Annotated in this window: 46 protein-coding genes (1 of these 46 running past the window's edge); 21 read left to right on the plus strand and 25 right to left on the minus strand. The window is 61.6% G+C overall.

The features are described 5' to 3' along the window. The 9 genes from E4021_RS13885 to E4021_RS13925 form a co-directional block, all read left to right on the plus strand. On the plus strand, positions 1 to 616 hold a 616-nt coding region (locus E4021_RS13885), incomplete at its 5' end, for an integrase core domain-containing protein (protein ID WP_211097026.1). A 28-nt stretch (positions 617 to 644) separates the two neighbouring features. After that, complete coding sequence (locus E4021_RS13890) at positions 645 to 1,544, plus strand: DDE-type integrase/transposase/recombinase (RefSeq protein WP_136459975.1); 900 nt, start codon at positions 645 to 647, stop codon at positions 1,542 to 1,544. 571 nt (positions 1,545 to 2,115) lie between these two features. Continuing rightward, positions 2,116 to 2,304 carry a hypothetical protein gene (locus E4021_RS13895; RefSeq protein ID WP_136459976.1) on the plus strand — a complete coding sequence of 63 codons (189 nt, stop codon included), beginning with the start codon at positions 2,116 to 2,118 and terminating at the stop codon, positions 2,302 to 2,304. 294 nt (positions 2,305 to 2,598) lie between these two features. Continuing rightward, positions 2,599 to 4,473 (plus strand): glucoamylase family protein, encoded by a 1,875-nt coding sequence (locus E4021_RS13900; protein WP_136459977.1) that lies wholly within the window; start codon positions 2,599 to 2,601, stop codon positions 4,471 to 4,473. Between the two features lie 31 nt (positions 4,474 to 4,504). After that, complete coding sequence (locus E4021_RS13905) at positions 4,505 to 7,204, plus strand: T9SS type A sorting domain-containing protein (RefSeq protein ID WP_136459978.1); 2,700 nt, start codon at positions 4,505 to 4,507, stop codon at positions 7,202 to 7,204. 57 nt (positions 7,205 to 7,261) lie between these two features. Continuing rightward, positions 7,262 to 8,653 carry a glucoamylase family protein gene (locus tag E4021_RS13910; RefSeq protein WP_136459979.1) on the plus strand — a complete coding sequence of 464 codons (1,392 nt, stop codon included), beginning with the start codon at positions 7,262 to 7,264 and terminating at the stop codon, positions 8,651 to 8,653. 25 nt (positions 8,654 to 8,678) lie between these two features. Then, entirely contained in the window at positions 8,679 to 11,660 is a 2,982-nt protein-coding gene (locus E4021_RS13915) for a SusC/RagA family TonB-linked outer membrane protein (RefSeq protein WP_136459980.1), read from the plus strand. Between the two features lie 11 nt (positions 11,661 to 11,671). Further along, on the plus strand, positions 11,672 to 13,135 hold the full coding sequence (locus E4021_RS13920) for a RagB/SusD family nutrient uptake outer membrane protein (protein ID WP_136459981.1): 1,464 nt from the start codon (positions 11,672 to 11,674) through the stop codon (positions 13,133 to 13,135). A 92-nt stretch (positions 13,136 to 13,227) separates the two neighbouring features. Further along, a complete protein-coding gene (locus tag E4021_RS13925) occupies positions 13,228 to 14,007 on the plus strand; it encodes a ThuA domain-containing protein (protein ID WP_136459982.1) in 780 nt (259 codons plus the stop codon). Between the two features lie 28 nt (positions 14,008 to 14,035). On the opposite strand, the gene E4021_RS13930 is transcribed toward E4021_RS13925, so the two are convergent. Continuing rightward, positions 14,036 to 14,674 carry a LysE family translocator gene (locus tag E4021_RS13930; protein WP_136459983.1) on the minus strand — a complete coding sequence of 213 codons (639 nt, stop codon included), beginning with the start codon at positions 14,672 to 14,674 and terminating at the stop codon, positions 14,036 to 14,038. A gap of 529 nt (positions 14,675 to 15,203) precedes the next feature. Between E4021_RS13930 and E4021_RS18610 the strand changes: the two genes are divergently transcribed. The 4 genes from E4021_RS18610 to E4021_RS18615 all read left to right on the plus strand — a co-directional run bounded on the left by E4021_RS18610 (position 15,204) and on the right by E4021_RS18615 (position 16,904). Further along, positions 15,204 to 15,347 (plus strand): DUF4160 domain-containing protein, encoded by a 144-nt coding sequence (locus E4021_RS18610; protein WP_136459984.1) that lies wholly within the window; start codon positions 15,204 to 15,206, stop codon positions 15,345 to 15,347. Positions 15,348 to 15,421: 74 nt separating this feature from the next. Continuing rightward, on the plus strand, positions 15,422 to 15,724 hold the full coding sequence (locus E4021_RS13940; protein WP_168797609.1) for a DUF2442 domain-containing protein: 303 nt from the start codon (positions 15,422 to 15,424) through the stop codon (positions 15,722 to 15,724). Between the two features lie 560 nt (positions 15,725 to 16,284). Then, entirely contained in the window at positions 16,285 to 16,581 is a 297-nt protein-coding gene (locus E4021_RS13945) for a hypothetical protein (RefSeq protein WP_136459986.1), read from the plus strand. Next, a complete protein-coding gene (locus E4021_RS18615; RefSeq protein WP_136459987.1) occupies positions 16,575 to 16,904 on the plus strand; it encodes a type II toxin-antitoxin system RelE/ParE family toxin in 330 nt (109 codons plus the stop codon). Before E4021_RS13945 ends, E4021_RS18615 begins: the two co-directional genes overlap by 7 nt. 191 nt (positions 16,905 to 17,095) lie before the next feature. Here the strand turns inward: E4021_RS18615 and E4021_RS13955 are convergent, their stop codons facing one another. Continuing rightward, positions 17,096 to 17,761, minus strand: coding sequence for a GDSL-type esterase/lipase family protein (locus E4021_RS13955; RefSeq protein WP_168797610.1), 666 nt, complete (start codon positions 17,759 to 17,761; stop codon positions 17,096 to 17,098). A gap of 106 nt (positions 17,762 to 17,867) precedes the next feature. On the opposite strand from E4021_RS13955, the gene hisF reads away from it, so the two are divergent. Continuing rightward, entirely contained in the window at positions 17,868 to 18,629 is a 762-nt protein-coding gene (gene hisF / locus E4021_RS13960; RefSeq protein WP_136459989.1) for an imidazole glycerol phosphate synthase subunit HisF, read from the plus strand. Positions 18,630 to 18,790: 161 nt separating this feature from the next. Here the strand turns inward: hisF and E4021_RS13965 are convergent, their stop codons facing one another. Continuing rightward, on the minus strand, positions 18,791 to 19,261 hold the full coding sequence (locus E4021_RS13965; protein ID WP_136459990.1) for a hypothetical protein: 471 nt from the start codon (positions 19,259 to 19,261) through the stop codon (positions 18,791 to 18,793). 32 nt (positions 19,262 to 19,293) lie between these two features. Between E4021_RS13965 and hisIE the strand changes: the two genes are divergently transcribed. The 4 genes from hisIE to E4021_RS13985 all read left to right on the plus strand — a co-directional run bounded on the left by hisIE (position 19,294) and on the right by E4021_RS13985 (position 22,591). Then, positions 19,294 to 19,905: a bifunctional phosphoribosyl-AMP cyclohydrolase/phosphoribosyl-ATP diphosphatase HisIE gene (hisIE, locus tag E4021_RS13970; protein WP_136459991.1), complete on the plus strand. Its 612-nt coding sequence runs from the start codon at positions 19,294 to 19,296 to the stop codon at positions 19,903 to 19,905. Positions 19,906 to 20,053: 148 nt separating this feature from the next. After that, on the plus strand, positions 20,054 to 20,500 hold the full coding sequence (locus E4021_RS13975; RefSeq protein ID WP_136459992.1) for a GatB/YqeY domain-containing protein: 447 nt from the start codon (positions 20,054 to 20,056) through the stop codon (positions 20,498 to 20,500). Positions 20,501 to 20,586: 86 nt separating this feature from the next. After that, positions 20,587 to 21,678 (plus strand): LptF/LptG family permease, encoded by a 1,092-nt coding sequence (locus tag E4021_RS13980; protein ID WP_136459993.1) that lies wholly within the window; start codon positions 20,587 to 20,589, stop codon positions 21,676 to 21,678. Between the two features lie 88 nt (positions 21,679 to 21,766). Beyond that, on the plus strand, positions 21,767 to 22,591 hold the full coding sequence (locus tag E4021_RS13985) for a prohibitin family protein (protein ID WP_136459994.1): 825 nt from the start codon (positions 21,767 to 21,769) through the stop codon (positions 22,589 to 22,591). Here the strand turns inward: E4021_RS13985 and E4021_RS13990 are convergent. From E4021_RS13990 to E4021_RS14075, 18 genes are all read right to left on the minus strand, one after another. Then, positions 22,588 to 26,646, minus strand: coding sequence for a tetratricopeptide repeat protein (locus E4021_RS13990; RefSeq protein ID WP_136459995.1), 4,059 nt, complete (start codon positions 26,644 to 26,646; stop codon positions 22,588 to 22,590). The two genes, E4021_RS13985 and E4021_RS13990, sit on opposite strands and share 4 nt — an antisense overlap. Before the next feature lie 388 nt (positions 26,647 to 27,034). Then, a complete protein-coding gene (locus E4021_RS13995) occupies positions 27,035 to 27,817 on the minus strand; it encodes a hypothetical protein (protein WP_136459996.1) in 783 nt (260 codons plus the stop codon). Positions 27,818 to 27,954: 137 nt separating this feature from the next. Beyond that, positions 27,955 to 28,962 (minus strand): beta-ketoacyl-ACP synthase III, encoded by a 1,008-nt coding sequence (locus E4021_RS14000; protein WP_136459997.1) that lies wholly within the window; start codon positions 28,960 to 28,962, stop codon positions 27,955 to 27,957. 116 nt (positions 28,963 to 29,078) lie between these two features. Beyond that, positions 29,079 to 30,671: a sodium:solute symporter gene (locus tag E4021_RS14005; protein ID WP_136459998.1), complete on the minus strand. Its 1,593-nt coding sequence runs from the start codon at positions 30,669 to 30,671 to the stop codon at positions 29,079 to 29,081. 39 nt (positions 30,672 to 30,710) lie between these two features. Next, entirely contained in the window at positions 30,711 to 31,013 is a 303-nt protein-coding gene (gene trxA, locus E4021_RS14010; protein WP_136459999.1) for a thioredoxin, read from the minus strand. A 39-nt stretch (positions 31,014 to 31,052) separates the two neighbouring features. Beyond that, positions 31,053 to 33,188, minus strand: coding sequence for an NAD-dependent DNA ligase LigA (ligA, locus tag E4021_RS14015; protein WP_136460000.1), 2,136 nt, complete (start codon positions 33,186 to 33,188; stop codon positions 31,053 to 31,055). Between the two features lie 12 nt (positions 33,189 to 33,200). Further along, positions 33,201 to 34,601 (minus strand): gliding motility-associated protein GldE, encoded by a 1,401-nt coding sequence (gldE, locus tag E4021_RS14020; protein ID WP_246050307.1) that lies wholly within the window; start codon positions 34,599 to 34,601, stop codon positions 33,201 to 33,203. 104 nt (positions 34,602 to 34,705) lie between these two features. Continuing rightward, positions 34,706 to 35,113, minus strand: a complete 408-nt coding sequence (locus E4021_RS14025; protein ID WP_136460002.1) for a single-stranded DNA-binding protein — start codon at positions 35,111 to 35,113, stop codon at positions 34,706 to 34,708. Between the two features lie 81 nt (positions 35,114 to 35,194). Next, positions 35,195 to 36,280: an A/G-specific adenine glycosylase gene (mutY, locus tag E4021_RS14030; protein WP_136460003.1), complete on the minus strand. Its 1,086-nt coding sequence runs from the start codon at positions 36,278 to 36,280 to the stop codon at positions 35,195 to 35,197. Positions 36,281 to 36,344: 64 nt separating this feature from the next. Continuing rightward, on the minus strand, positions 36,345 to 36,869 hold the full coding sequence (locus E4021_RS14035; protein WP_136460004.1) for an RNA polymerase sigma factor: 525 nt from the start codon (positions 36,867 to 36,869) through the stop codon (positions 36,345 to 36,347). A gap of 276 nt (positions 36,870 to 37,145) precedes the next feature. Continuing rightward, on the minus strand, positions 37,146 to 38,396 hold the full coding sequence (nusA, locus tag E4021_RS14040) for a transcription termination factor NusA (protein WP_136460091.1): 1,251 nt from the start codon (positions 38,394 to 38,396) through the stop codon (positions 37,146 to 37,148). Between the two features lie 5 nt (positions 38,397 to 38,401). Next, on the minus strand, positions 38,402 to 38,872 hold the full coding sequence (locus E4021_RS14045) for a ribosome maturation factor RimP (protein ID WP_136460005.1): 471 nt from the start codon (positions 38,870 to 38,872) through the stop codon (positions 38,402 to 38,404). A gap of 160 nt (positions 38,873 to 39,032) precedes the next feature. Continuing rightward, positions 39,033 to 40,730, minus strand: a complete 1,698-nt coding sequence (locus E4021_RS14050; protein ID WP_136460006.1) for a SulP family inorganic anion transporter — start codon at positions 40,728 to 40,730, stop codon at positions 39,033 to 39,035. A gap of 6 nt (positions 40,731 to 40,736) precedes the next feature. Then, the gene (locus E4021_RS14055) at positions 40,737 to 42,113 is read right to left on the minus strand and encodes an MBL fold metallo-hydrolase (RefSeq protein WP_136460007.1); all 1,377 of its coding nucleotides are present in this window, start codon (positions 42,111 to 42,113) and stop codon (positions 40,737 to 40,739) included. Between the two features lie 73 nt (positions 42,114 to 42,186). Next, the gene (locus E4021_RS14060) at positions 42,187 to 43,713 is read right to left on the minus strand and encodes a sulfatase family protein (RefSeq protein WP_136460008.1); all 1,527 of its coding nucleotides are present in this window, start codon (positions 43,711 to 43,713) and stop codon (positions 42,187 to 42,189) included. Between the two features lie 88 nt (positions 43,714 to 43,801). After that, positions 43,802 to 44,794, minus strand: coding sequence for an AAA family ATPase (locus E4021_RS14065; protein ID WP_136460009.1), 993 nt, complete (start codon positions 44,792 to 44,794; stop codon positions 43,802 to 43,804). A 220-nt stretch (positions 44,795 to 45,014) separates the two neighbouring features. Then, positions 45,015 to 46,043 carry a thiamine-phosphate kinase gene (gene thiL, locus E4021_RS14070; RefSeq protein WP_136460010.1) on the minus strand — a complete coding sequence of 343 codons (1,029 nt, stop codon included), beginning with the start codon at positions 46,041 to 46,043 and terminating at the stop codon, positions 45,015 to 45,017. 356 nt (positions 46,044 to 46,399) lie between these two features. Then, complete coding sequence (locus tag E4021_RS14075) at positions 46,400 to 47,671, minus strand: adenylosuccinate synthase (protein ID WP_136460011.1); 1,272 nt, start codon at positions 47,669 to 47,671, stop codon at positions 46,400 to 46,402. Positions 47,672 to 47,867: 196 nt separating this feature from the next. On the opposite strand from E4021_RS14075, the gene E4021_RS14080 reads away from it, so the two are divergent. Further along, complete coding sequence (locus E4021_RS14080) at positions 47,868 to 48,665, plus strand: DUF1206 domain-containing protein (protein WP_168797611.1); 798 nt, start codon at positions 47,868 to 47,870, stop codon at positions 48,663 to 48,665. Here E4021_RS14080 and E4021_RS14085 read toward each other — a convergent pair. The 4 genes from E4021_RS14085 to E4021_RS14100 all read right to left on the minus strand — a co-directional run bounded on the left by E4021_RS14085 (position 48,662) and on the right by E4021_RS14100 (position 54,496). Beyond that, a complete protein-coding gene (locus E4021_RS14085; protein ID WP_136460013.1) occupies positions 48,662 to 49,219 on the minus strand; it encodes a GNAT family N-acetyltransferase in 558 nt (185 codons plus the stop codon). The two genes, E4021_RS14080 and E4021_RS14085, sit on opposite strands and share 4 nt — an antisense overlap. Positions 49,220 to 49,228: 9 nt before the next feature. Next, complete coding sequence (locus tag E4021_RS14090) at positions 49,229 to 49,903, minus strand: SOS response-associated peptidase (RefSeq protein ID WP_136460014.1); 675 nt, start codon at positions 49,901 to 49,903, stop codon at positions 49,229 to 49,231. Positions 49,904 to 50,972: 1,069 nt separating this feature from the next. After that, positions 50,973 to 53,780 (minus strand): translation initiation factor IF-2, encoded by a 2,808-nt coding sequence (gene infB, locus E4021_RS14095; RefSeq protein WP_136460015.1) that lies wholly within the window; start codon positions 53,778 to 53,780, stop codon positions 50,973 to 50,975. A gap of 293 nt (positions 53,781 to 54,073) precedes the next feature. Further along, positions 54,074 to 54,496, minus strand: a complete 423-nt coding sequence (locus E4021_RS14100) for a DUF1801 domain-containing protein (RefSeq protein ID WP_136460016.1) — start codon at positions 54,494 to 54,496, stop codon at positions 54,074 to 54,076. Between the two features lie 98 nt (positions 54,497 to 54,594). Here E4021_RS14100 and E4021_RS14105 point away from each other — a divergent pair, with 98 nt between their 5' ends. Next, on the plus strand, positions 54,595 to 57,588 hold the full coding sequence (locus E4021_RS14105; protein WP_136460017.1) for an amidohydrolase family protein: 2,994 nt from the start codon (positions 54,595 to 54,597) through the stop codon (positions 57,586 to 57,588). A gap of 10 nt (positions 57,589 to 57,598) precedes the next feature. Further along, a protein-coding gene (locus E4021_RS14110) for an amidohydrolase family protein (RefSeq protein ID WP_136460018.1) crosses the window boundary here: on the plus strand, positions 57,599 to 57,671 show its start. 1,223 nt of this gene lie beyond the right edge of the window; 73 of the gene's 1,296 nt are visible here — the first part of the coding sequence; it begins with the start codon at positions 57,599 to 57,601; the stop codon falls past the right edge of the window.

The raw sequence follows: 57,671 nt of genomic DNA on the forward strand, positions 1-57,671 counted from the left end.
CTGGCAGGTGGGCTACAGTATGAAGTGGACTCAAGTCAGGGCCGCTTGGGAGCGTATCATCGAAGGGCTTCTTCAGGAGGAAAATCTACTGGCCAAAGGAGTCCATATCGAAATCCGAAGCGATAATGGACCGCAGTTCCTGGCGGCCAAACTGCGCGAGTTCTTCTACGACAACCACCTTTGCCAGGTCTTTACCCACCCCTACACCCCGCAGGAAAATGGACACGTCGAGAGCTTTCATTCCATCCTCAGCCGGGCTACCCAAGGGGACACATTCTGGACGTTGTCGCAACTGGAGCAGCGCTTGACGATCTTCTACGAGAAGTACAACAATAGCCGGGTGCATACAGCAATCGCTATGCTGCCACCAGCGCTATTTTGGGAGGCGTGGCAGCAAAATCAGGTCGTAAGGAGCAGGGATAAGCGCGGTCGCAATATCTTTAAGCTCAAACAACCACGCTACCTGCTATCGGGGAACCTGAAGCAGGAGGCTGCATCTCGCTTAGCCGCTGCTCGGCTCGAAGCCGATGAGCGGGTAGAAAATAAGGTGAACGGGCCCGTCACCAATACACAACCGCAGCTATCGGTAACCCGAACTGTACGAAAGTCCGATTAATAAGGGGGCAAACCAGCGGCCCTACCCCATGAGTCAGGTTTACGCTTACTACGGCATCACCCGTCAGGCGCACTTCGATCAGGGCCAGCGACTGGATCATCAGGCGACGCTGCACAACGTGTACACCGGCATGATTGCGCAGGTGCGGCAGTTACACCCAGCTATGGGCCTACGGAAAATGTTCCACCACCTGCAACCCGAGGGCATTGGCCGCGATGCCTTCATCGCCCTGGGGCTCCAGGAAGGCTACCGCCTCCACGTACCGGCCAATCCTGGTCGCACTACCGTAGCCGTACGCAGTTCTCGCTACGGCAACCTATTGGTGGATGGCCGCTTTAGTACGGTTAACCAGGTGTGGGTAAGCGACCTGTTCTACTTCCCCTGGCGCGACCAGCACCTCTACGTCGTACTGATCATGGACGTGGTCTCACGCCGCATCGTGGGAGCCGCCGGGGGCAATCATATGCGGGCCGAACTGTTTACCCAGGCCTTACGCCGGGCGCTGACGTTACGGGGCATCCAAGACTACGCCCAGGGGCTGATCCATCACTCAGATCGGGGTAGCCAGTACGCCAGCGCCGTCTACACTGGGTTGCTGGAGGACCACGGCATCCGGGTGAGTATGTGCGCCACCGTGCTGGAGAACGCACACGCCGAACGGGTGAACGGCATCATCAAGAACGACTACCTGCGCCACTGGACCTTGCAGCGACCAGGCGACTTTGATGCCCTGGTGACCAAAGCTTGCGATCACTACAATGTGCGCTTCCACAGCAGCCTGAACATGGCCCCCCTGGAATACGAAGTATGGCTGCGCAGCTGCCAGCCCCAAGACCGGCCAAGTGTACACGTGTACACCGAACAGAATACGCAGATAATTAACAATACCGGGCAGCTAGACCTGTTCCCGCCTAATCATTTACTCTAATCCGTCAAGCTATATTAGGCACGGACAAACCAGCAACCAGCAACCAGCAACCAGCAACCAGCAACCAGCAAACCCCCGGACCAATCCCCGGATTCCCCCCACGCCTCCCCCGGGAAGCGGTAATTTTGCGGCCCTTCGCCAATTCCGTCCCGTTTCCGTGTTCCGTTTTATCCTTCTATGCTGCCTGTTCTTCCTGTCCGCCCCGCTGGCGGCCGGTGATGCGGTGGGGGGTGGGCTGCCGGTGTTGACGCCGCACACCACCAGCTTTTCCTAGGAGGACTACGGGGCGGGCAGTCAGAACTGGGCCGTCGCCCAGTCGCCCGACGGGGTGCTCTACGAGGCCAATTCCGGCGGGGTGTTCCGCTAAACCGGACTGAACGAACAGGGTGCTCCCGCTGCCCGGGCGGCCCACGGTGCGGGCCGTGGCCTGGTGCGGCGACCGATTGTACGTGGGAGGCTACGGGGAGTTCGGCTATTGGCTCCAAGAGTGGGGTAGGGCTGGGCGACTACGTATCCCTCTCGGCCCGGCTGCCGGCGCGGGAGCAGCAGATCTGGAACATCGAGTTCCTTGGTGAGGGGACGGTGGTCTTCCAGTCCTTCGCGCGGCGGTAGGGGGCTGCTGGAGCTGGAGGATTTGCCCGTGGAGGAGCTCGAGTCCATCCTACCGGGCGACACGACCGGAGACACCCTGCTGCTCCCCGTCACCAACCGCAAGGTGGAAAATAACGACAACCTCAAGCAGCATTTGCCCGATCTCTGAGAAAATCTTGCACATGGCGTAGTTGTGGTAACGCAGATTTCCAGGTTTTAAAGGGATTGGGAGAGAACTTTGGTGAACCAAGTGTGGGTTATATCCTGCACACTTACGAGCTTGTTTGGGTTTTGCTCTTCTGATCGAAAACGAGTCACTTTTTGGGTGGCCGAGGCGCTGAAAGTGGATCGTAGCCCAGCTACGAAGCCATTTTCAGCAACGAAGGACAGTCGAAAAGGGGCCGTTTGCAGTTCGAATGGTAAAGCCCAAACAAGCTCTTAACGCTTAGTCGATCCTTATAATATGTCGAATTCTTTACCCGCGCCCCGGTGGTGGTTAGCCTGTTTTTTCCTGTTGACGCCCCTTGCCGGACTTTTTGCCCAGGCCGGACCGGTCGGCGGTCTCGTGGCCACCGCCTACGACCACCACGTGGAACTGAACTGGGAGCAGCCGGGCAACCCCGCCGTGGAGAGCGTCCGCGTCTACGGCGCTGCGGAGGGGGGTGAGTTCGCCGTCCTGGGCACGGGCAGCCTGCAAAACCGATACATCCACTTCGTGGGGGACTTCGACGTCACCACCCGCTACTTCCTCCGCGCCATCACCCGCGACGGCCGCCTGGGCGAGCCCTCCGATACGGTGGCGGCCGCCACCTACGAGATGAGCGATTCGGCCCTGCTGGACATGGTGCAGGAGTACACCCTGCGCTACTTCTACGAATTCGGCCACCCGGTCTCCGGCATGGCCCGCGAGCGCAACACCACCAGCGTGGTGACCAGCGGCGGCACCGGCTTCGGCCTCATGGCCCTGATCGTGGGCGCCGAGCGTGGGTTCATCAGCCGGGAGCAGGCCCTGGAACGCACCAACAAGATCGTGGACTTCCTCACCACCGTACCCACCTTCAAGGGGGCCTTCTCCCACTGGATGAACGGGGCCACGGGGGCGGTGGTGCCCTTCAGTCCGCTCGACGACGGCGGCGACCTGGTGGAAACCGCCTTTTTAATCCAGGGGCTGCTCACCAGCCGGCAGTACTTCGACGGGGACAGCCCCGAGGAGGTGCGGCTGCGGGAGAACGTCAATCAGCTCTGGTCCGGCGTCAACTGGAGCTGGTACCGCAAGCAGGTAGGCAACGTGCTCTACTGGCACTGGTCGTCCAACCACGACTTCCAGATCAACCTGCCCATCCGCGGCTTCAACGAGACCCACATCGTTTACCTGCTGGGCGTGGCCGCGCCGACGCCGGCCCACCGCATCGCCCCCTCCCTCTACCACACGGGCTGGGCGGGCGGCAACTACACTACCGACGCCAGCTACTACGGCATCCCCCTGCTGGTGGGCTCGGGCAAGGGCGGTCCGCTGTTCTTCAGCCACTACAGCTACCTGGGCTTCGACCCCCGCGGCAAGCGCGACCAGTATGCCAACTACTTCGTCCGCAACACCAACCACACCCTGATCAACTACGAGCACGCCCAGGATAACCCCTACAACCGGGAGGGTTACGGGCCCGGCGTATGGGGCCTCACCGCCAGCGACGATCCGAACGGCTACCTGGCCCACGCCCCCGACAGTCCTAATCTCGACAACGGCACCATCACCCCCACCGCCGCCCTGGGCAGCATGCCCTACACCCCGGAGAAGAGCCTGACGGCCCTGAAACACATGTACCGCGAACTGGGCGACCGCACCTGGGGTCCCTACGGATTCTACGACGCCTTCAACCTGGACCAGGACTGGTACGCCGACAGCTACCTGGCCATCGACCAGGGGCCCATCATCGTCATGATCGAGAACTACCGCAGCGGACTGCTTTGGGACCTCTTCATGTCGAGCCCCGAAATCGCCCCCGCCCTCGACGCCGTGGGCTTTGAGGAGGACAGTACCACCGCCGTGGTTGCCCTGCCCGACTTCCTCGTCGACCGCCCGGTTGTGTACCCCAATCCGGCCACCGCCGACGGGGCCGCCTACCTGCAACTCTCGCTGGCCCGCCCCCAGACCGTGAGCGTGCACCTGCTGGACGTGAACGGCCGCACCCTGGAAACCCTCGCCGGCCCAACGAACCTGCCGGGCGGGCCACACAAATTCTCCCTGCACCCGCGCACGCGCCCTCCGCAGGGCTTATATTACCTGATGGTCACCGGCCGGGGCGAAAGCTTCACCCTCCCGTGGCTCATCACCCGCTAATTTTCTTTTTCGCTCTATAAATCAACACATCATGCAAAGACTTTTACTGTTTCTTCTCGGTTGTGCCACGGCCCTGGGCCTGAGCGCGCAAACCACCGTGCTGGAAAATTTCGAGGGTACCTCAATGGTCACCTGGGAAGCCATCGACGGCACCTACAACGGCGTCGTGGAAAACCCCGAGGATACCACGGGCATCAACCCCAGCGAAAACGTGGGCTCCTATACCAAGGCCGACGACCGAGCCTTCAGTCTCTTCGTGGGCACCTTCGACGCCCCCCTCGACCTGAGCACCAACAACCGCTTCAGCATCCAGATCTACGCCGGCGCGGCCACCAGCTTCATCCTTAAACTGGAAGGCCCCGAAGGGAACGCGGAAATAAAGAAAAACATCCCCACGGCCAACGTCTGGCGGACCTACACCTTCGACTTCAGCGGTTCGTCCGACCTGGAGCCGACCCGCGCCATCCTCTTCTTCGACGACGGAGTGGAGGACAGCGGCGACACCTACCTCTTCGACAACTTCACGGTGAGCCCTGCCGGACCGTGCGCGGGTACCGTGATGGACCCGACGATCATCGACGATTTCGAGTGCCAGCGTAACGCCAGCTACGGCGTACCGGGCTTCAACGATATTATGGTCATCGTCAACCCCGACAAGAGCGGCATCAACACCAGCGACAGCGTGGGGCAGTACACCGACCAAGCCGGTGCCTTCCACGCCCTGGTGATCGACTACGACGACGCCATCGACCTGTCGGTCAACAACCTGGTCTGCATGAAAGTATGGGCCCCGGTAGCGGGGGAGATCCTCTTTAAACTGGAGGGGGGCAGCTCACCGAACAAGGAAGTGCGGGTCATGGTCTCCGAGACGGAAACGTGGACGGAGGTCTGCGCAAACTTCAGCGACCAGTCCAACGCCAACCACAAGAAACTCGTGCTCTTCCTCAACGTCGGCGTAGACGACGCCGAGGGCGACATCTACTACATCGACGACATCACCATCACCCCCGCCCCGGCGGCCGAAGCCATTGAGGACTTCGAGGACGGCGCCAAACTGACCTGGACGGCCGGCGGCAACAACGGCACCTTCAACGGCGCCATCGAAAACCCCGACACCGAGGGCAACAGCAGCGCCACCGTAGGCTCCTACACCCGAGGCCCAGCCCCCTTCGCCACCCTGAACGCCATGCTGCCCAGCGGCCTGGACCTGAGCGGCAACCCCCAGCTCAACCTGGACGTGTGGGCCCCCGACGACAACACCGTGGTGACCATGCAGCTCTTCAGCCCCACCGAGGGCCGCAAGAGCACCGACGCCACCGCCGCCACCGGGCAGAGCTGGCAGACGCTGAGCTTCAACTTTGAGGAGTTCGCCGACGTCACCGACTTCGAGAGCATCTCCCTGATCTTCGCCCCGAATACCACGGGCACCGGCACCTACTATTTCGACAACCTGACCCAGGGCGAGAGCACCGTGGACGCCTGCGCCGACGTGGAGACCGACCCCCGCATCCTGGATGACTTCGAGTGCCAGCGCAACGCCAACTACTCCGTCGGCGGCGAATGGATATCGGTGATCAACAACCCCGACGGCGGCAACGACTCGCCCAACAAAAGCACCAAGGTGGGTGCCTTCGACGACCAGCCCGGTGCCTTTAACGCACTGGCGATCGACTTCGACGGTGCCATCGACCTGAGCCTGAACAACCAGCTGAAGGTCGACATCTGGGCCCCGGTCGACGGACAGATCCTCTTCAAGCTCGAAGGCGGCAGCGCTGCGGCCGCGGAGATCTTCCAGGATATCCCCTCCACCGAGGAGTGGAACACCTACACCGTTGACCTGAGCCCCTACGAAGACATGGGCTACACCCGCTTGGTCCTGTTCTTCGGAGCCGGAGGCGACAACGCCGCGGTCAATACCTACTACTTCGACAACCTGCGGCTGACGCGTTCCCCCTACGTCAACAGCTGTATCACCACCTTCGAGACGGAAGACTTCACCCTCGTCGGCTGGCGCTACTTCGCCAACGGAGACTTTGAAGGCAACGACTTCATCATCTCCGAGAACCCCGACCAGAGCGGCATCAACACCAGCGAAACCGTGGGCACCTTCGAAGAGGCCCCCAACGGTGAGACCTTCGCCGGCATGTTCGCCGACCTCGACGCTCCCCTGGTGCTCTCCAGCGGGCAGAAGATGATCACCATGAAGATGTGGATGCCGGTAGCCGGCTCCGTGGTCTTCAAGCTCGAACAGGGCATCGATGGTGCTCCGGGCAGCGGCGACGTGGTGGCCGACTACACCACCCCCGGCGAGTGGCAGGAACTCACCTTCGACATGAGCGCCCTGCCCGACGGGGCCAGCTACAACCGCATCACCCTGATCCCGAACAACACCGCAGTGCCGGAAGCCGCCCAGACCCACTACTTCGACGACATCGCCGTAGGCAGTGGCGATTGCGCCAACACCACCGGCATCTTCACGCCGGTCCGGCTGGACGCGCTGCGCGTATACCCCAACCCGATCACCAACCAGTTGACGGTCGAAAACCCCAACGGTGCCGTCCGTTTCACCCTCACCAACATGCTCGGCCAGCCCGTCAAGCAGCTCGTAGTCGAGGGGGCGCGTACGCAGGTGCAATGGCCGCTGGCCGATCTGCCGGCCGCCACCTACGTACTGACCGCACACGACCGCAGCGGACTGCCCCTGGCCCGCAGCATCGTGGTCAAGCGCTAATTGACCCCACAGAACCTCCGGAGGGCCCGCCCTCCGGAGGTTTTTAAACATAGAAACATGAGACTTTTACCGCTGGCCCTGCTGTTGATGCTCGCCGCCTGCCAGACCCCCACTGCCGGCAACGAAGGGGGCGCCGCCGATTCGGCCGAAGCCCAGCGCGCCTTCAGCGTGGACGAGCTGCAGCGCCGGACCTTCCACTACTTCTGGGAAACGGCCCTGCCCGACAATTACCAGATCCCCGACCGCTGGCCCACGGAGCGCTTCAGCAGCATTGCGGCTACCGGATTCGGGCTGACAGCCTACCTGGTGGGCGTGGAACGCGGATACGTGACGCGCGCCGCCGCGGCCGAACGCACCCGACTGACGCTGGAGAAACTCTGGTCGCTGCCCCAGGGCCCCGCCGCCAGTGGCGTAGCCGGCTACAAGGGACTGTTCTACCACTTCCTGAACAACGACGACGCCCTGCGCTACGGCGACGTGGAGCTGTCGACCATCGATACCGGCCTGCTGATAGCGGGCATCCTCTCCGCCCAGAGCTACTTCGACGGCAACAACCCCGACGAGCGCCGCATCCGCGAGCTGGCCGACAGCCTCTACCGCCGCGTGGAGTGGGACTGGAGCCTCAACGAACAGGGCCGCATGAGCATGGGCTGGCGCCCCGACCGCGGATTCATCCCCGCCGAATGGAAAGGCTATAACGAAGCCATGATCCTGCTCGTCCTGGCCATGGGCAGCCCCACCCACCCCCTGCCCGACGACGCCTGGGAACGCTGGTCGGAAGGCTACGAATGGGCCGAATTCAAGGGCTACGACCACCTCAACTTCAGCCCCCTCTTCGGCCACCAGTACAGCCAGATGTACATAGACTTCCGCGGCATCCAGGACGCGTACATGCGAGAGCACGACAGCGACTACTTCGAAAACAGCCGCAAGGGCACCCTGAGCAACCGCGCCTACTGCATCGACAACCCCGACAACTTCGTCGGCTACGGCCCCAACCAGTGGGGACTGACGGCCTGCGACGGACCCGCCGGACTGGACACCCTCGTGGACGGCCGCCCGGTAAAGTTCTACACCTACCGCGCCCGCGGTGCCTCGGCCGACCACGTCATCGACGACGGCACCATCGCGCCCACCGCCGCCGGGGGCTCGGTGCCCTTCGCCCCCGAGGAGTGCCTGGCCGCCCTGGAGCACATGTGGACCACCCAGTACGACAGTCTGGTGGGCCAGTACGGTTTCAAGGACGCCTTCAACCTGACCTACACCTTCGGCGAAGGCAACGCCGGCGGCTGGTACGACACCGACTACCTGGGCATCGACCAGGGACCCATCCTGATCCAGATCGAGAACCACCGCTCGGAGCTGGTGTGGAAGCTGATGAAAAAGAACCCCTATATCCGCCGCGGGCTCGAACGCGCCGGCTTCACCGGCGGCTGGCTGGAGGGATAAGGATAACCCCGAACAACAACGTATTATGAAAAAGATAATTTACTCCCTGTTCACCCTGCTCTGGTGCGCCGCGGCCGTGGCCCAGACGACCGTCAGCGGCGTCGTCACCGGCGGGACGGAGCCCCTGATCGGGGTGAGCGTGCAGGTGGCCGGTACCACCACCGGTACGATCACCGACCTCGACGGCCGGTACGAACTCACCGTGCCCGCGGGCAGCGATACCCTTTCGTTCTCCTACATCGGCTTCACCCCCCGCCTGGTGGCCATCCAGGGCCGGTCGACCATCGACGTGAACCTGAGCGAAGCCAGCGAGGTGCTGCAGCAGGTGGTGGTCATCGGCTACGGCATCCAGCAGAAGGACGACCTCACCGGCGCGGTCAGCGTGGTGGAATCCGAGCAGCTCACCGACATCCCCACGCAGTCGCTCGGGCAGTCGCTGCAGGGCAAGGTATCCGGACTGCAGATCATCCCCGGCTCCGGGGCACCGGGGGCCGACGCGGTCTTCCGCATCCGCGGGGTGGGTACCCTCAACGACGCCAACCCGCTCTTCGTGGTGGACGGGATGATCCTGAACGACATTTCCTTCCTCAACCCCCAGGACGTGCAGAGCGTCTCGGTGCTCAAGGACGCCTCGGCCACCGCCATCTACGGCGCGCGGGGGGCCAACGGCGTCATCATCATCAGCACCAAGCAGGGCGGCGGTGAGGGCAGCATCAACGTCAGCGCCTACACGGGCACCCAGGAAGTGGTGCGCACCATCGACCTGCTCAACGCCACCGAGTACGCCACCCTCATCAATGAGGCCGACGTGAACGAGGGCCGCCAGCCCCGCTTCGCCAACCCCGAGCAGTACGGGGAGGGCACCGACTGGCAGGACGTCATCTTCCAGCGGGCGCCGATCTACAACGCCCAGCTTTCCTTCATGGGGGGCGGCGACCGCTCTACCTTCAACCTGAGCGCCAACTACTACCGTCAGGAGGGCATCATTCGGGGTTCGGCCTACGACCGCTTCACCACCCGCCTCAACAACAGCCGGCAAGTGACCGACTGGCTCAACGTGGCCGGCAACCTCAGTCTGGGCTACAACACCTCCGACAACATCAGCACCGGCAACATCCTGCTGACTGCCCTGCGCGCCGACCCCATCACCGTACCGCAAGACGAGGACGGCAACTTCGGCGACGCCAGCGCCATCGGCAATACCGGCAACCCCCTGGCCTCCATCTTCTACAGCAACGACCGGAGCCAGACCTACCGCGCGGTGGGCAATGCCTACGCCGACGTCACCTTCCTGGAGGACTTCACCTTCCGCACCAACTTCGGCCTGGACTTCAACTACGACCGCAACCGCAACTTCGTGCCCGCCTTCCGCGTCAGCGCCAGCCAGCAGAACGAGGAGAGCGACATCAGCGTCTTCAACGCCTACCGCCGCAACTGGCTGTGGGAGAACACCCTGAGCTACGCCAACAACTTCGGCGTGCACCACCTCGACGGGGTGGTGGGCCTCACCTACCAGGACAACTTCGGGGAGTTCATCCAGGGGAGCCGCGAGCGCCTGGTGGGCAGCGACCCCTCCTTCTACTACCTCAACTCCGGCGACGTCACCACCGCTTCCAACTCCGGCGGCGTATCCGGCGGCGACTGGGGACTGGTGAGCTACCTCGGCCGCCTCAACTACGTATTCGACGGCCGCTACCTGGTCACCGTATCGGGCCGCGTGGACGGCTCCAGCCGCTTCGGCGCCAACAACCAGTACGGCTTCTTCCCCTCGGTGGGCCTGGGCTGGAACGTCAGCCAGGAAGAATTCTGGAACGCCGACGGCATTATCAGCCGCCTGAAGCTGCGCGCCAGCTGGGGGCAGACCGGCAACGACCGCATCGGAGATTACCAGTACGTGCCCAGCGTAGCCAACGGACTGGGGGCCGTCTTCGGCAACAACCCCGTCTTGCTGCCCGGAGCGAGCCTGACGAGCCTGGCCAATCCCGACCTGCGGTGGGAGGAAACCACCCAGACCGACGTCGGCCTCGAGGTGGGCTTCTTCAACAACCAACTGCTGTTTGAGGCTGACCTGTACCGTAAGGTGACCAGCGGCATCCTCTTCCGGGCGCCGATCCCGGATTACATCGGGGCCGATCCGGCCGTCCGCAACGTAGCCGAGGTGCTGAACCGGGGCCTCGACCTCTCGGCCAGTTGGCGCGCCGGCACGGGCGCTCTCCGCTACAGCCTGGGCGGCAACGCCAGTTTCGTACACAACGAAGTGCTGCGCCTTGACGGGAACACCGAGAACTTCTTTGGCGGCGGACTCGGCGTCGGCGGACAACTTGGCACCAACTCCCGCGTGGGCTTTGCCGCCGGTTCCTTCTACGGCTACGAACTCGACGGCGTCTTCCAGAGTGAAGAGGAGCTGAACCAGTTCGCCCAGCTCGGCAACCAGCAAGTCGGCGACCTGCGCTTCCGCGACCAAAACGGAGACGGGGTGATCACGGCCGCGGAAGACCGCGTAGTGCTCGGCTCGGCCATCCCGGACATGATACTGGGCATCAACGGCTCGGTGGCCTATTCCGGACTGGAGCTCAGTTTCGACCTGACCGGACAGTTCGGCAACGAGGTCATCAACGCCAAACAGATGGCCCGCTTCGGCGCCTACAACTACGAGGACCGCTTCCTCGACCGCTTTACCGGGCCGGGCAGCAGCCTGACCGATCCCCGGATCACCATCGCCGGGCAGAACTTTGAAACCCTCTCCTCCCGTTACGTAGAGGACGGCTCCTACCTCCGCCTGCGCAACGTCACCCTGGCCTACCGCTTCGCCACTGACCTCACGGACCGGCTGCGGATGCAGTCGCTGCGCGTGTACGTGAGCGGCACCAACCTGGTGACCTCGCAGGAATACAGCGGCTACAACCCCGAGATCTACAACGGCTCCGTCTTCGACAACGGGATTGACCGCGGAACCATCTACCCCATCGCCCGGACGCTGACCGCCGGCCTCGACATCACCTTCTAAGGACCCTAGCTATGCAAACCATGAAAACGATCATCACCTCTCTCTGCCTCGCGCTGCTGCTGGCTTCCTGTACCGACGTGCTGGACCGTACGCCCCAGGGCGAATACACGCTGGATAACTTCTTCCAAACCGAGGAACAGGCGGTGCAGTCGGTCAACGCCGTCTACAACCAGCTGCGGTCGTGGGAGACCCACGTCTTCAGCTTCATCGGCATGACCGATATCGTGAGCGACGACTCCGACAAGGGCAGCTTCACCTCCGACGGCTTCTTCCTGGAAGAAATCGACCAGTTCACCTACACCCCCACCAACGTGGCCCCGGCCAGCGTGTGGAGCGGCTACTACACCGGCATCTTCCGGGCCAACCTGGCCATCGAGAACCTGCCGGAAGTACCGGAAATTGACGAGCAACTGCGGACGCGGCTGCTGGGCGAGGCGCGATTCCTGCGGGCCTATTTCTACTTCAACCTCGTGCGGTGGTTCGGCGACGTGCCCCTGCTGCTCGATCCCTTCCCGACGGACTTCGCCATCGCCCGCGCCCCGAAAGCTGAGGTGTACGCCCTCATCGAATCCGACCTCCAGGCGGCCATCGAGGCCCTGCCCGCGAGCTACGGCGGGGCGGACGTCGGACGTGCCACCAGCGGCGCCGCCCGCGCCATGCTGGCCAAGGTGGCCCTGACGCGCGGCAACTTCCAGCAGGCGGCCGACCTGTCGCTGGCCGTCATCAACAGCGGCCGCTACGCCCTCTACCCCACCTTCGCCGGCATCTTCACGATGGACGGGGAGAACAGCAGCGAAAGCGTCTTTGAGGTACAGGCGGCCGCCTTCGAGATCGGCGGCGGCGGTACCCAGTACAACGAAGTGCAGGGCGTGCGCGGGGTGCCCAACCTCGGCTGGGGCTTCAACCGGCCCAGCGACGACCTCATCGCCGCCTTCGAGCCCGGCGACCCCCGCCGCGACGCCACCATCCTCTACGTCGGTGAGGTGCTGCCCGACGGCTCCGGCATCGTGGAGGGCGACCCCAACATCGTGGGTGAGCGCTTCAACCAGAAGGCCTACGTAAGCGACCACCCCGGCGGCAACGGCAACGGCCCCGGCAACATCCGGGTGCTGCGCTACGCCGACGTGCTGCTCATCGCCGCCGAAGCCCTCAACGAGATCGGCCGGCCGGAGGAAGCCCTGACCTACCTCAACATGGTGCGCGCCCGCGCCCGCGGCACCTCCTCGAGTGTACTGCCCGACGTGACCACCACGAACCAGGCGGAACTCCGCGAGGCTATCTGGCACGAGCGCCGCGTGGAACTGGCCCTGGAACAGCACCGCTGGTTCGACCTCGTGCGCACCGACCGCTCCTTCGAGGTGATGAAGCCCCTGCGGCCCAGCTTCACCCAGAACAAAAACGAGCTCTTCCCCATCCCCCAGACGGAGATTGACCTCAGTGAAGGCGCCCTGGTGCAGAATCCCGGCTACAACTAGTCCTGCCCCACACCGCCATCCCCGGAGCGGGAGCGCAAACAATGGATTGCGCTCCCGCTTCTTTTTTATGGCTGACTGCTTACCTTGGCAGGATGCAACGTCGATCCTTCTCCGCGCCCCTGCTGGCGCTCTGCTTCCTCCTGCTGGCCACCGCTTCCCTGGAGGCCCAGCAATTCAAGGCCCTGCTGGTCACCGAGACCGCCGGCTGGCACCATCCTTCCATCACCGCCGGTATTCCCGCCCTCCAGGCCCTGGCCCGACGGCACGAGTTCCAGCTCGACCGCCAGCAGCAGGCCATCCCGCTGAGCGACAAGGCGCTGGAGAACTACGACGTGGTGATCTTCCTGAGCACCACCGGCGACATCTTCACCGACGAGGAGCAGGCTGCCTTCGAGCGGTTCATCCAATCGGGCAAGGGCTACGTGGGCATCCACGCGGCCTCCGACACGGAGTACGAATGGCCCTGGTACACCCGCCTGGTGGGCCATATGTTCAAGATCCACCCCCGCAACCAGACCGCCATGCTTGAGGTCGTCGACCCCGACTTCCCCGGCCTCGAGCGCTGGCCCGAGCGCATGCTGTGGACCGACGAGTGGTACGATTTCCAGGAGGCCACCGTGGAGGACCTCAACTACATCCTGACGGTGGATGAGTCGACCTACGACGCCAAGGTGAAGTGGGGAGAGAACGCCAGCGAGGGCATGGGTGATTTCCATCCCCTGGCCTGGTACCACGAGTACGACGGCGGCCGCGCCTTCTACACCGCTCTGGGCCACATCGACGATACCTACCAGGACGACTTCTTCCTCCAGCACCTCTACGGCGGCATCTACTGGGCCGCTACCGGGCACGGGTTGAAGACCAAAAAGTAGGCGGGGACGCGGGTGCCGGATCCGGCGGTCAATCGCCAAGCATCCGGAAGGCCTGGATGCCCGCCAGCAGCACGAATACCGACCCCACGATGAGGTGGAAGTGGCGGGTCACGTAGTGGGCGTGAGCATCGATCCACCTGGCCCCCCAGGCATAGCCGGACAGCATGGCCATGGCACCCGCGCCCGCGCCCAGCACGAAGGCGGTTTTGGACCAGACGGCGGGGTCCAGGATTCCGTCAGACATCAGCCAGCTGCCGATCGCGAAGTAGTAGGGAATGGCCAGGAAATTGACCAGGGCAACGCTGACCCCCTCGGCGTAGGGGCTGTCCACATGGCTCTCCTCCCGCTGCTCCTCGATGCTCTTTTCGCTGTGCTGCTCGCGGTACCACTTAAAGAAAAAATAGGCGGCCAGGAAGACCAGCACCGGGATGGCCCACCAACTCAGCAACTCGATGATGTCGGGGTTCTGCCGCAGATAGTTGGCCCCAATGAGGGCAATGGCCGCCTGCACGGTGAATACGGTAGTGATGCCCGCAGCGAAGCGCACCCCAGCCCAACGGCCCGCCTCCAGGCTGCAGGTGGCCACCGACATATTGAGCATGCCCGGCAGCAGTACCGCCCCGACGGGGGAGGCAAAGCCCAGTAATAAAGCAGTCAGGTATTCCAAAAGCGGCGAAGTTCGGTTTGGCTACCAAACTGCCCGCGGCCGATTTGGTTGGTGGGTCCGCCGGGAGATACACGGTTTGTCCCCTACAAACCACCGCGCCCCGTCTGAGCCGTGCCGTCGGGCCTGTGGCCCGCCGTATCCACCGTGAGCCGGCCGGTGCCTCCACACGCCGTGTGGAAGCGGGTTAAACACCCCCAAAGCTCTACGGTCATCCTCCAGGACCTCGGAGCGTCGCCCTAACCACCGCGCCACGTCCGAGCCGGGCCGTCGGGCCTGTGGCCCGTCGTATCCTCCCCAACCCGCGGCAAAGCTCTAAGACTTGGATTCGACTGCCCAATAGACATCGCCAACGCAGTTCAACGTGACAAGAATTGACGGATGACTCTGTAAAAGCTACGGCTATAACTACGTTCGGGAGGAGCGGTAGCGGGGAGTGGCTCACCAGAGCGTCCGATCTGCGGTTAGCGCACCGAACTGCGCTTCTACCCTTTATGGGCTAACTTATCCGCTGGCCTCCAATTTATCACCAATGCCTACGGTGTTACATGAGCGTGGCTATCGCTTCCATTTTTACGCCTCAGATGGGGGCGAGCCGGCCCACGTTCACATCAGTCGCGGCAATGGCTACGCCAAGGTTTGGCTCGAACCTTCGGTGCAAGCGCAGTATTTTTAAAACTACAAGGCCCGCGAACAGCGGGAGATCCTGGCGATCATCGCGGAAAACGAGGCCCTGCTAAAAGACGGTTGGTGACTTCTTCCAAAAATAAGTACGACACCCTGGAGCAAATAATTTTCGAGCAGGGTTTGCGGATCCTCGGCGTTCACGCTTATCAGGAGCTTAACCTGCTGTTGTTCGTACTCAACAACGGAAAAGTCCTACGTCGTAAGATCGACACCTTGGCCCGGCTGAGAGATGCGAATCAGACGGTACTGGATAATTACCACCTAATCGCGGGCGGCGTGGGCGTACACTGGCCGGACGTGGATGAGGACTTGAGTCTGAAGGGACTGCTGAAAGCGGAGTTCTCCATGCAGGCCATGGCGGTGTAATCTGAAATCAGATGCAGGCCGACATATGGGGTTTCCAAACCACAAAAACCGCTGCCGTTGTTGGTAAGAGGTATCTCGCCCAGATGGTATGGGCTAAGAACCGGTAAGCGCTAATGTTTGGCTTGGCTTGATGCACCGCGCCCCGCCGGAACAAACCACCGTGACACCCAACGGGCCGTCGGGCCTGTGGCCCACCGTATTCACCTTGAGCCGGCCGGTGCCTCCACACGCCATGTGGAAGCGGGTTAAACACCCCTAAAGCACTACACCTAACCTCCAGGACCTCTGAGCGTCCCCCCCAACCACAGCACCACGTCGGAGCCAACCACCGAGGCACGGAGGAGGCACGCGCCCAACCCGGCCTTTGCTATTCGGAATTACCCTAATCGGCCAAACCCTGAATTTGACCTTGGAAATGAAAGCGTTGATGTGGTAGGGAATCTGCTGTCGCTGCTCTTCGGACATGGTGACGACGCCCTCCGAATGGGCCGTACAACTCATCAAAACACACAACCGTTATCTTTAGGGAACCCACTCATCGTCATTTCAACCCGACCATCATGGACGCTACCGCTACCAAAGACCTGCTGCACCTGCGTATCGAGCAGGCCGATGAGAAGCTACTGGCCGTACTGGCCGAGGTAACCGAGAGCCTGTTCCGGAACTACCAGCCAGAGGTGGTAGAAGGCGACGAACGGAATGCGGGTGAAATTCATGCGGTGCCAGCGCCCCCGTCGATGCGTAAGCGCATGAACTTGAAAGAGTCGTTGGCCGACCTGAAGGAAGCCCAGGGGCAGTTCGAGTCGGGAGAATTCCTGAACTCCGAAGCGTTGGACAAAGAGATGGATAAATGGTAGGGCAACCCTTCCGCGTCAGCTTCTCCCGCAAGTTTCGCGATCGCCTGAAAGAAATCTATGATTACACTCGGCGCAGCGCCTCCCCGGCGGTTGCTACCAAGGTCCTTAATGGTATACGGGAAGAGGCACAGAAGCTGGAAAAGCTACCGAGTAGCCGGCCGATCTATCCTGGTTCGGAACCACTGGAAAGCGAGGTCCGATACACAAGCGTATGGTCCTACAAGATCATCTTTGAGGTTATTCCATCACAGATGTTGGTCCGCATCCTCACGATCCGCCACGACGCCGAGGATCCAGAGACAGTATTGGGAGACCTTGAATAAGGCCCACCTCTGTACCACACTAAAGGAAACCACGGAGGTGCACGGAGCAGCCGGGCCGTCGGGCCTTCGGCCCGCCGTTATCAACAGGAACCGGCCAGCGCTTTCACACGCCGTGTGGAAGTGAGTGAAGACACCCCAAAGCACCACGGCCAACCTCTCAGACTTCGGAGCGTCCCCCCACCAAATCGCCCCTACCGGTCCAGCAACTCCACCACCGGCTCGATGGCGGCCTCCCAGATGTCGTAGCCCGCGGCCGTCATGTGGAGATTGTCGGCCAGGAAGATGTCCTTGCGTACGGTGCCGTCGGGCAGCAGGGCGGGCGTCCAGACGTCGACGAAGTAGGTGTGCTTCTGCTTTTCGGCGTAGGCTTCCAGCAGGTCGTTGGCTTTCTCGTACTCCCGGTGCAGTTCCCAGCGGGCCACGCTCGGCTTCGGGGAGATGAAGACCACGGGGGTGTCCTTGCTGAGGTTTTTGGCGATCATCTTTCGCAGTTTCTTGGCGGAGCGGAGCACGTCCCGCGCCGAATCGCCGGCTGCGATGTCGTTGTCGCCCTCGTAGACGAACACCGCCCGGGGCCGGTAGGGGTAGATCAGCCGGTCGGCGTAGTGGATGAGGTCGGCGAACTGGCTGCCGCCGAAACCGCGGTTAAGCACCCGGTGCCCCTCCAGGTCCTCCTGCAGGCTGTGCCACATGCGCACCGAAGAGCTGCCCACGAAGAGGATGACCCCCGGGGCTATGGGCTGCACGGCGTCGGCCGTGGCGAAGGCCTCGATCTCGGCGGCGAAACGGGTGGGGTCGGGGGCCGACTGGGCGTAGAGGGCGGTCGTGATCAGGAGCAGAAGTACGGTCAGGCGCATCGGGGGCATATTGGATCGACGGAAAGATACGGAACCCGCGGCCGCGCCCCCATGCGAACAACCCTTCCCCCCCGCGGGACGTTCCCTGCTCCTAAACCCCTCCGCTTTGCTCGCCAAACGCATCATCCCCTGCCTCGACATCAAGGACGGCCGCACCGTCAAAGGCGTCAATTTCGTTAACCTGCGCGACGCCGGCGACCCCGTGGAGCTCGGCGCCAAGTACAGCCAGGCCGGGGCCGACGAGCTGGTGTTCCTGGACATCACCGCCACCCACGAGCGCCGCAAGACCCTGGCCGACCTTGCCCGCGACATTGCCCGCCACCTCAATATCCCCTTCACCATCGGCGGCGGCATCAAGGCCCTGGCCGACGTGGACGTGCTGCTCGACGCCGGGGCCGACAAGGTGAGCATCAACTCCGCCGCCGTGCGCCGGCCGGAACTCATCGACGAGCTGGCCTACGCCTTCGGCAAGCAGTTCGTCGTGCTGGCGGTGGATGCCAAGCTGGTCGACGGAGACTGGTACGTCCACCTCAACGGCGGGCGCATAAAAACGGAGCACAAGCTCTTCGACTGGGTACACGAAGCCCAGGAACGGGGTGCCGGCGAGATCCTCTTCACCAGCATGGACCACGACGGCACCAAGGCCGGATTCGCCAATGCGGCCCTGGCCCAGATGAGCGACCGCCTGAGCATCCCCATCATCGCCAGCGGCGGGGCGGGGAACAAGGAACACTTCGCCGACGTGTTTAAGGCCGGCAAGGCCGACGCCGGACTGGCCGCCAGCATCTTCCACTTCGGGGAGGTGGAGATCGCCGACCTGAAGCAATACCTCACGGCCGAAGGGGTGCCCGTGCGGCCTGTGAGCTAGAGCTTGTTTGGGTTTTGCTTTTCTGACCGAAAGCGAGTCACTTTTTGGATGGCCGAGGCGCTGAAAGTGGATCGTAGCGGGGCTACGAAGCCATTTTCAGCAACGAAGGACAGGCGAAAAGGGACTGTTTGCAGGTCGAATGGTAAAGCCCAAACAAGCTCTTATAGTAAAGCGCCCGCGCCGGTCGCCAGCATCGACAGAAAAGCAAGGGCCGTGAAGCCCAGGTAGATGATCGCCAGGATGCCGTACAGTTTGAACAGCCGCGCCAGGGCCCCGAAGGCTTGCGTCACCGACTGGGGGCTACCGTTGTCCACCGCAGCCACCGCCTCCGACCCGAACTGGTAGAGGAGGTACGACAGGTAGAACAAAAACAGGAAGACCAGGGCGTAGATGACCAGCACGCCCGTCATGAAGCCACCGCCGCCCGTGGCCGCGCCCAGTCCGGAAACCGCCATGAAGGTGCCGCCGAACAAAACCATCACCACCAGGAAAAAGCCGATGCCCACCATACTGAGAATGCCCAGAAAGCGGCCCCACTTGCCGGCTTTCCGTAGGTTTGCGGCTCCTTCCGGCTGAAGCTCCGGCGTGCGCCCGTAATTACCGTCGAGGGGGGTACTGTTTTCAATCATCATTCAGCGGGTTAGTTTATCTCAATATAAAGCCAATGCAAGTAAGCCCTTCCAACCTCCGGGAACTTGACTTCGCCAAGGACGGCGGCCTGCTGCCCGCCATCGTGCAGGACAGCGCCACCCGGGTAGTCCTGATGCAGGGCTACATGAACGCCGAGGCCCTGGCCAAAACCCTGGAAACGGGGCAGGTCACCTTCTTCAGCCGCAGCAAGCAGCGCCTCTGGACGAAGGGGGAAAGCTCCGGCAACGTACTCACCCTGGTGCGCGTCGACGCCGATTGCGACCGCGATTCCCTCCTCATCCAGGCCCAACCCGCCGGCCCCACCTGCCACACCGGCGCCGATACCTGCTGGGACCAGCCCAACGAAGGGGAATTCCTCGACCACCTCGAACGCACCATCCAGGACCGCCGCGACCACCCCAGCGAAAGCAGCTACACCACCTCACTCCTCCAGCGCGGCATCAACAAGGTGGCCCAAAAGGTAGGGGAGGAAGCCGTGGAGCTCGTCATCGAAGCCAAAGACGACAACAAGGACCTTTTCCTGGGCGAAGCCGCCGACCTGATGTACCACTACCTCGTGCTGCTGGCCGCCAAGGGCTACACCCTCGAGGAGGTCCGCCAGGTGCTCCGCCAGCGACACCGCTAGCCGGCGGAGCGCGGGTGCCCGGGCAAGCACAACCACAGCCGGGCCCGGTGGCGTTTACCCTTTGCCTGCCTTAACCCCCGAGCGAAGCGAGGGAAAACTGTCAAGCCCATTCACTCCTTCACCAATTCACCCATTCACTCCTTTACCCATGACCCTACAAGACCGCATCACCCCCGACCTCAAAGACGCCATGCGCGCCAAGGACCAGGCCGCCCTGCGCGGCATCCGGGCCATCAAGAACGCCATCCTGCTGCAGCAGACCGACGGGAGCGGCGAGACCCTCGACGAGGCCGGCGAGATCGCCCTGCTCCAGAAGCTGGTCAAGAGCCGGCAGGAAAGCCTGGAAATCTACGAGAAGCAGGGCCGCGAAGACCTGGCCCAGCCCGAGCGGGAGGAGATCGAGGTGATCAGCCGCTACCTGCCCGAGCAGCTGTCAGACGAAAAACTGGAGGCCATCGTTAAGGAAGTGATCGCCGAGACCGGCGCTACGTCCATGCGCGACATGGGCAAGGTGATGGGTGCCGCGAACGCCCGCGTGGCGGGTCGTGCCGACGGCAAACAAATTGCCGCGACGGTCAAACGCCTGCTGGCCTGATCGTGTCTTTTTCCGGGTAACCGCCCCCCCCGGTTGCCCCCTAATCGTTCGGAGCCACGCTCCCCCCGGCGCGTGGCGTCTTTGCTATGTTGAAGAAACTGGATTGGTACATCATCGGCAAGTTCATGCGCACCTTCTTCTTTACGGTGCTCATCTTCTCGATGGTCAGTTTGATCATCGACTTCAGCGAAAAAATCGAACGGTTCATCGAGACGGACATCCCCACTTCCGTCATCGCCTTCGAGTATTTTCCCACCTTCCTGGTGTTCATTCTGGGCTTCCTCTGGCCTATGCTGACGCTGATCGCCGTCATCTTCTTCACCGGGCGGATGGCCGACAACTCGGAGATCATCAGCATCCTCAATGCGGGGGTCAGCTTCTGGCGGCTCATGCGGCCCTACCTGATCTCGGCCGGCTTCCTGGCCCTGGTCTACCTGGCGGGCGTCCACTACATCATACCCCTGGCCAACAGCCACCGGGCCGAAATCGATCGGGTGTACTTCAGCCGCAACCGCGACGAGGGCAAGACCAGCAACGTCCACTTCTTCGTGGCCCCGGATACGAAGGTCTACATGACGCACTTCAGCAAGCGCGACAGTGCGGCCCGCAACTTCCGCATCGAGCACATCGTGGACAATGAGCTGGTGAGCCTCACCAAGGCCCGCTCGGCCAAGTTCGTCGACGGCGACCCTGGTAAATGGCGCCTTGACAACTACGAGATCCGCACCTTTGACGGCCTCCACGAAACCCTGGAAGTGGGCAACCGCCTTACGCTGGACACCGTGCTGAACCTCCGCCCCGAGGACTTCGTCGACTACCGCGAGCAGCAGTCGGCCCTCACCACGCCCGAGTTGCTCGAGCACCTGCGCAAGCAGCGCGAGCGCGGCGCCGGCAACATCCGCAAGTACGAAGTGGAGCTGGCCCGCCGTACGGCCGAACCCTTTACCATCTTCATACTGACCCTGATCGGGCTGTCGGTGGCCGGCCGTAAGGTGAGGGGCGGGATGGGCCTTCAGCTGGCCGTTGGCATCTTCATGGGGGCCCTGTTCGTCTTCCTCAGTCGCTTCGCCTCCACGATCAGCTCGGGCACCGACCTGCCGGTCTTCCTGGGCATGTGGATGCCGAACATCATCTTCTTCGGGGCGGCCCTGTATTTCGTGGCCAACGCCCAGCGCTGATCGTGGGCGGGCGGGCGTTCATCTAATTACGGCTAGGTATTGTTGTCTTTCGGGGCATCTTTCCCTTCCAAGCGGAAAATCAATACAAATGGATCAGAAAAAATTAATGACCTGGGGCATCCTCGGTTTCTTCCTCTTCATCGTGCTCATCATGGTGAGCAGCGCCACCTTCGTGACGATCGAGTCCGGGGAGCGCGGCGTGCTCTTCCGTCGTTTCAGCGGACTGGACAAGCAGCAGACCTACTCCCCCGGCTTCCACGTCGTGGCACCCTGGAATACGATGTACGTTTACGAAGTACGGGAAGCCCAGCTGGAGGAAGCCATGGAGGTACTGTCCAGCAACGGCCTTAACATCAGGGTCGACGTCACGGCACGGATCCGGCCCAATTACGCCGATGTTCCTTCCCTGCACGAAACCTTCGGTCCCGAGTACATGGAGCGCCTGATCCGCCCGGAGGTCCGGTCGAGTGTCCGGCAGGTGATCGGCAAGTTCACCCCCGAGGAGCTCTACTCCACCAAGCGCGATGAGGTGCAGACGCTTATCACCGAGGAGCTGACGAATACCCTGGCCAACAACTACATCGACCTGCGCGCGATCCTGATCCGCGATATTGAACTGCCTGACAAGGTGCGGATGGCCATCGAGGAAAAGCTCGAGGCCGAACAGGGCTCCCTGAAGTACGAGTATATCCTGACGCGCGAAAAGCAGGAGGCCGAGCGGCGCCTGATTGAGGCTCAGGCGAAGGCCGATGCCAACCGCATCCTGGCCGCCAGCCTTTCCGACAACATCCTGCGCGACAAAGGCATCGAAGCCACCCTGGAGCTGGCCAAATCCCCTAACAGCAAGATAGTGGTGGTCGGCAGCCCCGGTAGTGACGGTCTGCCCCTCATCCTCGGTGGCGGCAGCAACTAACTGGAAGTTGCGGCTTCCAGCTCCTGTAGATGGTAGTTATAGATGAACTTGGGCGTTTCGGCGTATAGTTTGCGGTACAGTTCCAGGGCCATGCTGCGGGACTGCTCGTCCTGTTTGCCGCTCAGTTCGTAGGCGACCAGATTGGCTTCGGCCAGTTGTTCCGTGGTGAGGGTATCGCTGGTGATGAGGTCTTCCAGGATTTCCCGGGCCTCGGCCGCGTTGTCGGGGTCGTAAGCCACCAGGCAGCGGGCGTGCAGCAGTCGGGCCCCGAAGAGTACGTCCGGGTTGCCGAGGTCTTCGGCCAGTTCCAGGGCTTCCTGTTCCACTTCCCGGAGTTCGTCGATCTTTCCGTCGGCCAGTAATACCTGTCCCTTTTCGTACAGACTGGCACCCAGTACGAGCCGGTTCGTGGTGCTGCGGGCGATCTCGATGGCCTGGTCGTAGTACTTGAGGGCCAGGCTGTAGTCGGCCTGCAGGTAGTAGATGTCGCCCAGGGTATTCACGGCCTTGGCTACGCCCTTGCGGTAACCGAGGTCGCTGCTGATCGACAGGCAGCGGTCCAGGTGGCTGATGGCCTTGGTGAAGTTGCCCATCACGCTGTTGATGTCGCCGAGCAGGCCTTCCGTCACGGCGATACCCTGGCGGTCGCCCAGTTCGTAGCAGATTTTTAGGTCCTGTTCGAAGAGTTCCAGCGCGGCCTCGTAGTTGCCCTGTCGTTCGTTGATGCTGCCGAGGCTTCCGAGCCCAATGGCCTGCAGGCGCCGGTTGCCGAGTTCCCGGGCCAGGGCCAGCCCTTTGTGGTGGTGCTCCAGGGAGCGCTGGTAGTCGCCGCTGTCAAAGTAGACGATGCCGAGGTTGGTGTGCAGGGTAGCTAGCCCCATACTGTCGCGGCTTTCCTCGTGGAGGGGTATCTGTTCCTCGATCACCCGGATGGCCTCTTCGTATTGCCCCAGGTTCATGTAGGTGAGCCCGAGGTGGCTGATGGTGCTGGCCGAGGTGGTGGTGCCGGCCTGGCTCAATCCGCTTTCGAGCGACCGCTTGAAGTAGGTCAGGGCCCGGTCGTAGTGGTTGGTCCGGAAAAAGAGGTTGCCCATGTTGCTGTAGGCCTTGGCGATGCCGAAGATGTCGTCGACGGATTCGAATAGTCCGGCGGCCACCTTCAGGTAATCCATGGCCTGTTCGTAATCGCCCTTGAGCAGATGCAGGTGGCCCAGGCAGTTGTTGGCGCGCCCGAGCAGGATGACGTCGCGGCTCGATTTCGCCAATCGCTTCGCTTCCTCGTACGCCCGCTGGGCGTCTTTCCACCGGCCGACGATCTCGAAGACGCTGCCCTGGCTGATGAAGATGTTGACGGTCACCTCGCGGTCCGCCTGCTGGTTCATCTTTTTGATCAGGCGGTCGTAGAGTTCCAGCGCCTGCTGGTTCTGGTAGTTGGCCCGCGCGTAGCTGGCTGCCTTGTTGAGGTACTCGATGGTCTTTTCGGTGTCGCCGCTTTGTCCGTAGTGGAAAGCCAGGTCGACGTACCGTTCTTCAATCGAATCGGCGTAGATCTTTTCGATCGCGGCGGCGATCTGCCGGTGCAGCTGTTGCACGCGGGTGGTCAACTGCATACCGTATACGGCTTCCCGCAGCAGGCTGTGCTTGAAGATGTAGCGCAGTTCGTTCATAGCGCTCCAGATCTGCCCGCGCTCGGCCAGCCGTATCTGCTCCCGCAGGTCCTGCATCAGGTTCTCGGAAGACTCGAATCCTTCATCGGACCGCATCACTTCGCTCAGGACCGGAATGTCGAACTCGCGGCCAATCACCGCCGCCGCCTTTACGGTTTCCCGGACCATATCCGAGAGCCGGTCGATCCGCGCGGTGAGGATGGAAGTGATGCTGGTAGACAGTTTGATGCTCTCGTCGCTGAGGTGCAGCAGACCGTCCTCCTGTTCTTCCAGCAGTTCACTTTCGCGGAAGTATTCCAGGATCTGCTCCAGGTAGAAGGGGTTGCTGTTGGTGGCCTTCAGCAGGGTTTCCAGCGTGTCTTCCGATACGGGGCCTCCGAGGGTGACTTCGGCGAACTTGCGCACCGCCGACTCGGGGAGACCGGAAATTTCCACCTGCATGGTGGGTAAATCGGACTCAAGGTGGCGGGCATCGTCAACCAGTTGCGGGAAATGACCGTCGTCGTCGGGGCGCGCCGTGGCCACGATCAGCAACGGCAGGTCCTTGGCGCGCCGCAGCAGTTCGTGCACCACCACCAGGCTTTCCTGGTCGATCCAGTGTGTATCCTCCAGTTCCAGGACGGTGGGCTGGATCAGGGCTTCCGCCACGATCAGGCTCACGATGGCGTCGATGGTATTCTGGTAGCGGCCCTGGGCGTCGAGGCGGGTATAGAGTGAGTTCGGGATGGTGATGCCCAGCTGGGCGGCCAGCATCGATTCGGTCCGTTTCAATTCGGCGGAGAAACGCTCGGCGCGGGGATCTTCCTGCTGTTCCAGGTTGATGTACAGCCAGCTGATCCGGGCCTCGAACCGGCTCAGGTTCTGTTCGGCACTCAAATCCATGCTCTGGCGGAAGGTGCGCTGCAGGAGGAAGGTGAAGGGGTTGAAGGGCTTGCGCAGGATCTGGTCGCAGCTGCCCAACAGCCAGTTGAAGGGCCGTTTCTGGTTCAGGCGGTAGTGCAGTTCGTGGGTCAGGCGGCTCTTGCCGATTCCGGCCTCCCCGAACACGTAGGCGATGCCGCCCGGCTTGCCCTTCAGCAGGGGGGCGGCGAATTCCATGAGCTGGTTTACCTCCTTGTCGCGGCCGATGGGCTCACCGCCGTATTCGGGCTTGCCCAGCGATTGCCGGCGGCCCTCCAATGAATAGGTAGGTACCGGATCCTGGATGCCCTTGTAGCGGATGGCCCCCCGCGGCAGGAAGCGGAACTGGGGCGTGGTGGCGATCTCCTCGTCGACGAGCACGGCCTGCCATTCGGCGGCCGACATGATCCGGGCGGCGAGGTTTACGCGGTTGCCGACGCAGGCGTACTGGGCGCGCTCCTTACCCCCCACGATACCGGTAAAGGCCGTGCCCACGGTCATCCCCATGCGGAAGCGGAACTTCTGCTGGTCGTGGTTACACAGGATCTCCAACTCCCGCTGGATGGTAACGGCAAATTCCACGGCCCGCGCCACGTTGTTCTCGTAGGAAACCGGTGCCCCGAAGAAGATGACCATCAGGGCACCTTTGTCGCCGTAATCCACCTCCTTGAAGTAGCCGCCGAAGTCCTTTACCTGGTCCAGGACCACGGTGGCGAACTGGTCGAGTTCCTCGTGGGTGCGTATCGCGTCGAAGGAAAGAAAGCAAGAGACCACGGTGCGGAACTCCCCGGCCTGGTCGTAGCGCACCACTTCCGGGGGAAGGAAGGCCGTGGCGATCTCGGTCTCGATCTCGGGGAGTTGCAGCGGCGGTACCTCCACCTCGGAGGTCAGGGATACGTCACCCAGGACGCGGAAGGTTTCCGCGTCAATCTCTTCGGTGTACACCAGCCGCCCTTCGATGAGCGACTCCACGTAGCTGTTGATGAAAATTTCGTGCTCTCCCGCCTGGCTTTGGCACTGGGCTGCGGCGTCGATGGCCGGCCCCCGGAAGTAAAAGGCGCGCAGGTCCTTGCCGACGATGCCGTAGCTGACCGTGCCGGCGGCAATGCCCGCTTTGATGCCAATGGTGTAGTGGTTGCCGAAGGCGTTGCCACGGTCGCGGAAAAGCTGGCGCGCCTCCTCCGCCGTACGCAGGAGGTGCATGGCGTGGCGGCCGTCGAGAGGAAGCGGAAAAATGGCGGTGAATGCATCGCCGGCAAAGTAGGGGATGAAGCCGCCGGCGGCGTAGGCCAGCGATACGAGGGGTTCGAATACCTCGTTGAGCACCACCGAAAGCTCTTCGGCCCCGCTGAGCCCCTTCTTCATCAGCGATTCGGTGAGGGGGGTGAAGCCCGATAGGTCGATGTTCAGGGTAAAAGCTTCCAGTTCACCGTGAAACTCACCGGCGACTAGCTTTTGCTGAATAAAGGGTGGAATAAGGGGCTGCACGAATGTTTTTGTACGGGGCTACGGCTCTAAAGGTAACCCGCCGGGAAAATAAAACGGCTGCCTGCAGAGCGGGCAACCGTGCTGTAATCTTTCGTAACCTTATCCGGTACCCGAACCGACCGTACGGGCCGGGGGGTAAGAAGGGCAAGTCTAAAAGTGACGGGAACCGTCCAACAGAGCAGAAGTAAGGCTTAGTCCACCGCCCAGTGCACAGGCGGCCATGAGAACGTAGAGAATCGTCATTAACGCAACATTTGTGGGTTGAAAAGTCAGAATTAGCGGGTGAGAGCGTGCCCGTTGGGAGAAACACGGTGGCTCCCCCGGAACATTCCGCGCAATAAACACAATTGCGCCTCGAATTCCAAACCGACGATAGGGGGATTTTATTTTACCGTAACGGAATAACTGTAATGGGCTCTTCGCCGGATTTTGGTTTGGCGGCGTGTCCGGTTTCCCATTGATAAATTCTGAGGTGGTCAAATTTGTCCGACAGTTCTACGGCGTGCAGATTTCCGATTTCATGCGCCGTGACGATCTCCGGCGGACCGGTGACGGAACGCGCCGAGGCGGGGTAAATGTAGTAGGCCCAGCCGGGGGCGGGGGCGGCCATATTGGTGAGGTCTACCAGCATCACCCCGGCCCACGGCAGGAGGTGTACCTGTACGCTGCCGGTATCCAGACTGCGGTTTACGGTCTTGAGACTGTCCCAGTTGCTGACGTAGGCTTCGAGGGCCGCGCGGTTGTTCTCCAGGTCCATGCGGTAGCTGGCCTCGTCCTGCGCGTGCAGGGACCGCTCAGTGACCAGGTCGGAGCGAATTTCCTCCTTGAGCCGGAACAGGAAGCCGCTGACGCCGATCAGCAGGAGGCATACGCCAATGAGGACGTAGCGCCAGATGTTGAGCGTATGGTTATGCTCCATCATGGCGGTGATCATCTCGTGGTCGAGATCCTGAAACTCCTGGGCGGTGCGCGGGGTGCGCCCACTGGGCGGGGGGGTAATATCGCGGGCATCCGCGTAGGCGTTCAGGTCGTCCCGCAGGCGGTCGACTTCCTGAGCCAGGAAGGGATCCTCGGCGATCATCTGCTCGACCTCGGCGTTGCGCTCCGGCTCCAAGAGTCCGAGCACGTACTGGTCCAGCAACCCGCTTCGCTTTAGTTCTTCCCTGTTCATATACTGCCCCGTGCTACATACGGTATTTGAAAAACGCCGGGTAGTCCGCGATGTGCGGATACCCCCTACCTAATTTGCCTGGCAGGTTGCTTGTTTAGCCGTAGGCCCCTAATCGCTGTCGGGGTGGGTGCAATGTATCAGTTAGCGGGGCTGCCGTCGTAAGCCCACTTGATGTATAGGGCTCCCCAGGTGAAGCCGCCGCCGAAGGCGGTGAGGATGAGGTTGTCGCCGCGCTTGAGCTGCGGCTCGTAGTCCCAGAGGCAGAGGGGCAGCGTGCCGGCCGTGGTGTTGCCGTACTTGTGGATGTTGACCATGACCTTCTCAAGGGGAAAATCGACCATCTTGCTCACCGTCTGGATGATGCGGATATTGGCCTGGTGGGGCACCAGCCAGTCGACGGTTTCGGTCGTCAGGCCGTTGCGCTCCATGACCTCGGCTACTACCTCCGACATGCCCTTGACGGCAGCCTTGAAGACGGGCCGGCCGTTCTGCCGCACGAAGTGCTCCCGCGACATGACGGTGTCCACCGTCGCCGGGCGGCGCGAGCCGCCGGCCACGAGGTAGAGGTATTCCTCCCCGCTGCCGTCGCCGTAATGACGGTAATCGATAAAGCCCGTGCCATCCGAAGCCGGTTCCAGCATCACCGCGCCGCAGCCGTCGCCGAAGATCACGCAGGTGGTGCGATCGGTGTAGTCGATGATGCTTGACATCTTGTCGGCCCCCACCACGATGACCTTCTTGTGCTGCCCGGCCTCGATGAACTTGGCCCCCACGGTCAGGGCGTAGAGGAATCCGCTGCAGGCGGCGTTGACGTCGAACCCGAAGGCGTGGAGGATGCCTGCTTTGTAGGCCGCCACGTTAGCGGTGTCGGGGAAGATACTGTCGCCCGTGACCGTGGCGCAGATCACCACTTCCACCTCGTCGGGATGGGTGTTGGTTTTCTTGAGCAGCCCCTTCAGGGCCTCGGTGACCATGACTGAAGTCCCCATCTCTTCGCCCTTGAGGATCCGCCGCTCCTTGATGCCGGTACGGGAGGTTATCCACTCGTCGCTGGTGTCGACGATGGAGGCCAGTTCATCGTTGGTAAGTACGTAGTCGGGAACGTATCCCTGTACTCCCGTAATGGCGGCGCGAAGTTGACTCATGGTTTGGGGGCTAAACTGATTAGGGGCCACAAGGTAAGCAGGGCATTGCCGCCCTACAACCCACAAAGCGGGCGGATTGCCGGTGGCTAAGGTGTCGGCGCCGGCGCCGGGGGGGCTCAGGCCAGGTCGTCGCCGACGAACTCATCCTCGGTCGGCGCACCGAATTCGCTCAGGGCCACGAGCCCAATGAAGGTGAGCAAACCGTTGAACGCCAGGATCAGGAAGCCGAACTGGAAGCCGCCCAGCAGCTCGGCCGAGAAGTAGTCGACCAGCATGGAGATGATGGGCGAAAGCAAACAGACAATGAGCAGGGCGGGGATCCGTACCGACCGCACCAGGATGGTCTCCCGCACCCGGTAGTCGGTGAGCAGGCCGAAGGAGAACAGACCCAACAGCGGGCCGTAGGTGTAGCCTGCGGCCTTGAACAGGCTGTTGATGACGGCCGTATCGTTGATGATCTGGAAAGCCATGATGACCAGGAAAAGCAGCACCGAGAAGCCGGAATGGACCATGAGTCGTTGGCGCTTGTCCTGCTGGTCGTCGCGGGCTTCGCCCCCGTAGGTACCCGGCTCCTGCGCGCCGTCGCCCGCAAGCTTGTCTTCTTCCATGCCGAGGAAGTCCACGCAGAAGGAGGTGGTCAGGGCAGTCAGGGCACTGTCGGCGCTGGAATAGGCGGCGGCCACGATGCCCAGGACGAACAGGATGCCCACCACGGGCGGTAGGTTAACCAGGGCGATGGTGGGGTACAGCAGGTCGGAAGTCGGCGGGACGGACAGGCCCACGGTAGCCGCGTAGATGTAAAGGAGGGCCCCCAGACTCAGGAAGAGCAGGTTAGCGAACACCAGTACCAGACTGAAAGCCAGCATGTTCTTCTGCGCGTCGCGGAAGTTGGGCATGCTGAGGTTCTTCTGCATCATGTCCTGGTCGAGGCCGGTCATGACGATGGTGATGAGGGCGCCGCTGAGAAACTGCTTGAAGAAGTTGTTGGGGTCGCTCCAGCCGCCATCGAAGAAGAACCACTGGTTGTAATCACTCTGCTCGATGAGGCGTACCATACCCCCGAAGTCGGTCTCCAGGGCATCGCTGATGTAGAAGACCGTAATGCCGGCCGCCAGGAGCATACAGACCGTCTGTAGCGTATCGGTAACGATGATGGTCTTGATGCCTCCGCGAAAGGTGTAGAGCCAGATGAGGAGGATGGCCACGGCCACCGTGACGGCGAAGGGAATGCCGATAGGCGCGGCCACGAACTGCTGAAACACTACCGCCACGAGAAAGAGCCGGAAGGCCGATCCGATCGTGCGCGAAAGCAAAAAGTAGAAGGCGCCAATCTTGTAGCCGTACCAACCAATGCGGTTGCGCAGGTACTCGTAGATGCTGGTGAGGCCCATGCGGTAGTACAGCGGCAGCAGGACCAGGGCGATAACGAGATAGCCCAATAGGTAACCCAGCACCACCTGCATATAGCTGAAAGCCTGGTTGACGCCGCCGGCACCCACCGCCCCCGGGATACTGATGAAGGTGACCCCGGAAAGGCTGGAGCCCACCATGCCGATGGCTACGAGGGGCCAGGGAGATTTACGACCCGCGAGGAAAAAGTCGGAGTTGTTGCTGTCCTTACGGCTGGTGAGAAAGGATACCAGCACGAGCACCGCGAAGTAAACGGCAACGATGCCGATGATGGCGTAGGGGCTGAGGGATGCGTTCATGGGGGAACGCGCAATTTATGCAATCCCCCCGGAACCGTATTAATTCAATTTCTGCAGTTCGTCCTTCAGGGTCTGGGGGCTCTGTACGCCGGCGGCCCGGAACTTGAGTTCGCCCCGGTGGAAGATCATGGTCGTGGGCATGGCCTGTACACCGAGCTTCTGGGTGATGTCGGGGTTGCGGTCCACGTCGATCTTGACCAGCCGCATCTTGTCGCCCATATCTTCCTTCAGTTGCTTCAGGATGGGGGAATAGGCGTGGCAGGGCCCGCACCAGGTGGCGTGGAAATCAATCAGCACGGGCACGTCGCCGTTGATGAGGTCTTGGAAGGAGGTCTGGGCCATGGCTTTATTAATGCTAAACCCGCCCGCGGGGAGGGCGGTTCACCCGCCGGCCAGGGCCAGGAACTCCGCTTCCGTGAGAATCCGCACCGTACCCAGGGCTTCGGCTTTCTTGAGTTTGGAGCCGGGTTTCTCCCCGACCACCAGCACGTCGAGTTTGCCGCTGACGGCCGAGACGATCCGGGCCCCGGCGGCCTTGGCTTTCTCCTGGGCCTCCTTGCGGCTCATTTCCTGCAGGCTGCCGGTGAAGAGCATCGACTTGCCCACGAAGGGCCCCTCGGTCACCTGGGCCGCCGGCCGGTCGGCCTCCGTGGGGCGCACGTTGACGCCGAGGGCTTCCAGTTCCCGCAGTTGTTCCAGGTGGATGGGGTTAGCGAAGTAGGCGGCGACGTTTTTGGCTACCGTAGGACCTATGTCCTTGATGTGCAGGTACTGCTCTTCCGACCAGTCGGCCAGGTCAAGCACGTGCTCGACGTGCTGGGCGAGCAACTGGCTGGCTTTCTTGCCCAGGTGGTGGATGCTCAGGCCGTGCAGAAGCCGCCACAGGGGGTTTTGCTTGGCATTCTCAACGCTTTGCCGCAGATTCTCGGCCGAGCGTTCCCCGAAGCCTTCCAGGCGGGCTATCTCGTCGTAGGGCAGGCGGTACACGTCCACGATGGTACGCAGCCAGCCCAGTTCGTAAAATTGCTCCACGTAGCGGCGGCCCATGCCGTCGATGTCCATGGCTACCTTGGAAACGTGGAAGATGATCCGCTGCAGGTTCTGGGCACCGCACACGCAGACGGGGCAACGCCAGGCGGCTTCGCCCGCTTCCCGCACCAGGGGTACCTCTTCCTCCGTGTTGTTGATGGGGCAGGTGACGGGCCACACGATGGGCGTTTCGCTGCCGTCGCGCAGTTCCTCCAGGGGCTTGACGATGTAGGGGATGACATCGCCGGCCCGTTCGAGCAGTACCCGGTCGCCGAGGCGGAGGTCCTTGTCGCGGATGAAGTCTTCGTTGTGCAGGCTCACGCTGCTGATCATCACGCCGGCGAGGGCTATGGGCTTGGTCTTGGCCACCGGGGTGATGGTACCGATCTTGCCCACCTGGTATTCTACGTTCAGCAGGGTGGTGGTAGCCTGCCGGGCGGCAAATTTGTAGGCGATGGCCCACCGGGGGTGGTGACTGGTATAGCCGGCCCGTTCCTGCAGGGCCAGGTCGTCCACCTTGACCACCATCCCGTCGATCTCGTAGGGGTATTCGGCCCGGCGGGCCTCCCACTCGCGGCAGAAGGCCGCCGCGCCGTTGATGTCTTCGGTACGGGTACGCTCGTCGCCGGCCACGGGTACCTTGAAGCCGAGTTCCGTAAGGATGTCCAAGGCGTGCGTGTGGGTACCCAGGGCCTGTACGGCGTCGTTGCCGGCCTCGTCGGTCCCGAAGCCGAAACTGTAGATGAAGGCTTCCAGTTGCCGCTCGGCGGCTTCCCCGGGCGACTTCATGCGCAGGCCCCCCGTGGCGGTGTTGCGCGGATTGGCGAAGAGGGTCAGGCCGGCCTCGGCACGGCGCGCGTTCAGCTTTTCGAAACGGTCCTTGCGAATGATGACCTCCCCCCGCAGCTCCACGCGGTGGAGGCCGAACCGACTGAATGCGGCCGTGAGTGGCACCGATCGGATCACGCGCGCGTTGTGGGTAATCTCCTCTCCGTACACCCCGTTGCCGCGGGTGGCGGCGCGTACCAGGCGGTCGTTTTCGTAGACCAGGGCGATGGTGCCGCCGTCGTATTTGGGTTCAATGGCGTACGACAGGGGGGTGTCCTCTTCCAGATTGAGCATCCGCTTCACCTGGCGGTCGAATTCCAGCAGGTCGTCGGCGTTGTAGCTGTTGCCCAGGCTCAGCATGGGCACGAGGTGGCGCACGCTGGCGAAGTTGCCCGTCAGGTCGCTGCCTACCCGCTGGGTGGGGCTGTTGGGGGTCACGAGCTCCGGGTGCTCCGCTTCCAGGGCCTCCAGGCGCTTGTACAGTTGGTCGTATTCGTAGTCGCTCAGTACCGGATCGTCCTCCACGTAGTAGCGCCACTCGTGGTACCGCAGCAGGGCACGGAGTTCGGGCAGTTGTTCGGCGGCGGGCAGGAGCAGCTGGCCCTCGAGGTATTCCTTCGAGCGGGCGTATAGCTGCCGCTGTTGATCTTTTCCGTACATATAAGGTGGGGCTTATTGAGCCTGGTTCGTATCCGTCTCCGGGGGCTCGGGCAGTGTGATGAGCACCTCCTCGATCCGGCGGGTATTGACCGACATGGCCTGGAACCGGTAGCCCTCGTAGGTGATCTCCTCCCCTGTTTCGGGGATACGCCCCAACATCTCCAGCAGCAGGCCGCCGAGGGATTCCGCTTCCCCCTTCACGGGGTCGAAGGTGGAAGAGGGGATTTTGAGCACCCGGTAAACGTCATTGAGCATGGTCTTGCCGTCGAAAACGAAGTTCAATTCGTCAATGCGCTGGTAAAGGATCTCCTCTTCCTCGTCAAATTCATCCTGGATGTCGCCGATCACCTCCTCGAGCACGTCCTCGAGCGTCACGATGCCTTCCGTGCCGCCGTATTCGTCGACCACGATGGCCATGTGGGTTTTCTCGGTCTGGAATTCCTTGAGCAGGTCGCTGATTTTCTTGTTCTCGGGCACGAAGAGTACGTCCTCGCGCACCAGGTGGTTCCAGTCGAAGGTGGCGGGTTCGTGCCGGTGCCCGAGCAGGTCCTTCACGTACAGTATGCCCTTGATCTTGTCGAAGTCTTCCTCGAATACGGGGATGCGGCTGTAGCTCGATTCCCGCATCACCGCGATCAGTTGATGGTAATCGATCTTGCTGTCTACGGCCACCACGTCGCCGCGCGAGCGCATGATCTGCCGTACGGTGACGTTGTTGAACTTCACGATCCGCTTCAGGATGTCCACGTCCTGCCGCTGGTTGTCGTCTCCGCCGTCGTCGGAGTTCACCGTCAGGTCGATAGCCTCGTCGATGTCTTCCTGGCTGGCCGCGGCCGCGTCAAGCGTGTGGTTCTCCAGCCGCCGCTCGATGAAGTGGGCGCCCTGCACGAGGCCGGAAGAGATGGGGTGCAGGGCCTGCATCAGGAAGTTGATCGGGCCGGCCATGCGGGTGGCCAGTTTCACCTTGTTGTAGCTGGCGTACACCTTCGGGGCCACCTCGCCGAAGAGCACCAACAGGAAGGTTACGCCGATCACCGTAATGAGGAACCCGATGGCCCCGCTCAACCCCGCTTCCGAGAACTGCCGCATGAACGCCAGGCTCTCCTGAATGGTCCGGGCCCAGCTGGCGAACAGGGCGTCCGGGAATACCTTGCGCAGCATGATCTCCGACACCAGTACGATGGCAATGTTGATGAAGTTGTTGGCGATCAGGATGGTGGCCAGCAACAGGCGGGGCTTCTCCCGCAATTCGTAGAGGGTGGCGCGCACCGGATTATTCTCCTGTTCCATCTCCTCGTAATCGTTGGGCGTCAGCGAGAAGAAAGCTACCTCGGAACCGGAGACGATTCCCGATAGCAGCAACAGCCCCGCGATCGCCGTAAAGCCCAATACGAGCTCAAGGCCGCTACTCATCAGCAGAAGGGAAGGAAATAAAAGCGGAATCGGATCGGTTGGGTCCAATAGTAGGGGTTGGTCGGCTACAAAGATAGGATGTGGCGCTGACCCCGTGCGCTGAATCAGAACGGCAGGTCTTCTTCGCTCTCCATACCGGTGTCGGCGGGGGCTGCGGCACTGTTGTCGGAGCCTTCGCTACCGTCGCGTTTGCCGTCGAGGATCCGGAAAAAGGCCCCTACGACCTCGGTGGTCTTGCGGGGATTACCGTCCTTGTCCTGCCACTTGCGGTGGGTCAGTTTACCGTCGAGGTAGATCATGCTGCCCTTGCGCAGGTACTGCTGGGCGCGTTCGGCCAGGTTACGCCACAGCACCACGTCGTGCCACTGCGTTTCTTCCTGCCATTCGCCGGCCCGGTCCTTGTAGCTCTCCGAGGTGGCCACGCTGAATTTGGCTACCATCGTCCCGCTGCTGAGGGTCCGGATTTCGGGGTCGGCGCCCAATCGCCCGACCAGGGTCACTTTGTTGATCATACTTCGGCTAGTTTCGGCCAAAGCTACATCGCAACGCCGGGAATCCCCGAAAAATAGACGATTTTTAAACAAAATGTTGGGTCACAAGTCTAGCGTCAGCCGGCTCTCTTCCAGGTAGCGGGTGATCACGCGGGGCAGGGCGTAGCGCTCCAATTCCCACCGTTCGATCCGCAGGTAGTGGGCCGGCAGTTGGCCCATAGTAGACCACCGGAAGCGGTGGAAGATCACCCCGATCCGCTGGTGCGTTAGCTGGTGGAGGAAGGGGGTGCTCCGTCCTTCGTAGTGCAGTTCGGCAGCGGGCAGCCAGTCCGGCCATTCGTCCAGTTCCATCAGGGCGGCGGGGCGCAGGTCCAGGGTCGGGGCTTCGAGCAAGGGAAACTGGTACAGCTGACGCCAGATGTCGCGTTCCTCACGGCGGTGGATCAGGAAGCGGCCGGCTTCGTCGGTGAGGACCAGATAATGAAAGAAACGTTCGCGCCGCTTGCCCGATTTGCCCTTCACGGGCAGTTCGTACACCCGGTCCTGCGCCAAGGCCCGGCAGCGGTCGGCGAGCGGACAGCTGGGGCACTGCGGGGCCTTGGGGGTGCAGACCAGCGCTCCGAAGTCCATGATGGCCTGATTAAAAGTGGCCGCGGGGGTATCGCCGAGGGCCGCGTCGACCAGAGATTGGAAGTGTTTTTTACCAGGACCGGTATCTATGGGAGTGGGGTCGCCGGCATAGCGGGCCAGGATGCGGAACACGTTACCGTCCAGCACCGCCACCTGCCGGTCGAAGGCGAAGGAGGCGATAGCGGCCGCGGTGTAGGGGCCCACGCCAGGTAGGGTGAGCAATCCTTCGTAGGTGGCCGGAAACCGGCCATCGTATTGTTCGACCACCTTGCGGGCTGCCTTCAACAGGTTGCGGGCGCGGGAATAGTACCCCAGTCCCTCCCAGTGTTTCATCACCTCGGCGTCAGGAGCGGCGGCCAGATCGGCCACGGTGGGGTAAGCCGCCACGAAGCGTTCGAAGTAGGGCAGCCCCTGGGCTACGCGCGTTTGCTGCAGGATGATCTCGCTCAGCCAGACGCGGTAGGGGTTGCGGTCACCCTTCCACGGCATCGGACGGCGATCTGGTCGGTACCATCCGGTGAGCTTACGGCCGAAAAGCGGCCAATCCACTTTATCCATGCAAGCAGAAGGGGTGGGCCGGGCGTAAAGTTGCCCGGTCGGAAGAAGATGGTGCGATCTGCCCCTACTGGGTTTGGCGCAGTTTGCCGTACTGGCGGGCGATCTGGGCCTTCAGGTCTTTGCGGGCAAAGAAGATCCGACTCTTCACCGTGCCGAGGGGCAGTCCGAGCTGGTCGGCGATCTCCTGGTACTTGAAGCCCTGGTAGTGCATCAGGAAGGGGATGCGGGTAGACGAATCCAGCTCGTCGATCATCTCCGTAAGTTCCTTGATCAGGATGTCGCTTTCCGCCGAGTTCTCGATGGAGTGGGCGCCCGAGTTGAGGTAGTACAGGTTGTCGGTGTTGTCCATGATGGTGTTGGCCTTCACCTTCTTCCGGTAGTTGTTGATGAAGATGTTCTTCATGATGGTGAAGAGCCAGGCCTTCAGGTTCGTTCCCGGCCGGAACTTGTCGCGGTTCGTAATGGCCCGAAAGGCCGTTTCCTGGTACAGGTCCTTGGCATCCTCCGAATTCTTCGTCAGGTTATAGGCGAAGGAGTGAAGGACGGTGGTCTGTTGATTAAACTGCACAAAAAATTCGGGCTGTGACATGATTGGGGGGGCCGGGGCCAGTTTGTTTAAGGGAAGTAAGGTCTGGGTTATATATAGAAGACGCTTATGTGGCCTTTAGGTGGTTTTATTTTCACATTCCGGCCATGGTGCCCCGACGTCATCGGGCTGCAGTAGCGAGTATATGCCTAGAAAACTGCTGTACCTACATCAATGTTCTAAAAAACTTTCTGAAAAAAGTGAAAGTTAGCTGGCCGACATAAAAATGCCCGCTACGGATTCCGTAGCGGGCATTTTGCTTAAGTATGGAAGACTGGACTATTCCTCGACGTAGCGCACGTCGTCGAACTCCGCGGCCAATACCCGCAGCACGTTCATGATGGTCTCCTCCTCCAAGTCGGTGCGGCGCACGAGGTCTTCGGGGCTCATTTCGAGCACCGAGCGGGCGGTATCCAGGCCGATACCCTTGAGGGCATCGATGACCCAGCTTTCGATCTCGTCGCTGAATTCTTCCAGGTCGACATCGTCGATCTCCACTTCGTTGTTACGGTAGACGTCGATCTCGAAGTCTACGAGGCGGCTGGCCAGTTTGATGTTGGTGCCGCCCTTGCCGATGGCCAGGCTTACCTGGTCGGGCTCGAGGTACACCTTGGCCCGGCGGTTCTCCATATCGATGTCGATGTTGGACACGCGGGCCGGGGTGAGCGAGCGCTGGATGTAGAGGTTGGTGTTGCTGGTGTAGGGGATCACGTCGATGTTCTCCTGGTTCAGCTCCCGGACGATGCCGTGGATGCGGGAACCTTTCATGCCGACGCAGGCGCCTACGGGGTCGATGCGGTCGTCGTAACTCTCCACGCTGACCTTCGCCCGTTCGCCGGGAATGCGTACGATCCCTTTGATGGTGATGAGTCCGTCCTCAATTTCGGGTACCTCCTGCTCCATGAGCTTGGCCAGGAAGCGCTCGTCGGTGCGGCTCACGATGACTACGGGGTTGTTGTTGCGCATCTCCACTTCCTTGATGACGCCACGTACCATATCGCCCTTGCGGAAGTAGTCGCCGCGGATGGTTTCGTTGCGGGGCATGACGAGCTCGCGCCCGTTGGCGTCGTCGATCACCAGCACCTCGCGTTTGAGGATCTGCTGTACTTCGCAGAGCACCAGTTCGCCCACCCGTTCGGTGTAGCTGCGGTAAATCTCGTCCTTCTCCAGGTCCATGATCCGGCTGATGAGGGTCTGCCGGGCGGCCATGATGCTGCGGCGGCCGAAGTCCTCGAGGAAGAGCTGCTCGTAGCATTCCTCTCCTACCTCGTAGGCTTCGTCGATCGCGATGGCTTCCGAGTAGGAGATCTGCGAAAGCTCGTCGGTCACTTCGCCGTCGGGTACGATCATGCGGACGCGCCACAGTTCCAGGTCGCCCTTGTTGGCGTTGACGATGATGTCGAAGTTCTCGTCGGTGGTGAATTTTTTCTTGATCAGCGTGCGGAACACATCTTCCAGTACCCGCACCATGGTGGGACTGTCGATGCTTTTGCCGGAGCTGAATTCCTTGAAGGTGTCAACCAGGTTCATCATGGTTAGAAGGATATTTTGACGATGGATTTTTTAATGGCGTCGGTGGCAATGTTGATGTCCTCGACGACGGTCTTTTTGCGTTTGCCGTCCTTGATGCGCTGCTTGGCTTCGAGGACGACTTCAGTAGGGGTGGCGGCCTTGAGGACGCCGGTGTAGGATTCACCCTCCGTGGTGGTGACTTCCAGGGTACGCCCGACGTTCTTCAGGTACTGGCGGTAAAACTTCAGGGGGCGGTCTACGCCTGGACTGCTCACGTCCAGGATGTATTCCTCGCCGAGCGGCTTGGCTTCGTCCAGGTAACTTTCAAGATAACGACTTATGCGCTGACATTTGGCAAACGTCATGGCCGAATCGCTGTCGACGAACACTTCCAGCTTCTTGTTGGAGTGGTTGACGTCGACGACGAAACAGTCGCGGAACTCTTCCTCGGTGTCGAAGAAGGTTTCCAGCAGGTTGGTGATCGTTTCTTCCATTGGTATTCATTGCACCCCCGAGGGCGATCGGGGCGCCCGCCCAAAAGGCTGGCAGGTACACAAAAAAGAGGGAACCTCGCGGTTCCCTCTGCTGACGTTTTTACGGCCTTGTTTGGCAAAGATAACGCATTGTGTTGAATATAGTTGCATGCCGCCCGGCCTAGTCGTGCTGCACCGCCGGCCGACTCCAGTCGCGGGGCTCCCCGCGGTCGTGGTGGTACCGTATGGCATCCTGGATAGAAAGGAAGTGAGCCTCCGCCCCCATACGCTCCATGAGGCCCGAGCGAAACAGGAAATCCCGAACCGGCCCAATTGCGCCGCTCAGGTAGAGCGCGATGCCCCGGCTGTGCAGACCCTCGTAGAGCTGCTCCAGGGCGTGCAGACCGGTGGTGTCGAGGTCGTTGATGGTGTGCGCGTCGACCACTACCGCCCGCAGTTGTTTGCCCCGCTCCTCGGCCATGCCCAGGATGCGGTCGCCGAAGAATTCAGCATTGCCGAAGTAAAGCTCCGCGTCAAAACGCACGATCAGCAACTCCGGGTCCACCTCCGCCTCCTCGAAGCGATTGACGTTCCGGAAGGCGTTGGTACCCGGTATCCGACCGAGTTCGGCAAGGTGGGGCCGCGCCGCCCGCAGGAAAACGAAGGTGAGCGAAAGCGCCACCCCGCCGGCGATTCCGTACTGCAGGCCGGCGAAGAGCGTGAACAGGAAAGTCACCAGCAGGACCGCCAATTCCCGGGGGGCCAGCCGGTACAGCCGCTGCATCTCATCCAGGTCGAAGAGCTTACCCACCGAAAAGATGATGATGGCCGCCAGCACCGGCACCGGCAGGTAATAGAACAGGGGGGTGAGGAAGAGCAACACCAGCGCCAGCAGCACCAGGCTTATCATTCCAGCCAACGGACTCCGCCCCCCGCTCTCCTCCAGCACCGCCGACCGCCCGAAACTGGCTGAAGTGGGGATGGCGGAAAAGAAACTGCCCGCGATCTTCGAAAGCCCCAAGGCAATCAACTCCCGGTTGGGCCGCACGTGGTAGTAGCCGTGCCGGGTGCCCAGGGCCTGACCAATGGAAAGCGTCTCCACGAAACTGATCAGGGCCAGTACCGCCGCTACGGGCAGCAACTCAATCACCGTCGACCACCCCACCTCCGGCACCGAGAAGCCGGGCAGGCCCGCCGGCACCTCACCGACCACGCCGATGCCGATCCGGTCGAGCCGCAGCCAATAGACGGCCAGAGTGGCCACGATCACCCATACCAGCATCACCGGGAAACGAGGCTTCCACCGTTTGCCCGCCGCCAGGACCAAAAGGGTCAGCCCCCCCAGCAATGCCGTAGGCCAGTGGAAGCTGTCGAGGTGGATCAAAAACTGCCGAACGGTATCGTGCAAGTAGGTGGTACGCGGCATGTCGAGCCCCAGGAAGGATTTGACCTGCGAAGCCACGATCAGCAGGGCGGCGGCCGATACGAATCCCGATAGCACGGGCCGACTGAGCAAGCTCACCAGTCCGCCCAGCCGCAGCAGGCCGAAGATCAGTTGCAAGCCGCCCGTCAGCGCCGCCAGCACGACGGCCAGCGCCAGGAAGTCCGGCGAATTAGGTGTAGCCAGGTGAGAAAGCCCACTCAGGGTAAGCAGACTGGCCAGGGCCGTGGGGCCCACGGCTACGTGCGGACTGCTCGAAAGCAGGGTGTACACCAGCAAGGGAACCACGGCCGCGTAGAGGCCATATACGGGGTCGACACCCGCCAGCAATCCGTAGGCCATAGCCTGAGGGATCAGAACGACCGTAACCGTGAGCCCGGCGATGAGGTCCCGGCGCACGTCAGGGGCGGCGTAATCAGGGGGGCGGGGAAACCACATGCGCGCTTAAGCGTCGACGGACTCCCGCGCCAGGATGTCGACCACCTTGTCCTGCACATTTACCAGCCGGTCGAAGCCCCGTGCCTTCAGGATGCTGCTCGCGATGGTGGACCGGTACCCGCTCCCACAGTGCAGGTGGTACTGTTGTTTTGTATCCAGGGAGTTGGTGGCTGCGGTCAGTCGCGAAAGCGGCAGGTTGCGCGCATCCCGCAGGTGGCCGGCCGCGTACTCGCTTTCCTTGCGTACGTCGAGTATGGCCTCTGCCGCACCGGGCTGGAAGTCGGCCGCGGCTATCGTTTCTATGGTGTCGATCTCTCCGCCGTAGGCCTTCCAAGCCGCGATGCCGCCGTCGAGGTAACCGAGGGCGTTGTCGTAGCCGACCCGGCTGAGGCGTTCTACGGTTTCGGCTTCCCGCCCCGGATCGGTGACGAGCAGGATGGGTTGCTGCAGGTCGGGTACCAACTCACCGACCCAGGGGGCGAAGCTGCCGTCTAGTCCGACGAAGATGCTGTTGGGAATGAACCCTTTAACAAACTCCTCCTTGGAGCGCACGTCCAGCACAAGGGCCATTTCGTGGTTGGCCACCTCCTCAAATTGCTTTGGCTTGAGGGCTACGGCACCGCGGTCCATAACTTCGTTGAAGGCGGCATAGCCGGCCTTATTGAGGCGCACGTTCTCACTGAAGTACGCCGGTGGGGCGGCCAGTCCTTCGGTGACTTCCCTGACAAATTCTTCCCGCGTCATGTCCTCCCGCAGGGCGTAGTTGGTGGCTTTCTGGTTGCCGAGGGTGTCGGTTGTTTCCCGACTCATCTTCTTGCCGCAGGCCGACCCGGCGCCGTGGGCGGGATACACGATGACGTCGTCGGGCAGCACCATGATCTTCCGGCGGAGGCTGTCGTACAGCAAGCCGGCCAGGTCTTCGGTGGTCAGGGCCCCTTTCTTCTGAGCCAGATCCGGGCGTCCCACGTCGCCGATGAACAAGGTGTCGCCGCTGAATATGGCGTGGGGCCTTCCATCCTCGTCGAGGAGTAGGTACGTGGTGCTTTCCAGGGTATGCCCGGGCGTGTGCAGGGCCCGGATGGTCAGGTCACCGAGCTGGAACTCCTCCCCATCGGCGGCCTCGTACTTGTCGTATTCGGTCTTCGCCCCCGGTCCGTACACGATCTGGGCGCCCGTTTCCTTTGCCAGGTCGAGGTGGCCGCTTACAAAGTCGGCGTGAAAGTGGGTCTCAAAGATGTACTTAATCGTATCACCCGCTTCCTTCGCCTTCTGAATGTAGGGTGCGGGACTGCGCAGGGGGTCCACAATGGCGGCTTCTCCCTTACTAGCGATATAGTAGGCACCCTGGGCCAGACAGCCGGTATAGATTTGCTCGATGGTCATTGGTCAATATTTATATGAAGGTTCCTTCATGTGACAAAAGGCGCCAACGACAATATGGTTGAGTCGGACCATCTCACTCTGCGCAGGGCAGCAGGTCAAATTGGGTATGATTGCGGCTGCGGGCGTAGCGGTAGTCGGCGATGTAGGCGTCCAGATCGTAGGTGCGGCGGCCGTAGGTGGGGGTGTAGCGCACGGTGTCCCAACGGACGGTGCGGGGGTCGGCGTGGCGCGGGTCGTCCGAGGCGCGCATCCAGTCGGAAAGCTGTTCCTCCAGCACTTCCCTGGCCCGCGCATAGCGCATCTCTGCGGCCACGTTGCGGATCTGGTGAGGGTCCACTTGCAAGTCATAGAGTTCGGTGGCCGGCCGTTTGCCGAAGGACAGGCGGTAGTGGTCGGTTTGCCCGCCGGCCAGGATGAGCATCTTGGTGATCGAATTATCGACGTCGCCGTAGGCGCCCACGCTCAGCACCGCCTCGGGGTCACCGGCCGGCCAGCGCTCGGGGTAGAAATTGCGCAGGTAGAGAAAGGAGTCGTTGCGGACGCCCCGCACGGCGTAGCTGCCGGAGTCGGCCCTCACCTGGGCGTGGCGCTCCCGCTCCAGGAAGACGTGATCCGCCCCCGGGACTGTGGCGTCCGCCAATTCCGGCAGGATGCTGGGCAGGGTCATGTGGGCCGGCACTTCCAGCCCGGCTGCGACCAGGAAGGTGGCGGCCAGGGAACCGAGGTTGACGTAGGAGTGGCGCACGGTCCCCGCCGGAATGCGATCGGGCCAGTGGGCCACGAAGGGCATCCGGGTGCCGGCGTCGTAGAGGTTGGCCTTGGCCCGGGGAAAGGGCATGCCGTTGTCGCTGGTCACGATGATGAGGGTGTTGTCCAGTTCGCCGCTACTTTCCAGCAGATCAACCACTTCGCCCAGGTGACGGTCAAAGCGCTCCACTTCGGCGTAGTAGTCCAGTAGGTCATTGCGTACGCATGGTAAGTCGGGAAAAAAGGGAGGGACGTTCACGGAGTCTGCCTCCATGCCCGACCAGGCGCCGAGGTTGGTCAGGTACTCGCGGTGGGGGTCCTGGCTGCCGAACCAGTAGCAAAAGGGTTGTCCTTCCTGCCGCGCGTCCAGCAGTTGGGTGATGTCGTCGTAGGTCCGGCCGGCAGGGTTATGCGTCCAGCCGGTGCTGCGGAAGTCGCCAGGCCCCCAGCCTTTTTGGTCGTGGCCGACAAGGTAGCCGGCCTGCTCCAGCTCGCGGGGGTAAACGGTGGCCCCTGCGCTGAATTCCGGCCAGAGGTTGCCCATGGCGCCGTTTTGGTGGGGGTAACGGCCGGTGAGGATGCTGGCCCGCGACGGACTGCAGCTGGGGCTGGCGCAGTAGGCGTTCGTGAAGAGCATGCCGCCCGCCGCGAGCCAGTCGAAATTTGGCGTCTGCACCACCGGGTCGCCGTAGGCACCGGCGTGGGGGTACGACCAGTCATCGGCCAGGAAAAGAAGGATGTTCGGCCGCTCCGGGGCAGGCAGCCGGCGGGCATTGGTCGCCAGCAAAGCGGCAAAGCCACAAATCAGCAGCAGCAGCGCGGCGTAACGGAGGCGGTAAGTCGGGCAGTTCATGAACGATGCGTTTGCATCAATATCGCAAGCTCACCGCAAACCGCTCACCTTCGTACTTATTCCTTCCTCCTTCCGACTTCGTGCTTTCCTAGGGCACCTCCACCACATTAAGCACCCGCGAGATAATGTCTTCCTGCCGGATGTTCTCCGCTTCGGCTTCGTAGGTCAGTCCGATACGGTGGCGGAGCACGTCTTCGCATACCGAGCGTACGTCTTCGGGCGTCACGTAGCCGCGGCGTTCCAGGAAGGCCTGGGCTTTGGCCGCCAGCGCAAGGTTGATGCTGGCTCGGGGGCTGCCGCCGTAATTGATCAGGGGCTGGAGGTCGTCAAGACCGTAAGCCGCCGGTTCGCGGGTGGCGAAGACGATGTCGATGATGTAGCGTTCGATCTTTTCGTCCATGTAGATCTGGCGGACCGAGCGCCGGGCGTGCAGAATATCCTCCGGCGTAGCCACGGGGTGGATCCGTTCGAAGCTTTCGGCCAGGTTGCGGCGGATGATGATCTGTTCGTCTTCCCGCGTCGGGTATCCGATGTTAACCTTCAGCATAAAGCGGTCGGTCTGGGCCTCCGGCAGGGTGTAGGTACCTTCCTGATCGATGGGGTTTTGGGTAGCAAGTACCAGAAAGGGCTCTTCCAGCCGGAAGGTATCCGAACCGATGGTCACCTGACGTTCCTGCATGGCTTCCAGGAGGGCCGACTGCACCTTGGCGGGCGCGCGGTTGATCTCATCGGCCAGTACGAAGTTGGCAAACACCGGTCCCTTACGCACGCTGAAGTCGTTGAGGGTCGGATTGTAGATCATGGTACCCACGATATCGGCGGGCAGCAGGTCCGGGGTAAACTGTATACGACTGAAGTCCGCACTGATGGTCTGCGCCAGCGTCTTGATGGCCAGCGTCTTGGCCAGTCCGGGCAGCCCTTCCAGCAGAATGTGTCCCCGACTCAGCAGTCCCAGCAGCAGGCGGTCGATCATATTCTCCTGTCCTACGATCACCTTCGCGGTCTCTATCCGGATCCGCTGCACTACTTCACTATCTACCTGAATCTGTTGGTTCAGGGCCTCGATGTCTACACTTGCCATAGGGGGGTGGTTCTTTTTGCGGGGTCGCGGGTGCAAGGTAAATACAAATGTGCGAGAGGCAGCTCAAGGGGTCAAGGGGCTAAGGGGTAAAGAGTGCTACAATTATCCCTCGCTACGCTCGGGCCGGGTGACACCTTGCCGCACGCACCCGAGCGAAGCGAGGGGCAGCTGGAACGCCATTGACTCCTTAACCCCTTTACCCCTTGCCCCAATTAACTCCCTATCCAAAATGATTCCACCCCTGGGCCTTGATATCGTGGATATTCCCCCCCTTGGTGTGGAGCTTCACGCCATCTTCCCGGGCTACGATTTCGCCGGCGATGTAGATATCGGGTAGAAAGCGAATTTTCTCAGTGTCTTTGGGGTCGATGGTGAAGAGCAGTTCGTAGTCTTCACCGCCGGAGAGGGCGCAGGTGATGGGATCTAGGTTGAATTCGAGGGCCTGCAGTTGCGCGTCGTTGGAGATGGGTACGCCGCTTTCCTCGATAACGGCTCCCACGCCGGAGGCCTTGCAGATGTGGAAGATCTCGCTGGCGAGTCCGTCGCTGATGTCGATCATGGAGGTGGGTACGATGCCCTCCTTGGCGAAGGTGTCGACCATGTCGGTCCTGGCTTCGGGCCGCAACTGGCGGGCCAGAAGTGACGGAGCGTATTCGCCCATGTCGGGTTGCATGTCGGGATTATCGAGGTATACCTGCTTTTCCCGTTCCAGCAATTGCAGGCCCAGGTAGGCACCGCCCAGGCTTCCGGTGATGCAGATCAGGTCGCCCGGTTTGGCACCGCTGCGGCGGGTGATGCGGGCGGCGGGGGCCCGACCGATGGCGGTCACGCTGATGATGAGTCCGCGGTTAGAACTGGTTGTATCGCCCCCTACCAGATCCACGCCATACTGGTCGCAGGCGGCTTTGATACCGGCGTAGAACTCGTCCAGGGCTTCTACGGAAAAGCGGTTGCTCAGGGCAATGCTCACCGTAATCTGCTGCGGTCGGGCATTCATGGCGCAGATGTCCGACAGGTTAACGATCACCGATTTATATCCCAGGTGTTTCAGCGGCGTGTAGGTAAAGTCGAAATGTATTCCCTCCACCAGCATATCCGTACTGACTACGATCTGCTCGTCGCCGCCGGCGATCACCGCAGCATCATCCCCTACACCGAGCACGGTGGTAGACTGCCGGTTCTCAAAACCTGCCGTCAGGTGATCAATGAGGCCAAATTCACCAAGGGTGTTCACGTCCGTACGTTCCATATCATTTACTGTTGGAGATGAGAACCCGCCCGGGGGGTTAGGGTTTCCACGGGGCTAAGGTTTCAAGGGAGCCAAGGGGGCAAGGGCTCAAGGGGCTAAGGTCTTAAGGGGTCAAGGGTATTGCATCTATTCCCTCGCTTCGCTCGGGTGCGTGCGGCAAGGTGTTACCCGGCCCGAGCGAAGCGAGGGATAATTGTAACGCCATTGACCCCTTGACTCCTTAGCACCTTGAAAACAGGCCCGAGCGTCGCGAGGGATAATTGTAACGCCCTTGACCCCTTAGCCCCTTGACCCCTTGAGTTATTGACCCGGCCCGAGCGAAGCGAGGGATACAGGCAACGCCCTTAGCCCCTTAACTAACCCCGCACAACAAGCTCCTCCCGGTCAGGTCCGGTAGAGACCATGGAAACGGGTACGCCCAGCTTTTCCTCCAGGAAACGGACGTAGTTGAGGCAGGCCTCGGGCAGTTCGTCTTCTTCCTTCGTGCCGGAGAGGTCGGTGTTCCAGCCGGTGACGTCGGTGTAGATGGGCTCGTAGTTTTCGTGGACGAGGTCGAAGGGCAGTTCGCGGCTCGTTTCTCCGTCCACGCGGTAGGCATCGGCGGCCTTGATGGTTTCGAATTTATTGAGGACATCGACTTTCGTGACCACGATCTGCGTCACGCCGCTCAGCATGATGGTGTAGCGCAGTTGGACCAGGTCGATCCAGCCGCAGCGGCGCGGGCGACCGGTGGTGGCACCGAATTCAGAACCTTCCTTGCGGAGGAATTCGCCGGTCTCGTCGTGCAGTTCCGTGGGGAAGGGGCCACCGCCGACTCGCGTGCAGTAGGCCTTGGTGATGCCGATCACCTCGCCGATCCGCTGGGGAGCTACGCCGAGTCCGGTACAAACGCCGGCCGTGATGGTATTCGAGGAGGTGACGTAGGGGTAGGTGCCGAAATCAATGTCGAGCATACTGCCCTGGGCACCCTCGGCCAGGACCCGCTTGCCCGCCTCCAGGGCCTCGTTGATGTAGTATTCGCCGTCGACGAAGGGCAGGGTGAGCAGGCGGTCCACGGCCTTGAACCAGGCTTGCTCCTCCCGCGCGAGGTCGAATTCGATATAGGGGTACAGTCCGACCAACTGCAGGTGCTTTTCCTTCAAACGCTCATAGCGCTCGCGGAAATCGGGGGCTTCGAGGTTGCCGACGCGCAGGCCGTTGCGGCCGGTCTTGTCCATATAAGTAGGTCCGATGCCCTTGAGGGTGGATCCGATCTTGCGTTCGCCCTTGGCGTTCTCACGGGCCGCATCGAGCAGGCGGTGCGTGGGCAGGATGAGGTGGGCCTTGCGGGCTACGAAGAGCCGGTCGGCGTAGTCGATACCCGCCTCGTCGAGCTCGTCGAGTTCGCGGGAGAGGGTGATCGGATCGATGACCACGCCGTTGCCGATCAGGTTGTCCTGCTCCTGGCGGAAGATGCCGGAAGGCACCGTGTGCAGCACGAACTTTTTGCCGTCGAAGATCAGGGTATGGCCGGCATTCGGGCCACCCTGGAAACGCGCAATGATGTCATAACGGGGGGCGAGAACGTCCACGATCTTACCCTTGCCTTCGTCTCCCCACTGGAGACCCAGAAGTACGTCTACGGCCATGTCGGATTGGCTTTAGCGGCGGCAGCCACAACGGTGCGGAGCGCCCTTTCGTAAAAGGAGGCAAAGGTAAACGAAAAATGCTGGGGCAGTACCCACCCCCGGACCTGGCTACCCGGTTCAGACTTATTGCACCCGCGGCCGCGCCCAAATGCGAACATCTGCGCCCGGAATTGCCATTAAAAGCAAAAACACACGGATGGGACTAAGTAAATCTACCCAAAACAAACTCTTCACCACGGGGTACATCGCCAAGGGGGTGGTCTATTCTCTTATCGGCATCTTTGCCCTTATCGGGGTCATCGGTTCCGCGGGATCGGGCGGCAGCTGGGGCCCTAAAACGGTGATCGACTGGATCGGCAGCAACCCGTTCGGCAATATTCTGCTCTTCCTCATCGGACTCGGATTGCTGGCCTACTGCAGCTGGCGGTGGTATACGGCCGTGAAGGATAAGGAGAACGAGGGCTCGGACAAGGAAGGCGTGGCCAAACGCATCGGCTACGCGGTAAGTGGTACGGCCTACGGTGTGCTCAGCGTCTATGCCTTCAAACTGGCGCTGGGCTCGGGTGGCGGCGGCGGCGAACAAAGCAAGCAGGACATTATCGCCCAGATCCTGGCGAAAAGCTGGGGACCCTACGTGGTCGGCCTCATCGCCCTCATCATGGCGGGCGTAGCCATCTTCCAGCTTTATCGGGCCCTCAAAGACAAGCACATGGAGGGCATCAAGGGCCTGCAACTGAGCGAGGAGCAACGGGAGACTTTCGAAAAGACCGGCGAGGTGGGGCTAACCGCCCGTTTCGTGGTGTACGGCATCATCTCCTACTTCCTGTTCCGGGCGGCTCTTATGGACGACCCCAGTCAGTTCAAGGGCATCGGCGAATCCCTCGCCTACATCGGAGATCAGGCTTACGGGCAAGTACTGCTGGCCATAGTCGGGTTGGGCCTGTTGGCTTACGGTCTGTTCATGTTCATCCGGGCCAAGTACGAGCGGGTCTAGAGCGCTTTCTCCATTTGCCAATCTTCCATCAAAAAACCATTGCCGATCTCTGTATCGTGGCGGCCCAGCTTCTCGAACCCCAGCCGCTCGTAGAATTCGACGGCGGGGTTTTGGTAGTTGACGTCGAGCCGTAGTCGTTGTTGTCCTTCCTTTTTGGCCCAGCGTTCCACGCGCTCGATGAGGATGCGGCCGTATCCTTTCCCCTGGGAACCTGGCAGGAGGTACAGTTTATGGATTTTGGTGGTGCCCGGCAAGTAGTCGATTTCGTGGCTGACGTAGCCCACCGCCCGGTAACGCTGCCCCTGGAGGTGGGCGTACTGTGCTCCGCCGTCGGGGTACATGGGGTCATTGTCGAGCACCAGGAGCAGGTGGTACTGGTGGCCTTCGTCGAGTTGTCGCAGCAGGGATTCGGTACTGTACATCCGGTCGAGCATGAACTCGATCTGGGCGTCGGAAAGGATCGATCCGAAGGTTTGGGGCCAGGTGGCGTAAGCGATCGTCTGAATGGTAGTGGTATCGTTTTCGCCGGCGGGCTCGATGCGGTAGGGGTCCATCCTTTGGGGTTATTCCAGGGGTTTGTGTAGTTCCGGTCCATTGTTGCGGACGTTGCCGACGGCCGGGGAAATGGGGTAGGTCCTGAGCGTTCCGTCGGCCGGTGTCTGCAACAGTTCCAGGATATCCTTGAGGTCAGCGGAGGGGTCCAGCCAGGCGCTCTGCCGTTCCGCGTCTGTCAGCAGCATGGGCATCCGGTCGTGGATGGACTGCATCTCCCGGTTCGGTTCGCCGGTGATTACGGAGTAGGTATAGACCGGCTCCTCGGCTCCGTCGCCCTGCCATTTTTCCCAGATACCGGCCATCACCAGCAGGCTGTCGTCGGCCGGTAGGATGCGGTAGGGGGTCTTCTTGCCGTCGCGCCGTTGCCATTCGTAGAAGCTGTCGCCGATCACGAGGCACCGCCGTTCGCGGATGGGCTTGCGGAAACTGGGCTTGTCCTCGATCCCTTCCCGGCGGGCGTTGATCATGCGGGCACCGATCTTCAGGTCCTTGGCCCAGAAGGGCACGAGTCCCCACCGGAACGCCGCCAGTTGGTCCGGTTGCGCATCCGTTATCACCAGTCCATCCTGGGTCGGTGCCAGGTTATAATTGACCGGCAGTCCGCCCGGCGGAGTCGTGAGCTCCTTGGTGAATTGCTTCCGCAATTTGGCTTCGTCGATTACTACTGAATAGCGTCCGCACATGGGGGAAGGGGGTGAATTGGTGAATTAGTGAAGGGGCGAATTGGTGAAGGTTGTTTCATTTACCCCTCGCGTTGCTCGGGCCAGTACAATGGGTCAATAAATCAATGGGTTAAGGGGTCAATGGCGTTTCACTTGTTCCTCGCTTTGCTCGGGCGGGTGTGATTCATGGTCCCTCGCTTTGCTCGGGTCGGGGGCGTTTCATTTACTCCTCGCTTTGCTCGGGCGGGTTCAGTTCAATCCTTCTCGCCTTCATTCGGGCCGGTTGCGGGGTGATTAGCCCCTGGGCCCCAGCACTTATGAAGGTAAGAAGGTACCGGATAGTACGGAGGCCCTTCTAAAAGGTTGTCCCGAATGTGCAAAAGATAACCGGGTGGAAACGCCGCGCGGAGAGAGGATAGAAAGTCGTGTAGAGCACGAGACGAAACACCCTGTCCCCTCACCCGAGCGAAGCGAGGGGTGAATGCAGCAGAATTGACCCCTTAACCCCTTGAGTCCTTAGCCCCGTAACCCCTTGCCGCCCTTACCTGAGCGAAGCGAGGGGTGAATGCAGCAGAATTGACTCCTTAACCCCTTGAGTCCTTAGTCCCGTAACCCCTTGCCGCCCCTACCCGAGCGAAGCGAGGGGTGAATGCAGCAGAATTGACCCCTTAACCCCTTAGCCCCGTAAGCCCCTGTCGCCCCCACCCGAGCGAAGCGAGGGGTGAATACTACAGAATTGACTCCTTAACCCCTTGAGTTCTTAGCCCCGTAAGCCCTTGCCGCCCCCACCCGAGCGAAGCGAGGGGTGAATGCAGCAGAATTGACTCCTTAGCCCCTTGACTCCTCAGCCCCGTAAGCCCTTGCCGCCCCCACCCGAGCGAAGCGAGGGGTGAATGCAGCAGAATTGACTCCTTAACCCCTTGACCCCTTAGCCCCATAACCCCTTGCCGCCCCTACCCGAGCGAAGCGAGGGGTGATTTGCCGCCCATTCACCCATTCACCCCTTCAGTCCTTCACCAATTACCAAAAGAAAAGGGCCAAAGCAAAAAGCTCTGACCCTTCAATATCGGTTCGGAGTAACCTCCGGCGGTTAGTTGTTCGACTGCATCTTCTGCTTTATCTCGACGATCTCGTAGCCTTCGATGATGTCGCCTTCCTTGATGTCGTTGAAGTTCTTGATGTTGAGACCGCATTCCATGCCGGCGCGGACTTCCTTCACGTCGTCCTTGAAGCGCTTGAGGCTCGCCAGTTCGCCGGTCTGTCCCTCCTTGAGGGGGAAGATGACGATACCGTCGCGGATCACGCGGATCAGGGTATTGCGGGTGATCTTTCCTTCGTCGACGTAACAGCCGGCGATGGTGCCCACCTTCGAAATCTTAAAGACTTCGCGGACGGATACCTGGCAGACCGTATTCTCTTCGCGGGTCGGCTCCAGCATGCCCTCGATGGCGCTGCTGATCTCGTCGATGGCCTCGTAGATGATCGAGTAGGTCTTGATCTCCACCCCTTCGCGCTCGGCGAGTTTGCGGGCTGAAGAACTGGGGCGCACCTGGAATCCGACGATAATGGCATCGGAGGCGGTAGCCAGCAGGATGTCCGAGTCAATGATCTGGCCGACGGCCTTGTGGATCACGTTGACCTGGACGGTCTCCTGGGAGAGCTTGATGAGCGAGTCGGACAGGGCCTCTACGGAACCGTCCACGTCGCCTTTCACGATCAGGTTGAGTTCCTTGAAGGTACCCAGAGCCAGACGGCGACCGATTTCGTCGAGCGAAACGCGCTTGGCGGCCCGGTTGGCCTGTTCACGGCTGATCTGGGCGCGGCGGCTGGCCAGCTGGCGGGCTTCCTGCTCGCTGGGCATCACCTTCAGGATTTCTCCCGCTTGCGGTGCACCGTCGAGTCCTAGGAGCAGTACCGGCGAGCCGGGTCCTACTTCCTTGACGCGCTTGTTGCGTTCGTTGAACATGGCCCGGACACGTCCGCTGGCCTCACCGGCCACCAGGATGTCCTGTACGCGGAGGGTACCGTGCTGGACCAGGATCTTGGTTACGTAGCCGCGACCTTTCTCCAGCGAGGCTTCCAGTACGGTGGCCACGGCGGGTCGGTCGGGATTGGCGGTCAGTTCGAGCATTTCGGCTTCGAGCAGCACTTTTTCCAGCAGGTCGTCGATACCCACGCCGTTGAGGGCGGATATTTCCTGCGACTGGTATTTGCCGCCCCACTCTTCCACCTGGTAGCCCATGGAGGCGAGTTCGGTCTTGATCTTGTCTGGGTTGGCACCCGGGCGGTCGATCTTGTTGATGGCGAAGATCATCGGTACCCCGGCGGCTTCGGCGTGGCTGATGGCCTCCTTGGTCTGGGGCATCACGCTGTCGTCGGCGGCAATGATGATGATGGCGATGTCGGTCACCTTGGCACCACGGGCACGCATGGCAGTAAAAGCTTCGTGACCCGGTGTATCGAGGAAGGTGATTTCCTTACCGTTGGGCAGTTTCACTTCGTAGGCACCGATGTGCTGGGTGATGCCACCGGCTTCGCCGGCGATCACGTTCGAGTCGCGGATGCGGTCAAGCAGCGAGGTCTTACCGTGGTCGACGTGGCCCATTACGGTCACGATCGGCGGACGGGACTCCATATCCTCGGGATCGTCCTCGTACTCTTCTTCCTCTTCTTCGGATTCGTCGACGTTGATGAATTCCACCTCGTGGTTGAATTCCTCGGCCACGAGTTCGATGATTTCGGCATCGAGGCGCTGGTTGATGGAGACGATCACGCCGGCGTTCATACAGGCGGTGATGACTTCGCCGATACCTACGTCCATCATGTTGGCCAACTCCTGCGCGGTCACGAATTCCGTTACCTGCAGCTTGTCGTTGGTCTGTTCGTGCTCCATCGCCTCCTGCTTCTCGCGGATGCGATCGCGGTTGTCGCGGCGTTGGCGTTGGCGTTTCTTCTTTCCGCCGCCGCCCTGCAGGCGGGCCATGGTGGCCTTGATCTTGTCTTCGATGTCCTTGGCCGAGACTTCGCGGGGTTCGTCGTTACGACCACCGGTGCGACCGCGGTCGTTGCGTCCACCTCTGGGGCCACCTCCTCCTCCGCCGCCGGTCTGGGGCGGTCCGGTGGTGATTTTCTTGCGCTTGCGCTTCTTGCGGCCGTCGTCGGTGGTGCGTTTCTCCGGCTTCTTGATTTCGATCTTGCCCAGCACCTTGAGGCCGCGGAGCTTGGGCTCGGCGGTCTTGTGCAGGTCGGGCTTCTCGCCGGCCTGCTTGGTCTGGGGTGCGGGTTGCTCGGCGGCGGGTTTGGCAGCCGGCTTGGGCGTGGGGGCGGGCTCCTCGGCGGGTGCACGCTTGGCGGTGGGCCGCTGGGGCTGTTGCTGCTGAGCGGGGGGTGCCTTGCGTTCGGGCTTGGGGGCCTCCTTTTTCGCGGGGCGGCGCTTGGTCGCGTCCAGATCAATGCGTCCCATGACCTTCAGGCCGGGTACCTCCCGTTTCTGTTCGGTAGGGGGCGCGGGTTTCTTTTCCTCCTGGGGCGGGGTCGCGGGTGCCGGGGTAGTCGGCTCGGGAGCCTTGGCCACTGGTTTCGGTTGCTGCACGGGCGGGGGAGCGGGGGTAGTCACCGGCCGCGGGGGCGGGGGCGGTGGGGGTGGCGGAGCAGAACGGACCGTGGGCGGCGGGGGCGGGGGTGGTGCCGTCGGCCGGGTGCCGAACTCCATCTTCCTTGCCTTCTCTTTATCCGAAATTGCCTTGGCGAATTCCTGACGCACGGCGGACTCCATCTCGGAACTGACTTGCGCGATCGGCTTATTCTCGATCTCGAAGCCCTTACCGGTCAGGAACTCGACGATTGTCGAGGTGGCCACGTTCAATTCCTTCGCTACTTTAATTAGTCGTTTACTCATTCGATCGTTTATGCACGTCATTATTTTACCGCAGAGTGCTACCGCGGGGCCATTCAGAACTACCCTAAAAAGCCGGATTTCCCCCTTTGCCAGGCGTTGCGTCGGGAGACAACTTTCGGAACACTATCCGAATGCAACGCAAAGATAAGCTAATCAAGGTACAAAAGCGGTAGGTTACCGTCTTTGCAACGTGTTTGGGTAAACGCAGCAGGGCAAACATAGTTTGAGCGCCTATTCGTGTCGCCGTATTTTATCCGACAGCCGACCCGGAAGGAGTGTCGGCCGGTACACGGTCAGGACCGAATATCCTTCCGCCGTACCGCCTCAACGGACGATTCGATGACCCGACGCAATACCCCCCGGTCGATGTCATCAAGCCGCTTGAGGTAGAGGCAGCCCTTGCCGGTCTTGTGGGGGCCGAGCTGCTCCAGCAATTCACGGTGCCGCTCCACGCCGCTCATAAGGTAGACGGTCAGGTTCTGTTTGCGCAGACTGAAGCCGGTGACCATCCAGTCGCCTTCGCGCCCGCTGGCGTATCGGTAGCGGTAGGTGTCGAAGCCCACGATGCTCGTACCCCACATCCGCCCGGGCTCCCCGGTGATTTGCTCCATCATTTCCAGAAGTTCGTAGCCGTCGGCCTTCTTCCGGAGATCCGCGACGGTGTCCAGGAATGCGCGGGGCGACTGGGCGGTGGGTACGGTTTTGTTTTCGGCCATACTGGTGAAATTTTGCCGCGCGGGCGGCACGCCGCACGGCACGCGGTTCGGCGCTCTGCTAAATTTACGTACTTTTCGCCCCCGACCAAATCCACGTAATGACACATTGTATCAGGCCACTGCTTTTGCTGGCCTTCCTCCTCTCGGGCTTTGCCCTGAGCGCTCAGACGACTTATCCTTATAATGGTGTTTACGACGAACCCACCGGCTTCTACGCCTTCACCGGGGCCACCGTACACGTCAGCCCCGAACGCACCGTCGAGAACGCCACCCTGACCATCCGCAACGGTAAGGTTGAAAGCGTTACCGCCGGCGGTACCGTACCCCGCGGTGCGGTGGCGGTTGATCTGACCGGCAAGCACGTCTACCCCAGTTTCATCGAAGTATACGGAGACTACGGCATGCCGGAAATTGAAGGCGGCGGACGGCGCAGTCGCCGCGACGGCCCGCAGATGGAAAGCAACACCGAAGGCGCCTACGCCTGGAACCAGGCCATGCGCCCGGAGACGGACGCCGCCCGCCTGTTCACCATCGACGAGAAGAAAGCCAAGGCACTCCGCGAGGCGGGCTTCGGAACGGTATCCACCCACCACCACGACGGCATCAGCCGCGGATCGGCCGCAGTGGTCACCCTGGCCGAGGACAGCGACAACGAGGTGCTCCTCAAGCGGAACGCCGCCCACCACCTCTCTTTTGACAAGGGATCTTCCGGACAGGACTACCCCAACTCGCGTATGGGAACCATCGCGCTGTTGCGGCAGACCTACCTCGACGCCGACTGGTACGGCAAGAAGTCCCGCGAAGAGACCAACCTCAGCCTGGAAGCCTGGCAAAACCTGCAGTCGCTGCCCCAGATCTTCGCCGTAGACAGCTGGCAGGATGCCCTCCGCGCCGATAAGGTCGGCGACGAGTTCGGCAAGCAGTACATCATCCGCGGCAGCGGCGACGAGTACCAGCGCCTCGAACCCCTCAAGGCGTCGGGTGCCACCTTCATTCTGCCGCTCGACTTCCCTGAAACCTACGACGTCAGCGACCCGTTTGCTGCCGACCTGGTCTCCCTGGCCCAACTGCGGCACTGGGAACGGGCGCCGGGCAATGTGGCCGCCGTTGACAGCGCCGGTATCCCCTTCGTACTGACGGCCGACGGACTCGAAAAGCCGACCGACCTGCACGAAGCGATGCGCAAAGCCATCAAGGCCGGTGCCGCCCCCGACCGGGTGCTGGCAGCCCTGACCACCGGTCCGGCCCAACTGCTCGGAATTTCCGACCGCGTGGGTACCCTGGAAAAGGGCAAACTGGCCAACTTCATCGTCACGGACAAGGATCCCTTTACCGAGAAAGCAACCATTTACCAGAACTGGGTACAGGGCCGGGCCTTCGAACTGAAGGACCTGGATAACCTGGACCTGGCCGATGCCTACGATATCACCGTAGGGGCCGACCGCTTCGTGGGTGAGGTTTCCGGGGAGCCCGGCAGCCGCAAGATGAAGATCTCTCCGGCCGGCGATACCACTTCCACTGAAGTGAACTTCTCCGAGAGCGGCGGCGTGCTCACGCTCCGCTTCCGCCCCGGTAAGGAAGGCGGCTTCTACCGGATCAATGCTACGCCGCAGGGCGAGGGGTATACCGGCTCCGGCCGCGGCCCCGACGGGCGCCTGGTCACCTTCTCCGCTACCCCCCGGCCCGCATCCGACGGTACCCGGGAAGACGACAAAAAGAAAAAGGAGGAAAGCGAAGAGGACCGCAAGCCCTACGCCAGCCGCCTCACTTACCCGAACATCGCCTACGGACTGCCCGGTCACCCCACCACCCGGAAGGTGCTCTTCCGCAACGCCACGGTGTGGACCAACGAAGAGGACGGGATTCTGCAGGAAACGGACGTGCTCATCGAAAACGGCAAGATCAGCCGGGTAGGCAAGAGCCTCTCCGCCGCGGGCGCCGAAATTATTGACGCCACGGGCATGCACCTGACCAGCGGCATCATCGACGAGCACAGCCACATCGCCCTGCTCGACGTGAATGAGGGCACGCAGTCCAGCACCGCCGAAGTGCGCATGGCCGACGTGGTCGATGCCGTAGACGAAAACATTTACCGCCAACTGGCCGGTGGTGTGACCACCAGCCAACTGCTGCACGGCTCGGCCAACCCCATCGGTGGCCAGTCCGCCATCTTCAAACTGCGCTGGGGCGCTACTCCGGAAGAGATGATGTTCCAGGGCGCCGACCCCTTCATCAAATTCGCCCTCGGCGAGAACGTCAAGCAATCCAACTGGGGCGACGCCAACCGCATCCGCTATCCCCAGACCCGCATGGGCGTGGAGCAGATATTTGAGAACTACTTCAGCCGGGCTGCCGAATACGGGCGGGCCAAGCAGGCGGGTGAGGACGTGCGCCGCGACCTAGAGCTGGAGGCGCTGCTGGAAATCCTGAACGACGAGCGCTTCATCACCGCCCACAGCTACCAGCAGGGCGAGATCAATATGCTCATGGAACTGGCCGAGCGGCACGATTTCCGCGTCAACACCTTCACGCACATCCTGGAAGGCTATAAGGTAGCCGACAAGATGGCCGAACACGGCGCGGCGGGTTCCACCTTCTCCGATTGGTGGGCCTACAAATTCGAGGTCAACGAAGCCATCCCCTACAACGGCGCCCTGATGCACGAGCAGGGGGTACTGACCGGCTTCAACTCCGACGACGCCGAGATGGCCCGCCGCCTCAATCAGGAAGCTGCCAAGGCCGTCCTGTTCGGCGGCGTGAGCGAGGAAGAGGCCTGGAAATTCGTGACCCTCAACCCCGCCAAAATGCTGCACATCGACGACCGCGTCGGCAGCATCAAGGCCGGAAAGGACGCCGACCTCGTCCTGTGGAACGATCACCCGATGAGCATCTACGCCCGGGCCGAACGCACCTACATCGACGGTAAGGAATACTTCAACCGCACGGAAAACGAGAGCCGGCGCGAAGCCATGCTCCAGGAACGCAACGCACTGATCCAGGCCAGCCTGGACGACAAGAACAAAGGTGGTAAGACGCAGACGCCCCGCGGCAACAGCCGCCGCCTGCTGCACTGCAACAGCGAAAACCACTAAAAAATATCCGATGAAAATTTCAATCAAGTACCCACTGGCCCTGCTTCTCGGGCTGTTGCTTTGCACCGGCGTACGCGCCCAGA

The sequence above is a fragment of the Neolewinella litorea genome (assembly GCF_004803465.1).
In the GTDB taxonomy this organism is placed as follows: Bacteria; Bacteroidota; Bacteroidia; order Chitinophagales; family Saprospiraceae; genus Neolewinella; species Neolewinella litorea.

Coding starts and splice junctions, on each gene's coding strand:
- E4021_RS13890 (WP_136459975.1), top strand. CDS start 645: ATGAGTCAGGTTTACGCTTACTACGGCATCACCCGTCAGGCGCACTTC.
- E4021_RS13900 (WP_136459977.1), top strand. CDS start 2,599: ATGTCGAATTCTTTACCCGCGCCCCGGTGGTGGTTAGCCTGTTTTTTC.
- E4021_RS13905 (WP_136459978.1), top strand. CDS start 4,505: ATGCAAAGACTTTTACTGTTTCTTCTCGGTTGTGCCACGGCCCTGGGC.
- E4021_RS13910 (WP_136459979.1), top strand. CDS start 7,262: ATGAGACTTTTACCGCTGGCCCTGCTGTTGATGCTCGCCGCCTGCCAG.
- E4021_RS13915 (WP_136459980.1), top strand. CDS start 8,679: ATGAAAAAGATAATTTACTCCCTGTTCACCCTGCTCTGGTGCGCCGCG.
- E4021_RS13920 (WP_136459981.1), top strand. CDS start 11,672: ATGCAAACCATGAAAACGATCATCACCTCTCTCTGCCTCGCGCTGCTG.
- E4021_RS13925 (WP_136459982.1), top strand. CDS start 13,228: ATGCAACGTCGATCCTTCTCCGCGCCCCTGCTGGCGCTCTGCTTCCTC.
- E4021_RS18610 (WP_136459984.1), top strand. CDS start 15,204: ATGCCTACGGTGTTACATGAGCGTGGCTATCGCTTCCATTTTTACGCC.
- E4021_RS13945 (WP_136459986.1), top strand. CDS start 16,285: ATGGACGCTACCGCTACCAAAGACCTGCTGCACCTGCGTATCGAGCAG.
- E4021_RS18615 (WP_136459987.1), top strand. CDS start 16,575: ATGGTAGGGCAACCCTTCCGCGTCAGCTTCTCCCGCAAGTTTCGCGAT.
- E4021_RS13955 (WP_168797610.1), bottom strand. CDS start 17,761: ATGCGCCTGACCGTACTTCTGCTCCTGATCACGACCGCCCTCTACGCC.
- E4021_RS13965 (WP_136459990.1), bottom strand. CDS start 19,261: ATGATGATTGAAAACAGTACCCCCCTCGACGGTAATTACGGGCGCACG.
- hisIE (WP_136459991.1), top strand. CDS start 19,294: ATGCAAGTAAGCCCTTCCAACCTCCGGGAACTTGACTTCGCCAAGGAC.
- E4021_RS13975 (WP_136459992.1), top strand. CDS start 20,054: ATGACCCTACAAGACCGCATCACCCCCGACCTCAAAGACGCCATGCGC.
- E4021_RS13980 (WP_136459993.1), top strand. CDS start 20,587: ATGTTGAAGAAACTGGATTGGTACATCATCGGCAAGTTCATGCGCACC.
- E4021_RS13985 (WP_136459994.1), top strand. CDS start 21,767: ATGGATCAGAAAAAATTAATGACCTGGGGCATCCTCGGTTTCTTCCTC.
- E4021_RS13995 (WP_136459996.1), bottom strand. CDS start 27,817: ATGAACAGGGAAGAACTAAAGCGAAGCGGGTTGCTGGACCAGTACGTG.
- E4021_RS14000 (WP_136459997.1), bottom strand. CDS start 28,962: ATGAGTCAACTTCGCGCCGCCATTACGGGAGTACAGGGATACGTTCCC.
- E4021_RS14005 (WP_136459998.1), bottom strand. CDS start 30,671: ATGAACGCATCCCTCAGCCCCTACGCCATCATCGGCATCGTTGCCGTT.
- trxA (WP_136459999.1), bottom strand. CDS start 31,013: ATGGCCCAGACCTCCTTCCAAGACCTCATCAACGGCGACGTGCCCGTG.
- ligA (WP_136460000.1), bottom strand. CDS start 33,188: ATGTACGGAAAAGATCAACAGCGGCAGCTATACGCCCGCTCGAAGGAA.
- gldE (WP_246050307.1), bottom strand. CDS start 34,601: ATGAGTAGCGGCCTTGAGCTCGTATTGGGCTTTACGGCGATCGCGGGG.
- E4021_RS14025 (WP_136460002.1), bottom strand. CDS start 35,113: ATGATCAACAAAGTGACCCTGGTCGGGCGATTGGGCGCCGACCCCGAA.
- mutY (WP_136460003.1), bottom strand. CDS start 36,280: ATGGATAAAGTGGATTGGCCGCTTTTCGGCCGTAAGCTCACCGGATGG.
- E4021_RS14035 (WP_136460004.1), bottom strand. CDS start 36,869: ATGTCACAGCCCGAATTTTTTGTGCAGTTTAATCAACAGACCACCGTC.
- nusA (WP_136460091.1), bottom strand. CDS start 38,396: ATGAACCTGGTTGACACCTTCAAGGAATTCAGCTCCGGCAAAAGCATC.
- E4021_RS14045 (WP_136460005.1), bottom strand. CDS start 38,872: ATGGAAGAAACGATCACCAACCTGCTGGAAACCTTCTTCGACACCGAG.
- E4021_RS14050 (WP_136460006.1), bottom strand. CDS start 40,730: ATGTGGTTTCCCCGCCCCCCTGATTACGCCGCCCCTGACGTGCGCCGG.
- E4021_RS14055 (WP_136460007.1), bottom strand. CDS start 42,113: ATGACCATCGAGCAAATCTATACCGGCTGTCTGGCCCAGGGTGCCTAC.
- E4021_RS14060 (WP_136460008.1), bottom strand. CDS start 43,713: ATGAACTGCCCGACTTACCGCCTCCGTTACGCCGCGCTGCTGCTGCTG.
- E4021_RS14065 (WP_136460009.1), bottom strand. CDS start 44,794: ATGGCAAGTGTAGACATCGAGGCCCTGAACCAACAGATTCAGGTAGAT.
- thiL (WP_136460010.1), bottom strand. CDS start 46,043: ATGGAACGTACGGACGTGAACACCCTTGGTGAATTTGGCCTCATTGAT.
- E4021_RS14075 (WP_136460011.1), bottom strand. CDS start 47,671: ATGGCCGTAGACGTACTTCTGGGTCTCCAGTGGGGAGACGAAGGCAAG.
- E4021_RS14080 (WP_168797611.1), top strand. CDS start 47,868: ATGGGACTAAGTAAATCTACCCAAAACAAACTCTTCACCACGGGGTAC.
- E4021_RS14085 (WP_136460013.1), bottom strand. CDS start 49,219: ATGGACCCCTACCGCATCGAGCCCGCCGGCGAAAACGATACCACTACC.
- E4021_RS14090 (WP_136460014.1), bottom strand. CDS start 49,903: ATGTGCGGACGCTATTCAGTAGTAATCGACGAAGCCAAATTGCGGAAG.
- infB (WP_136460015.1), bottom strand. CDS start 53,780: ATGAGTAAACGACTAATTAAAGTAGCGAAGGAATTGAACGTGGCCACC.
- E4021_RS14100 (WP_136460016.1), bottom strand. CDS start 54,496: ATGGCCGAAAACAAAACCGTACCCACCGCCCAGTCGCCCCGCGCATTC.
- E4021_RS14105 (WP_136460017.1), top strand. CDS start 54,595: ATGACACATTGTATCAGGCCACTGCTTTTGCTGGCCTTCCTCCTCTCG.